Raw genomic sequence first — 55,715 nt, forward strand, 5'->3', positions numbered from 1 at the left:
CGGCAAGGCGCTTCTGAAAGCGATGAACGGGGCGGCGGTGAGCAAGGTGATCGACGACAACCTCGCACTTGGCGCGAAGATGGCCGTGGCCGGTACGCCAACCTTCGTGATTGCGGACCAGGTTGTGCGGGGCTATGTGCCGCTGAGGCAGATGCAGCAGATGGTCGCCGCCGCGCGGAAGAACTGACCGGGCGGGGTGTTCTGGCCGGCCCCGGCGGGCCTCTTCGACGGCGAGGAGGGACTGCGCGGGAAGCGGCGCCGCTCTGCCCATCGCCCCCGCCGCGGGGCAAATCGCGATTTTCTTCGCCGGCAAACCGGTCTAGGGTCCGGCGCGGTGAGATCAGGGGCCAGGAGGCGAAAGCGTGTCGAGATTCGACCGATACATGCTGTCGCAACTGATGGTGATGTTCGGCTTCTTCTCGCTCGTTCTCGCCATGGTCTACTGGGTCAACCGGGCGGTGCTTCTGTTCAACCACCTGATCGGGGACGGGCAGTCCGTCCGCATCTTCGTCGAGCTGACCGCGCTGACGCTGCCGAACGTGATCCGCATCATGCTGCCGCTTTCGGCCTTCGCAGCTTCGGTCTACGTGATGAACCGGATGTCGAACGAAAGCGAGCTGGTCGTCGCGCAATCGGCCGGGCTCTCGCCCTTCCGGCTGGCACGGCCGGCGCTGGCTTTCGGGGTCGTCGTCGCCCTGCTGGTGGCGCTTCTGTCCAATATCCTTGTGCCCGCGAGCCAGGCCGGGCTGGCCGAGCGGCAGGCGGTGATGGCGCGCAACATCACGGCCCGGGTCCTGACCGAAGGCAAGTTCATCCACCCGTCCGAGGGCGTGACGCTGTTCATCCGCCAGATCACGCCCCTGGGCGAGATGCGCGACGTGTTCCTGTCGGACGCGCGCAGGCCCGGCCAGCGCACCACCTATTCGGCGCGGCGGGCGCTGCTGGTGAAGGTCTCCGGCGGCACCAAGCTGGTGATGTTCGACGGAACGGCGCAGACGCTGACGCTGGCCAACCGCAAGCTCGCCGTCACCCGGTTCCAGTCCTCGACCTATGACATCGGCGCGCTGATCGGGCCGCCCGGCGCGCGGCGGCCGCGTCTGGAGGAGCTGTCGACGCCGGCGCTGCTTTTCCCGGGCAAGGCGCTGATCGCGGCCACGGGCGCGACGCGCGCGGATTTCCTCTACGAGGCCAACACCCGCATCGCAGAGCCGCTGACGGCGCTGGCCGCGGCGCTTCTGGGCTATGCGGTGATGATGCTGGGGGGGTTCAGCCGCTTCGGCAACTGGCGCCAGATCGGCGCCGGTGCGGTGGGGCTGATCCTGCTGCAGATGCTGGTCGACTGGTCGGCCGGGGTCGGGACGGCGAATGCCAGCCTCTGGCCGGTGGCCTATCTGCCGGGGGTGGTGGGGATCCTGGCCTCGGTCGCGATGCTCTGGCAGGCCGGGCGCCCGCGGCGCCGGCGGGCGAGCCCGGCCGAGGGGCTGGCGGCGACATGACGCTGAGCCTCTATGTCGCGCGCCGCTTCCTGGTGGCCTTCCTGCTGGTGATGGCGGGCTTCGCCTGCATCCAGATGCTGCTCGACCTCGTCGAGGAGCTGCACCGCGCCTCGGGGACCGCGATCAGCTTCGCGCAGGCCGCCCAGCTTGCCGCGCTGAACACGCCCGACGGGCTTTACCGCATCCTGCCGCTGATAACGATCCTTGCGACGCTGATCCTGTTCCTGGGCCTGGCGCGCAGCAGCGAGCTGGTCGTGATCCGTGCCGCCGGCCGCTCCGGGCTTCGCACGCTCGCGGCTCCGGTGACGACAGCGCTTCTGATCGGAATTACCGGCGTGGCCGTGATGAACCCGCTCGTCGCCGCCTCGACCAACGCCTACGAGGCGCTGAGCAGCCATTACGCGCTGGGCGGGCCGGAGAGCGTGCTGTCGGTCACGCGCGAGGGCTTCTGGCTGCGCCAGGCGAGCGCCGACGGGCAGACGGTGATCCGGGCCGAGCATGCCAGCGCCGACGGCACCAAACTTACGAATGCCTCCTTCATCAGCCTGAACGCGCAGGGCGCCCCGCAGCGGCGGATCGAGGCGCGGACCGCGGTGCTCGACCCCGGCGCCTGGGAGCTGACCGACGCCAAGGTCTGGCAGCTGGCCAAGACGACCAATCCCGAGCTGACCGCGAAGACCGCGAAGACGATGAGGCTGCCCTCAGAGCTGACCCGCAGCCAGATCCGCGACAGTTTCGGCAATCCGCGCCAGATCCCGATCTGGCAATTGCCCGAATTCATCGCCCGTCTCAGGCAGGCCGGGTTCTCGGCGCGCGATTACCGCGTCTGGTTCGAGATGGAGATGGCGATGCCCTTCATGCTGGCCGGCATGGTCCTGATCGGGGCGGGGTTCACCATGCGCCACGTCCGCTTCGGCCATACCGGGCTGATGGTGCTCTTCGCGCTGATCTCGGGCTTCTCGGTCTATTTCCTGCGCAACTTCGCCCAGGCGCTTGGCAATGGCGGGCAGATCCCGGTCGAGCTGGCCGCCTGGGGCCCGCCGCTGATCGCCATCCTGCTGTCGCTCGGCCTGCTGCTGCACCTGGAGGACGGCTGATGCAGCATCTCTCCCGGCGGGCCGCGCTGGCGCTCGGCCTTGCGCTTGCGCCCCTCGCGGGGCCCCTCTCCGCCCCGGCCCAGCCCGCGTCGGGTGCCACCGGCGCCGCGGCCGCGCCGCCGCCCGCGACGCTGGTGGCCGACAGCGTCACCCGCACGGGACAGGTGCTGGTGGCAGAGGGTCATGTCGAGGTGTTCTACAAGGGTACCCGGCTGAAGGCCGCCAAGATCACCTACGACCAGGCCAAGGGCACGATCCAGGTCGCGGGCCCGCTGGTTCTGATCGACGCCTCGGGCTCCAGCAAGGTGCTGGCCTCCGACGCGGAGCTTTCGGCCGACCTGCAGAACGGCATCCTGCATTCGGCGCAGATGGAGCTGGAGGGGCGGGTGCAGATCGCCGCGGCGGAGATGCAGCGCAAGGCGGGGCGCTATTCGAGCCTCGACCATGCGGTCAGCTCGTCCTGCCAGGTCTGCGCGGCCCATCCGGTGCCGTTGTGGGAGATCCGGGCGCACAAGGTGGTGCATGACATGGTCACCCACCGGATCCGCTTCACCGACGCGCAGCTGCGCTTCGCCGGCGTGCCGGTCTTCTACCTGCCGTTCTTCAGCCTGCCCGACCCGACGGTGAAGCGCACGCCCGGGTTCCTGACGCCGAAGCTGTCGGAATCGACTCTCTTCGGCTTCGGGGTGGAGACCCCCTATTTCCTGCCGCTGGGCCCCACACGCGATCTGACCTTCTACCCGTTCCTGGCCGCCAAGGGCAGCCGGACCCTGGGGCTGCGCTACCGCGAGGCATTCAACACCGGCGCGGTGGAGTTCCGCGGCGCGCTTTCGCGCGACCAGCTCATGCCCGGCGACACCCGAGGCTACCTGTTCGGCGACGGTTATTTCGACCTGCCCCGCGGCTTCCAGCTGAAGTTCCAGATCCAGGCGGTGAGCGACCCCAACTATTTCCTGAACTACGGGCTGACCCAGGTCGACCGGCTGGAGAGCGGGCTGGAGCTGTCGCGCACGCGGCGCGACGAATATATCGACGCCCGGCTGCTGCGCTTCCACTCGATCCGGTCCGGCGACAACAACGACACGCTGCCGAATGTCGTCGCCACCGCCGACTGGAGCCGGCGCTTCGCGCTGCCCCTGATCGGCGGGTCGGCGCAGCTCGATTTCCGCGGCATGGCGCTGCGCCGCCGCTCCAGTGCCGACGTGGTCGGGCGGGACATTTCGCGCGCTGGCTTCGTCTTCGACTGGCGGCGGGACTGGATCCTGCCCGAGGGGCTGGTGCTGACCGGCCTCGGGTCCCTGCAGAGCGACCTTTACGGGGTGCACCAGGATTCGTCCTACCCCGCCACCATCGCGCGGACGGTGCCGCAGGCGGCCGTGCAGCTGTCCTGGCCCTGGGTGCGGGCGGGGGCAAAGGGCGCCTCGGACGTGATCACCCCGGTCGCCCAGCTGATCTTCGCGCCGAGGTCGGTGCCGGCTGTGCCGAACGAGGATTCGGTGATCTCGGACTTCGACGAGGGCAACCTGTTCTCGCTGTCGCATTTCAACGGCGTCGACGGCATCGAGCTGGGCCGGCGCGTCAATCTCGGCGTGACCTGGACGCATTACGATCCCTCGGGCTGGACCTTCGGCGTCGCCGCCGGGCGGATCTGGCGGCAGGTGACGGCGACCGGCTACGACCCGGCCTCGGGCCTCGGCGGCAAATCCTCGGGCTGGCTTCTGGCGACCCAGGCCAAGAACCGGCGGCTGGAGATCATCAACCGCGCCGTCTTCGGCAATGGCGGCGGGCTGAACAAGGACGAGCTGAGCCTGCGCTGGACGCCGCCGGGGAGGTTCTCGGCCTCCACCAGCTACATCTGGATGACGGCCGACCCGGCGAGCTACCCGTCGCTGACCACGGTGGCGACGCGGCAGTGGCAGGTCGACGCGGCCTTTCCGATCCGCGGCAACTTTTCGGGCCAGGCCTCCTGGCGCTACGACGTGGTCACCCACCGCGCCGACGCCTCGTCGCTCAACCTGACCTGGCGCAACGAGTGCGTCAGCGTTGATCTTTCCGTCGCACGGAGCTACGCATCTGCAACGAGCACGACGGCCAGCACCTCCTTTGGCTTCTCGCTTGGGCTGACCGGCTTCGGCGGCGGCTCTGCCTCCGGCGCACCGGTCGGAAGCTGCCAGCGGTGAGGCGCGCGGAGGACAGGGCCGGAGCGGCCGGGAGACAGGGCCGGAGCGGCCTGCGGGCCGCGAGAAACGGGAAGGACCCGGCGGGGCCCGAAGGGGCGAACCGGCGGGCGCGACGGGTAGAGGACGGGCGGTACGGGCTGATGATGCGACTGAGCTTTCTTTTGATCGCCGGCTTGGCGTTCGCCCCCGCGGCCGCCATGGCGGCCCAGAACGATCCGGCGCAGGCCGCGGCCCAAGGCGCGGCCACCGGACAGCCCTTCGCCGCGGCGCTTTACGTCGACGGCCGGGCGATCACCAATTACGAGATCACCCAGCGCGAGAAGTTCCTTCAGGCGATCGAGGGCCCGGGCGACCATTCCGCCGAGGCGGTGAAGGCGCTGATCGACGACAAGATCCGCCTTTTCGAGGCCGCGAAATACGGCATCGTGCCGACCGACGCCGATATCAAGGCGGGGATGGACGAGTTCGCCAGCCGGGCCAAGATGACCGGGGACGAATTCGTGGCCCAGCTTGAAAAGGCCGGGGTCGACCCCCAGACCTTCCGCGATTTCGTCAAGGCCGGGCAGGCCTGGCGCGAGGTGGTGCAGGGCACGATCGCCCAGACCGTCACGATCAGCGATGCCGATGTGACCGAGAGCCGGGCGCTGAGCCTGGCCCATGGCGTGCCGCGGCTGCTGCTGTCCGAGCTGGTCATGCCGGCGACGCCGGACTACGCGCCGAAGACCGTGCCGCTGGCCGAGGAGCTGTCGAAGACGCTGAAGGGCGACGCGGCCTTCTCGGCGGCGGCGAAGAAATACTCCGCCTCCGACTCCGCCTCCAAGGGCGGCAAGCTTGACTGGATTCCGGCCGCCCAGCTTCCCAATGCGGTGGTGCAGGCCGTCACCGGGCTGGCGCCGGGCCAGGTGTCGCAGCCGGTGGCGCTGCCGAATGCCGTCGGCATCTTCGAGCTGCGCGGGATCGAGGACGCCCCTGCCCCGCCGCCGGCGCGGGTCGAGGTGGATTACGCCGAATACCTGCTGCCCGGGATCCATACACCCAAGGTCGCGGCGGAGGCGGCACGGATTCGCGCCCGGGCCGAGACCTGCAACGACCTCTATGGCCTTGCCCGGGGCAAGCCCGCCTCTGTCCTGACCCGGGTCAAACAGTCGCTGCCGCAGGTGCCCGCCGACGTGGCGCTGTCGCTGGCGCAGCTCGACCCCGGCGAGAGCACGACCGAGCTGACGCGCGGCAACGACACGGTGTTCCTGATGCTCTGCTCGCGCACGGTGACGCAGAATCCGCCGATGGATACCCAGGAGCTGAAGAGCGCGCTTTTTGCCGCCAAGGCGAACGCGCTGGCCGACCAGAAGCTGGACGAGCTGCGCGCCGACGCGATCATCACCGCGCCATGACCGCGGCCGCATCGCCCGCCGTGAAGCCGGTGGCGCTGAGCTGCGGCGAACCCGCGGGCATCGGGCCCGAAATCGCGGTGAAGGCCTGGGCGGCGCTGGGGAACCGGCTGCCGTTCTTCTGGATCGGGGATCCGCGCCACCTGCCCGAGCACACCCCGCGCGTTCTGATCCGCGACCCGGCCGAGGCGGTCGAGGCCGCGGCCGAGGGGCTGCCGGTCTGGCCGCTCGACTTCCCGGCGCCCGCGGTGCCGGGCCAGCCCGCCCGCGCCAATGCCGCCAGCGTCATCGAGGCGATCGCGACCGGGGTCAGGCTGGTCTCGGAGGGCCAGGCCGGCGCGCTGACCACGGCGCCGATCCACAAGAAGGCGCTGAAGGACGGGGCGGGCTTCGCCTTTCCGGGCCATACGGAGTACCTCGCCCATCTCGCCGGCGTCGAGCGCGTCGTGATGATGCTTGCCGCGCCGGGGCTGCGGGTGGTGCCGGTGACGATCCATATCGCGCTTTCGGAGGTGCCGAAGGCGCTGACCGCGGCGCTGCTGGAGGAGACGCTGCGGATCACCGACGCGGGGCTGAAGCGCGACTTCGGCCTGCCCGCGCCGCGGATCGCGGTGGCGGGGCTCAACCCCCATGCCGGCGAGGGCGGCGCGATGGGGGGCGAGGAGATCGCGCTCATCGGCCCGGTGCTGGAACGGCTTCGGGCCGAGGGGATGGCACTGACCGGCCCGCTTCCGGCGGACACGATGTTCCATGCCGCCGCGCGGGCGCGCTATGACGTGGCGGTCTGCATGTATCACGATCAGGCGCTGATCCCGATCAAGACGGTGGATTTCGCCGGTGGCGTGAACGTGACGCTGGGGCTGCCTTTCGTGCGGACCTCGCCGGACCACGGCACCGCCTTCGACATCGCGGGCAAGGGCGTCGCCGATCCGGCGAGCCTGATCGCGGCGCTGCGGCTGGCCGAAGAGATGGCGACCGCACGCGGGTGACGGGGCCGCGTCCGGGGCGCTTTCCGCCCCACGCACCCCCGGGAGACTTGGGCCAGGATGAAAGGGCGAGGGATTGGCTGCGATTGACGGGCTGCCGCCGCTGAGAGAGGTCATCGCCGCGCATGGGCTGGCGGCGAAAAAGAGCCTCGGGCAGAACTTCCTGCTGGATCTGAACCTGACGGCGAAGATCGCGCGGGCGGCAGGCGACCTGACAGGCTGCGACGTGCTGGAGGTCGGGCCGGGTCCCGGCGGGCTGACGCGCGGGCTTTTGGCCGAGGGCGCGCGGCGGGTGCTGGCGGTGGAGAAGGATACCCGCTGCCTGCCCGCGCTGGAGGAGATCGCGGCGGCCTATCCCGGGCGGCTGGAGGTGGTGAACGGCGATGCGCTGGCGCTCGATGCCGCGGCGCGGCTGACGGCGCCGGTCAAGGTGGTGGCGAACCTGCCCTACAATGTCGGCACCGAGCTTCTGATCCGCTGGATGACGCCGCAGAGCTGGCCGCCGTTCTGGCAAAGCCTGACGCTGATGTTCCAGCGGGAAGTGGCGGAGCGGATCGTGGCCAGGCCCGGGTCAAAGGCCTACGGGCGGCTGGCGCTGATGGTGCAGTGGCGGGCCGATGCGCGGATCGTGCTGAGCCTGCCGCCCGAGGCCTTCACCCCGCCGCCGAAGATCAGCTCTGCCGTGGTGCATGTCACGGCCCTGCCGGAGCCGCGCTATCCGGCCGATGCGAAGATCCTGGAACGCGTGGTGGCGGCGGGTTTCAATCAGCGCCGCAAGATGCTGCGGGCGAGCCTTCGCGGCCTCGCGCCGGATATAGAGGACCGGCTGCGCGCGGCCGGCATCGCGCCGACGGCGCGTGCCGAGGAAATTCCGCTGGAGGGGTTCTGCGCGCTGGCCCGGTCGCTGGCGGGCTGAGTTATTCCGCCGCCGGGGTCCGGCTTTCGCCACCCTCTGTGGATGCGCCTTCGGACCCGCCCTCGGCCGCGCGCGGCTTGCGCGGGCGGCGGCGCGGGCGGCTGGCCTCGCCTTCTGCCGGGGCGTCGCCCGGGGCGGATTCGGCGGCCGGCTTCTCGGCTGCGGGCTTGCGGCGGGAGGGCTGCGGTGCTGCAGGCGCCGGCTGGGCGGCTGGCGCCGGTTGGGCGGCCTCGCTCTCCTGCCGCTGTTCGGGGGTCTCGACAAGACCGCTGTCGCCGCGGCCCTCGTCGAAATCGATCACCTCGCCGCCGGGGCGCTGCTCGCCGTAGCGTTCGCCACGATCGCCGCGGTCGCGGCGGCCACCGTTGCCGCCGCCGTTGTTGGCATTGCCGGAATTGCTGTTGTGGCCGCCGTTGCCGTGGCTGCCGCCACCGCCGTTGCCACCGTTGCCGCCGCTATTGGCGTTGCTGTCGTGGTCGCCGGAGCCGCCGTGGCCGTTCTGGCCGCCCTGCTGCTGGCGGGCTTCCTGGTCACGCGCCATCTCGCGCTGCGCCTCGGCCAGCATGCGGATGTAGTGCTCGGCATGCTGCAGGAAGTTTTCAGAGGCCACCCGGTCGTTACCGAGCTGGGCGTCGCGCGCCAGCACCAGATACTTGTCGATGATCTGCTGCGGCGTGCCGCGCACCTTGCCCTCGGGACCCGAGGAGTCAAAGACGCGGTTGACAATGTTGCCAAGCGAGCGCGGGCGGTTCTGCTTCGAACGCGAGCGGGACTTTGATGATCTCATAACTTCGCTTTATCCAGCCATGTGGGGCTTTGCCCGGACCCCTGCGGCGCTTGCGCGCCTCGCTTCGAACGGTCAGGCAGATCCGGGCGGGGGTTTCGGGGGCCTGCAATGTCAGCCGGCCCGTAACCTTTTGCCGAATAAGCACGGCACCGGCGTCAGGGCAAGCTGATTCTGCACGAAATCCGGCCGATTGGCAGAATTGCAGCAGATCACTCAGGCGACCGGGCGCCTCGCGCCCGTCCAAGGACAACCCTGTCCCTGCCTTCAAGATCGGGTCTGACCGCCACATCTTCAAGCCCCGCGGCGCGGAAAAGCGCGGCGACGGCGGGACCCTGCGTGGCGCCGATCTCGACGATCAGCCGACCGCCGGAGGCCAGGTGGGCCGGGGCCGCAGCCGCGATGGCGCGGTAGGGGCCGAGACCGTCGCCCCCCGGTGTCAGGGCCTGGCGCGGCTCCCAGTCGCGGACCTCGGGGGCGAGGCCGGCCATCTCCGCCTCGGCGATATAGGGGGGGTTCGAGACGATGAGGTCGAAGACGCCCTCCAGCCCGTCAAACCAGTCTGCGCGGCGAAAGGTCGCGCGGGGAAAGAGGCCAAGCGCCGTGGCATTGGCGGCCGCCACGGCGAGCGCGGCCTCGGAGGTGTCGGTGCCGAGGCCGGTGGCCTGCGGCCGCTCTGCCAGCAGCGTCAGCAGGATCGCGCCGGTGCCGGTGCCGAGGTCGAGGATACGGGTGAAGGGATCCTCCAGCGCGGCCTCGATCAGGCCTTCCGTCTCCGGGCGCGGGTCGAGCGTGTCGCGGGTGACGCGGAAGCTGCGGCCCCAGAAGAGCCTCTGCCCGGTGATCTGGCTGACGGGCTGGCGGGCTTCGCGCGCGGCGATGGCGCGTTCGAAGGCCTCGGCGGCCTCCGGCGCCAGGGGATCGGGCAGATGCAGGGTCAGCCGGTCCGGGGCAAGGCCCGCGGCATGGGCGAGAAGCGCGCGGGCGTCGCGGGCGGGGCTTTCGACGCCGGCGGCCTTCAGCCGGGCGACGGCCGCGCGCAGGGCCACGTCGAGGGTTGTCCCGGCCCCCTGCCCCTGCCCCGGACCCGTCATCCCTCCATCTCGGCGAGCTTCTGGGCCTGGTCGTCGGAGATCAGCGCGTCGATCACCTCGTTCAGGTCGCCCGCCATGATCTGGTCGAGCCGGTAGAGCGTGAGGTTGATGCGGTGGTCGGTCATCCGTCCCTGCGGGAAGTTGTAGGTGCGGATGCGTTCCGAGCGGTCGCCGGAGCCGACCTGGCTCTTGCGGGTCGCGGCGCGCTCGGCATCGGCGCGGGAGCGTTCGAGGTCGTAGAGCCGCGCGCGCAGCACCTGCATGGCGATGGCGCGGTTCTGGTGCTGGGACTTTTCCGACGAGGTGACCACGATGCCGGTGGGAAGGTGGGTGATCCGTACCGCCGAGTCGGTGGTGTTGACGTGCTGACCGCCGGCGCCGGAGGCGCGCATGGTGTCGATGCGGATGTCGGTGGCCGGAATGTCGATGTCGACCTCCTCCGCCTCGGGCAGCACGGCGACGGTGGCTGCGGAGGTGTGGATGCGGCCGCCCGCCTCCGTCTCGGGCACGCGCTGGACGCGGTGAACGCCGCTTTCGTACTTCAGCCGGGCGAAGACGCCCTCGCCCTGGATGTTGGCCACGACTTCCTTGATGCCGCCGAGCTCGGTCTGCTGCTCTTCGAGGATCTGGAAGCGCCAGCCCTGGGCCTCGGCGTATTTCTGGTACATGCGCAGGAGGTCCGCCGCGAAGAGCGCGGCCTCCTCGCCGCCGGTGCCGGGGCGGATCTCGAGGATCGCGGGGCGGGCGTCGGCCGCGTCCTTGGGCAGGAGTGCGACACGGAGCGCCTGCTCCATCTCCGGGATGCGGGCCTTGAGGCGGGGGAGTTCATCCTCCGCCAGCGCGCGCATCTCGGGATCGGCGAGCATCGCCTGCGCCTCTTCGAGATCGGCGAGCGCCTGGCGGTATGCGGAGATCTCGGTGACGACGGGCTTCAGCTCGGAATATTCGCGGCTCAGCGTCGCGATCTCGCCCGGCGCGGCGCCGGAGGCGAGCTTGGCTTCGAGGAACTCGAAACGCTGGGAGATCTGGGCGAGCTTGTCCATGGGAACCATGATGCGCCTCTGGCATGGGGGGGACGGGCGGTCAAGGGTGGCGGCGGGCCGGGCGGGGCTCTGCCCCGCAGCCCGGAATATTTGCGCCAGGCAAACGGGGATCAGCCGGGGCCGAGCTCCTTGAGCCAGGCCTGGAGCCTCTCGCGGTTCACGCCGAAGTCGGATTGGCCGAAGCGGGCGCGGGCGAAGGCCGCGAAGGTGGCGCCACCCGGGGCGGGCAGGACGTGGACCGAGGTGAAATCGGGGAATTTCCAGATCCGGCTGCGGGTTATGTAGGTCATCCGCCCGGAAGCGACGGAGCCTGCGAAAAGCTTCGTGCGCGGCCAGGCGCGGGCGATGCCGTCGATCTTGCGGGCAAGCGCCTCGGGCGTCATGGCGTAGACCGGCGCGGCCGCGTCGCCGCCCTTGGGCCGGATCAGGAAGCCGTTGGACATCCCCGGCTTGCCGGCCACCATCGGATCGACATGCCAGCGGGCCGGATCGTTGGGCGAATATTCGAAATAGGCCTGTGCGCCGATCGCCAGCGCCAGCACGCCAAGGATGACCCAGCGCCACATCAGCCGCGCCGGGGCCAGAGGTAGAGGCACATGAGTTCCGTCGCCACGTGGGCGCCCGCGATGGCGGTGGCGCCCGTGGTGTCATAGGGCGGCGAGACCTCGACCACGTCGCCGCCGACCATGTTGATGCCGGCGAGATCGCGCAGCATCGCCGCCGCCTGCCAGCTTGTCAGCCCGCCCCAGACCGGGGTGCCGGTGCCGGGCGCGAAGGCGGGGTCGAGCGCGTCGATGTCGAAGGTCACATAGGTCGGGTGCTGGCCGAGGATCTCCTTCGCCCTGGCCACGGCGGCGGCGGTGCCCTTCTCGTGCACCTCGCGGGCGTCGATGACATGGACGCCCATGAAATCGTCGTTATGGGTGCGGATGCCGATCTGGACGGAGCGCCTGGGGTCCACGATCCCCGATTTCACCGCCTTGTAGAACATCGTCCCGTGGTCGATGCGGTCGAAGTCGTCATCGACCCAGGTGTCGGAATGCGCGTCGAAATGCAGAAGGCTCAGGGGGCCGTATTTCTCGGCATAGGCCTTCAGGATCGGGAAGCTGACGTAATGGTCGCCGCCCAGCGCGATGGTGCCCGGCCCGGCGGAAAGGATCCCGCGGATATGCGCCGTCAGACGGTCGGGGAAATCCGCGACCCTGGCGTAGTCGAAGGCGAGATCGCCGTAATCGACCACGCTGAAGTCATCGAGCGGCGAGAAGCCCCAGCCATAGGGCGGATCGAAGGGTTGGAGCGCGGAGGCCTCGCGGATCGCGCGCGGGCCGAAGCGGGTGCCGGTGCGGTGCGTGACCGCCTGGTCGAAGGGCACGCCGGTGATGGCGAGATCGACGCCGGCGAGGTCCTTGGTGTAGCGGCGGCGCAGGAAGCTGGTCGCCCCCCCGAAGGCGTTCTCGAAGGCGAGGCCGCGGCGGTTCTCGCGCGTGAAGGCCCCGTCGACCTCGTTCTTGGCGTCTTCCAGTCCCATCCGATCCTCCTGATGCTGCCTTGGCCTAGCGCCGCGCCGCGCCCGGCGCAACGGGAGGTTGGCCGGGCGGGCCCGGCGCAGGCAGGATTTCCGCCCGGAGCCCGTTGCACCCGGCGCGCGGCTGCCGCAGGATGCGGCGCGCCACCTGCCCCGGGAAGACCCTTGCACCGCCTCTACGAAGACGCCGCCTATGACACCAGTGCCTGGCCGACGAGCCACTGGCGCGCGAGCCTGCCTGCCCCGCCACCGGCCGAGCCGCTGCACGGCCTGGTGAAGACAGATGTGGCGGTGATCGGGGCGGGCTATGCCGGGCTCAATGCCGCGCTGGAGCTGGCACAGCGCCACGGGGCCAGCGTGACCGTTCTGGAGGCGGGCCAGCCCGGCTGGGGCGCCTCGGGGCGGAACGGCGGGTTCTGCTGCCTCGGAGGCGCGCATCTTTCGCATGGCAAGATCGTCTCGCGCGTCGGCGCCGGCGGGGCGCGGGATTTCCGCGACTTCCAGCACCGCGCCATCGAGCATGTCGCGGACCTTCTGCAGGAATATTCCATCGACGCTCGCCAGGGACCGGAGGGCGAGGTCTGCATCGCCCATTCGCCCCGCGCGCTGGCCGGCCTGAAGGCCGAGGCGGCGGCGGTGCGCACGCTCTACGGCGAGGAGGCGGAGATCCTGCCCGGGGCGGAGCTGGCCGAGCGCGGCCTTTCCGGCGAGGGGTTCTGCGGCGCGCTGATGACGCCGGTGGGCTTCCCGATCCACCCGCTCGCCTATGCCGAGGGGCTGGCGCGGGCGGCGGAGCGCGCCGGCGCGCAGGTCTTCGGCGGCAGCCCGGTGACGGGGCTCGTGCCCGAGGGCGAGGGCTGGCGGCTGACGACGCCGGGCGGCGTCCTGCTGGCGCGGCGGGTGCTGATCGCGACCAACGGCTATTCCTCGGAAGACCTGCCGCCCTGGATCGGCGGGCGCACGCTTCCGGCGCAATCGGCGGTGCTGGTGACGCGGCCCCTGAGCGCCGCCGAGAAGCGGGCGCAGGGGTTCACCACGCCGCTGATGTCCTACGACAGCCGGAACCTTCTGCATTACTTCCGCCACCTGCCCGACGGGCGGTTTCTGTTCGGGATGCGCGGCGGGGCCAGCGCCGCGCCCGAGGCCCAGCGCCGCAACGCCCGCCGCGTGCATGAGGAGTTCGCCCGCATCTTCCCGGCCTGGGCGGAGATCGAGGCGACATCGGAATGGTTCGGCTTCGTCTGCCTGACCGGCAGCCTCGCGCCCTATGTGGGCCCCGTGCCGGGCGCGCCGGGGCTTTTCGCGACCTTCGGCTGGCATGGCAATGGGGTGGCACCGGCCTCTCTGGGCGGCCGGCTCGCAGGCCAGCTGATCTCCGGCATGCCGACGGCGGTGCCGGCGCTGATGCGGCAGGTGCCGAAGCGTTTCCCCCTGCCCCCGCTGCGGCGTGTCTGGCTCAGGATGGGCTACGTCAGCCGCGCGCTGCGCGACGGCCCCCTGCCGCCTGCCAAGAGGGTCTGAGGCCCGCCCGGACCGCTTTTGCCGCGACCCGGCCCTGGACCGGGGATCGGGCGCGCGGCCGACCCACGTCACATTGAAAAAGGCGGGTGCGGAGCAGCCCGCTCCGCACCCGCCTCATGGCGAATTGGTCTTCTGCCCGGCCGTCAGGCCAGGGGCTGCGCCCGCTCGACGAGCCGCACGAAGAACGAGGCCCCGATCGGCGCCGCGTCGTCGTTGAAGTCATAGGCCGGATGGTGCAGCCCCGCGCCGGGTCCGGTGCCGAGGAAGAGGTAGGCGCCGGGGCGGGCCTCCAGCATGTAGGAGAAATCCTCTGCCCCCATCTCGCGCCCGGCCTCGGCATCGACGAGATCGGCGCCGGCAACCTCGCGGGCGACCTCGGCTGCGAAGCCCGCCTTGGCGGCGTCATTGACGGTCGCCGGGTAGCCCCAGTCGTAGTCGATCCGCGCCTTGACGCCGTAGGAGGCGGCATGACCTTCGACGATCTCGTGGAAACGCTTCTTTACCAGCTCGCGCAGCTCCGGGTTGAAGGTGCGGATGGTGGCGCAGAACCAGGCTTCCTCGGGGATGATGTTGGAGGCGGAGCCCGCATGGATCTGGGTGACGGAGATCACGATCTCGTCCAGCGCGTGGGCGTTGCGGGTGACGATGGTCTGCAGCGCCTGGATCATGCCGACGGCGGCGATCAGCGGGTCGACGGTCTCGTGCGGGGTCGCGCCGTGGCCGCCCTTGCCGGTGAGGTAGACCCAGGCGGTGTCGACCGCGGCCATCAGCGGGCCGGAGGTTGTCTGGAAGCTGCCGAAGGGTAGGTTCGGCGCGTTGTGGATGCCGTAGACCTGGGAGATGCCGAAGCGGTCCATGATGCCTTCCTCGACCATGACCTGGCCGCCGCCGCCGTCTTCCTCGGCCGGCTGGAAGATCAGCGCGACGCGGCCGGCGAAGCGGCGGGTCTCGGCCAGGTAGCGGGCCGCGCCGAGCAGCATGGTCGTATGCCCGTCATGGCCGCAGGCATGCATGACGCCGGGGTTTTCCGAGGCGTGTTCGGCGCCCGTTGTCTCGGTGATCGGCAGCGCGTCCATATCGGCGCGCAGGCCGATGGTCGGGCCCTCACCCTGGCCATTGATGATGGCGACGATGCCGGTCTTGGCGATGCCCTCGTGGATCTCGTCGACGCCGAATTCCTTCAGACGCTCGGCCACGAAGCGGGCGGTGTTGTGCAGCTCGAAGGTCAGCTCCGGATGGGCATGGAGATGGCGCCGCCAGCCTTTCATCTCCTCGGCATAATCGGCGATGCGGTTGATGACGGGCATGGGATATCTCCGGTAGGTGTGTCGATTGTCCCTGCCAGCTTCCGGAGGCGTCGGCAAGGTGTCACGCGGCGGAAGGCGGGGTGGGATCAAGCGCAGGGTCGCGAGGTGCCCAAGGAATGCGCACCCTACGAGCGGGTCCCTGTCCCCGGCCCGAAACAGCGGGCGTAGCCCGCCGGGCCAGCGCCCGTCCGCCCCCAAGGGCGGGCGCTATTGGTGAGTCATAGTCCCGACGAGAGGAAGGGGGCGATGAAACCATAAACGGACAGATCCGCAGCTCAGCCAGCGCCCACCCGCGGACGGGCACCGGCCCTCCTCATCGCCTACGGAAGGATGTCACCCCACCGGCAGCGCCCGCTCCACCAGCCTTGCGAAAAAGCTCGCCCCGATCGGCGCCGCTGCGTCGTTGAAGTCGAAGTTGGTCTCGTGCACCATCGGCCCCTTGCCCTGGCCGAGGAACAGATAGGCCCCCGGCCGCGCCGCCAGCATCGCGCCGAAATCCTCGCCGCCCATGTGCGGATGCGGCTCGATCACCAGCCCCGCCTCGCCCGCGACCTCGCGGGCCACGGCGGCGGCGAATTCCGTCTCCGCCTCGTGGTTGATCGTGGGGTCGAGGTCGATGGTCGAGGAGATCTCCACCTCCACCCCCATCCCCGCGGCGACACCCTCGCAGATCTCCTTCATCCGCCGCCGCACCATGTCGCGCGCCTCGAGCGAGAAGCAGCGGATCGTACCGCCCAGCCGCGCCTCGGCCGGGATCACGTTGAAGGCCGATCCGGCGTGGATCTGGGTGATCGAGATCACCACCTCGTCATTGGCATCGGCGTTGCGCGACAGGATCGTCTGCAGCGCATTGCCCATCACCAGCGCCGCCGCCACCGGGTCGCGGGAGCGCTGCGGGTAGGCGCCGTGGCCGCCCCGCCCCTTGATCAGGATGTCGAAATCGCCGACCGCCGCCATGAACGGGCCTGGCCGGGTGGAGAAGACGCCGAGATCATGCATCGGCGAGGTGTGGATACCGTAGACCTGGGTGATGTCGAAGCGGTCCATCACGCCCTCGTCCACCATCGCGTGGGCGCCCTCGCCGGTCTCTTCCGCGGGCTGGAAGATCAGCGCGACGGTCCCCGCGAAGTTCCGCGTCGCGGCAAGATACTTCGCCGCCCCCAGAAGCATCGTCGTGTGCCCGTCATGGCCGCAGGCATGCATCCGGCCGGGCGTGGCGGAGGCGTAGTCCGCCCCCGTCGTCTCGGTCATCGGCAGCGCGTCCATGTCGGCACGCAGCCCGATCACCGGGCCTTCCTCGCGGCCCCGGATGAGGGCGACGAGGCCGGTCCGCCCCAGCCCTTCGTGCAGTTCGTCCACGCCGAACGCACGCAGCCGCTCGGCCACGAAGGCGGCTGTCTTTTCGCAATCGAGCCCGATCTCCGGGTTCTGATGGATGTGCCGGCGCCAGGCGGTCATCTCCGCGGCGCTCTCGGCGATGGAGTTCAGGACGGGCATGGTGGATTCCTCGGCTTTTCCCGGATAAGCCCCGAGGGAAGCCGAAAACGCCGGAGCCCGCAATGCCAGACCGCCCCGAAGGCCCGATGTGCCGCAGCGCCAGCGACGCGCTGGTGAACGACCCGAACGGCGGCATGGCGCGGCTGGTGGAGATCATGCGCCGGCTGCGCGATCCCGAGACGGGCTGCCCCTGGGACATCGAGCAGGACTTCGCCACCATTGCCCCCTACACCATCGAGGAGGCCTACGAGGTCGCCGACGCGATCGAGCGCGAGGCATGGGAGGAACTGAAGGGCGAGCTGGGCGATCTTCTCTTCCAGTCCGTCTTCCATGCCCGCATGGCGGAGGAGCGCGGGCTATTCGGCTTCGAGGACGTGGCGCGGGCGATCTCTGACAAGATGGTCTCGCGCCATCCGCATGTCTTCGGCGACGAAAGCCGCGACAAGTCGGCCGCCCAGCAGACCGTCGACTGGGAGAAGGTGAAGGCCGCCGAGCGGGCCGCGAAGGCCGAGCATGGCGTGCTCGACGGGGTCGCGGTGGGCCTGCCGGCGCTTCTGCGCGCGCTGAAGCTTCAGAACCGCGCGGCGCGGGTGGGGTTCGACTGGCCCTCGACCACCGAGGTTCTCGACAAGATCGTCGAGGAGGCCCGCGAGCTGGTCGAGGCGCGCGAAGAGATGACCGAGGCCGAGCAGTTCGAGGAAATGGGGGATCTTCTCTTCGTGATGGCGAACCTCGCGCGACACCTGAAGATCGACCCGGAAGCTGCTCTGCGTGCAGCAAATTCCAAGTTCACCCGCCGCTTCCGCGCGATCGAGGCGGCGCTGGCCGAGGACGGCCGCCGCCCACAGGACAGCGACCTGGCAGAGATGGACGCGCTCTGGAACCGGGCCAAGGCGGCGGAGAAGGCCGAAAAGGCCGGCTAATCAGCCCTCGCCGTAGATCGCCGTCACGGGCGCCTCGCCCGCGCGCAGGCTGCCGCGGTACATCCCCTCGCTGTTGAAGGGCATGGAGATATTTCCGGCCGCGTCCACCGCGATCAGCCCGCCTGAGCCGTCGTTCGGCGCCAGGTCCTCCATCACCACATGGCGCGCGGCAGCCTCAAGGCTTTCGCCCAGATGCCGCATCCGGGCAGAGACCTCGGCCGCCGCCGTCCAGCGGATGAAGACCTCGCCATGCCCGGTGCAGGAGACCGCGCAGGAGGCGTTGTCGGCGAAGGTCCCGGCGCCGATCACCGGCGTGTCGCCGACCCGGCCGGGAGATTTGGCGGTCATCCCGCCGGTCGAGGTCGCGGCGGCGAGGTTGCCCGCGCTGTCGCGCGCGACCGCCCCCACCGTGCCGTGGCGGCTGGCCGGATCGGCCACGCCTTCGCCCGAGCGCTTCAGCTCCAACATCCGGTCGAGCGCGTCGCGGCGGGCCTGGGTGAAGAAATATGCGGCCTCCTCGAAGGGCAGCCCGGCCGCGCGGGCGACGGCGAGCGCGTTCGGGCCGATCAGCAGCACGTGGTCGGTAGTCTCCATCACCGCGCGGGCGGCGCGGACCGGGTTCTTCGGCCCGAAGATGCCGCCCACCGCGCCGGCGCGGCGGGTGGCGCCCTCCATGACGGCGGCGTCCATCTCCTGCTTCGCCTCGGAGGTGAAGACCGCGCCGCGCCCGGCGTTGAAGAGGGGGTTGTCCTCCAGCGCGCAGACCGCCGCCGTCACCGCCTCCAGCGCGGGGCCGCCGGCCTTCAGGACCGCCTCGCCCGCGGCAAGGGCGGTGGCGAGGCCTGCGTGATAGGCGGCCTCGGCCTCGTTGGTCATGCGGGACTTCAGGATCGTGCCGGCGCCGCCGTGGATGGCGAGGGAATAGGTCATGGGATGGGTCCTTCCGGGCCGGCCGGGGTCCGGGGGCTTCGGGGGCCGGCCGCCTGCTGTTGCTTTGCCGGATCGTTCCCACCGCACCCTCACAATGTCAACCGGACGGGAAATCGCCGCGATGTCCGGCCCTTGCGCCTTCGCCAGAAGTCCCGAAGATACGCCCGTCGCCCGAGCAGGCGCACCGTTTCTCGCCCGACCGGGCGACCCGCAAGAAAGGAAGCCCCGTGAAGATCGCCGAGATGAACTGGCTCCAGGTCGAAGCCTACCTGAAGACCGACGACCGCGCCGTGCTGCCGCTCGGCTGCACCGAGCAGCACGCCTATCTTTCGCTGTCGGTCGATTCGATCCTGGCCGAGCGTGTGGCGGCCGAGGCGGCAGAGCCACTCGGCGTGCCGGTCTTCCCGGTGCTGGCCTATGGCATCACCCCGGGCTTTCGCGCCTACCCGGGGTCGATGAGCCTGCGCGTCTCGACCTACTGCGCCGTCCTGCGCGACATCCTGGACTGCATGAAGGAACAGGGCTTCCGCCGCATCCTCATGGTCAACGGCCATGGCGGCAACCAGCCGGCGGCGAGCCTCGCGCAGGAATGGATGGCCGAGAACGAAGGCGTCTCGGTCCGCATCCACAACTGGTGGAACGCGCCCCGGACCATTGCGAAGGTGAAGGAGATCGACCCGCTCGCCTCCCACGCCTCGTGGATGGAGAACTTCCCCTGGACCCGCCTTGCCGGGGTGGAGCAGCCGCCCGAGCAGAAGCCGCTGGTGGACTTCGAGCGGATGCGTGCCCGCGGGCCGGCGGCGCTGCGCGAATATCTGGGCGACGGCAATTTCGGCGGCCTTTACCAGCGTCCCGATGCCGACATGCTGGCGATCTGGACCGTCGGCGTGGAGGAAACCCGCGCCATGATCGAGGGTCCCTGGAGTTGATCGCAGCCTGACATGGCCCCGGGGCGGCGGCGCGCTTCGCGGATCGCGCCGCCCCTCTCGACATCCCCGCGCCCATCGGGTTTTCTGCGCCCGAACAGGGAGGCCCCGATGCCCGCGCGCAAGATCATCATCGACACGGACCCCGGCCAGGACGACGCCGTTGCCATTCTGCTCGCGCTGGCGAGCCCCGAGGATCTGGAGGTCCTCGGCATCACCGCCGTGGCCGGCAACGTGCCGCTGCCCCTGACGGAGAAGAACGCCCGCATCATCTGCGAACTGGCCGGCAAGCCGGAGACCCGCGTCTTCGCCGGCTGCGACGCGCCGCTGGCCCGCAAGCTGGTGACGGCGGAGCATGTCCACGGCAAGACCGGCCTCGACGGCCCTCAGCTCGCCGCGCCCACGATGGCGCTTCAGCCCAAGCATGCCGTCGATTTCATCGTCGAGACGCTGCTGACGGAACCGGCGGGGACCGTCACGCTCTGCCCGCTCGGGCCGCTGACGAACATCGCGGCGGCGCTGCAGAAGGCGCCCGAGATCGCCGGCCGGATCCAGGAGATCGTGCTGATGGGCGGGGCCTATTTCGAGGTCGGCAACATCACGCCCGCGGCGGAGTTCAACATTTACGTCGACCCGGAAGCCGCTGATATCGTGTTCAGATGCGGCGCGCCGATCACCGTGATGCCGCTCGACGTGACCCACAAGGCACTGACCACAAGGCCCCGGATCGAGGCCTTCCGCGCCATGGGCACCGAACCCGGCCGCATGGTCGCCGAATGGACCGATTTCTTCGAACGCTTCGACATGGAGAAATACGGCAGCCAGGGCGCGCCGCTGCATGATCCCTGCGTCATCGCCTATCTGATCGAGCCCGGGCTGTTCTCCGGCCGCAAGATCAACGTGATGATCGAGACCAAGGGCGAATACACGCTTGGCATGACCGTCGCCGACTGGTGGCGCGTCTCGGGCCGTCCGGCCAATGCCATGTTCATGGGCGATGTCGATGCGGACGGCTTCTACCGCCTGCTGACCGAGCGGATCGCGCGGCTCTGACGGGGTTGTTTCCGAGAAAACCATTTCCCCCGCGCCTCCTGCGCCTTATCTAAAGGGGCGGAGAGTGCGATGACCCTGCAGATCCGTTTCGACAACAGCTATGCCCGCCTGCCGGACCGTTTCTACGCCCGGCTTGCGCCGACGCCGGTCGCGGCGCCGGGCCTTGTCGCGCTGAACGAGGGGCTGGCGCGCGACCTCGGGCTGGACCCGGCGGCGCTGAAAACGCCCGAGGGCCTTGCGATGCTGTCCGGCAACGCGCTGCCCGAGGGGGCGGAGCCGCTGGCGCAGGCCTATGCCGGCCACCAGTTCGGCGGCTGGAACCCGCAGCTTGGCGACGGGCGCGCGATCCTGCTTGGGGAAGTGCGCGCAAGCGACGGGAAACGCTACGATATCCAGCTGAAGGGGGCGGGCCCCACGCCGTTCTCGCGCCGTGGCGACGGGCGCGCCTGGCTGGGCCCGGTGCTGCGCGAATATATCGTCTCGGAAGCCATGCATGCGCTCGGCGTGCCGACCACGCGCGCGCTCGCCGCCGTCACGACCGGCGAGGAGGTCTTCCGCGAGACCGCCCTGCCCGGCGCCGTTCTGGCCCGCGTCGCCTCCTCTCATATCCGGGTCGGCACCTTCCAGTTCTTCGCCGCGCGGCAGGATACCGAGGCGCTGCGGCTTCTGGCCGAGCATGTCATCGCCCGGCACTATCCGCAGGCGGAGGGCCCGCTGGGCCTGATCCGCGCCGCCGTCACCGCCCAGGCGCGGCTCGTGGCCCACTGGATGTCGCTCGGCTTCATCCACGGCGTGATGAACACCGACAACGCCCATGTCGGCGGCGAGACCATCGACTACGGCCCCTGCGCCTTCATGGACGATTACCATCCCTCGCGGGTGTTCTCCTCCATCGACCAGTACGGGCGTTACGCCTATGCCAACCAGCCGCAGATCGCGGTCTGGAACATGGCGCAGCTGGCCTCCTGCCTGCTGCCGCTGATCGCGGAGGACCGCAACGCCGCGATCGAGGCCGCCTCGGAAGCGGTGGACGCCTTCGCCCCTGCCTACGAGGGCGCCTATCTCGCCCGCTTCCGCGCCAAGCTCGGCCTTGCGACCGAAGCCGAGGGCGATGCGGAGCTGATCGAGGGGCTGCTGGCCCGCATGGCCGCGCTTGGCGTGGATTTCACCCGCGCCTTCCGGGGCCTGGCCGAGGGCACGGCGGCCGCGGAATTCCCCGATCCCTCGGCCTGGGAGAGCTGGGCCGCCGACTGGCGCGCGCGCCTCGCGCTCGAAGGGCGGACCGAGGCGGATGCCCGCGCCGCAGCGCTTCAGGTGAACCCTGCGGTCATCCCGCGCAACCACCGCATCGAGCAGGCGATAAATGCTGCCGTTGCAGGCGATTACGCGCCGTTCCTCAGGCTTAACCGGGCGCTGGCGACCCCCTTCGCGCTTGCCCCCGAAAACCGCGACCTTGCCGCGGCCCCCGCGCCCGAGGAAGCGGTGCGCCGAACCTTCTGCGGCACCTGAATGCGGCCGCTGCCCGCCCCGGCCGACGGCCTGCTGCGTGTCGCCTCCTGGAACATTCGCAAATGCCTCGGCATCGACCGCCGCCGCGACCCGGACCGCACGCTCCGCGTCATCACCGCGACCGGCGCCGATATCGTGGCGCTGCAGGAAAGCGACCGCCGCCTCGGCCCCCGCCCTGCGGCGCTGCCGGCAAGCCTGATCTCCGCCGCCTCGGAGTACCGCGCGCTGCCGCTGGGTCAGTCCGAGGTCAGCCTGGGCTGGCACGGCAACGCCATCCTGGTGCGCCCTTCGCTGGAGCTGGTCGGGGTTCACAAGCTCGACCTTCCCTCGTTCGAGCCGCGCGGAGCGGTCGCGGCCGACCTCAGACGGAACGGAACCGAGCTCAGGATCGTCGGCGTCCATCTCGGCCTGCGCGGCACGGACCGGCTGCGCCAGCTCGGCCGCCTGGTCGACTGGCTGGACCGCCAGCCGCGGATGCCGACGCTGATCCTGGGCGATTTCAACGAATGGTCGCCCGATGCGCCGCTGGAGCCCTTGCGGGCGGGTTACCGCGTCCTTGCGCCCGGGCCGAGCTACCACGCCCGCCTGCGCCTCGCGCCGCTCGACCGGATCGCCCATTCGCCCGGCGTCTCGGTCCGGGCCACCGGGTTGATGGACCACGGCGACGCCGCCCGCGCGTCCGACCACCTGCCGATCTGGGCCGACGTGAGCTTCGCCCCCTAAGCCATTTCATCTTGGTGAAAATACCCCTCCGGGCTCAGCGCCGGCGCGGCGGCCGCGCGATCAGGATCAGCCCCACGGCGACCAGGACGCCCGCGATCAGAACTTCCGGCCCCACCGGCTCGCCCAGAAGCAGCCAGCCGAACCCGATCGAAAGAAGGGGCGTCAGGAAGGAAAAGCTTGCCACGGTGGAGGCTGGATAGCGCGCCAGAAGCCAGAGCCACAGGATCATGCCCCCCGCGACCACAACGACGACCTGAAAGACCAGCCCGGCCACATGCAGCCATTCCAGCGCCCTGACCCAGGGTCCGAAGAAGAACGAGGCGCCGATCAGCACCGGGCCGGAGACGCCGACCATCCACAGAAGCTGCATCTCCGGCCGCACCCGCGCCATGGCAGAGCCGCGCGCGATATAGGCGGTCAGCGCCCAGCCCAGCGCCGCACCGAGCGCGAAGATATCGCCGCCAAGGCTGCCCGTGCCGCCCGCGCCGCGATGCGCCAGCGCCCAGGCGACGCCCGCGAAGGCAACGGCGAGGCCCGCCGCCTTGGCGCCGGTCACGCGCTCTCCCGGCAGGGCGAAATGCCCGATGACGGCCAGCCAGAGCGGCATGGAATAGAAGATGATCGAGGACATAACCACAGTCGTGCGGTCGAGCGCGAGGAAGAGGCACAGGAACTCCGCCGAAAAGGCGAGCCCCACCAGCAGCCCCGCCCCCGCAGTGCCGTGGGCGATCCGCGGCGGGCGTCCGCGCCAGGCCATCCAGCCCCAGATGCAGAAGAAGGCGCCGATCGAGCGCAGGCCCGCGAAGAACACCGGCTGCAGACCGACATCGACGACCTTGATCACCACCTGGTTGATCCCGAAGATCAGCGTCGACAGCAGGAGAAGCCCCAGCCCCACCGCGTCCAGCCTGTCCCTGCGTTCCATGACACTCTCCCCCCCGTCCAGCCGGCCGACCATGCCGCCCGCCTCGGCGCTGTCAACCCCGCATCGGGGCCGCCCGTCCGCCGCGGCGCGGCGGGAAAGGGCTGGCCCCGGCCCGCGTCCTCGCGTAAACCGCGACCCGAGGCCGAAGGCCCGCCGGCCCCGCCCGCATCCGAAACGCCAGAGAGCGAAAAGGACAGACCATGAGCACAATCATAGACATTCACGCGCGCGAGATCCTCGACAGCCGCGGCAACCCCACGGTCGAGGTCGATGTGGTGCTGGAAGACGGCACGATGGGCCGGGCCGCGGTGCCCTCGGGCGCCTCGACAGGCGCGCATGAGGCGGTCGAGAAGCGCGACGGCGACAAGAAGCGCTACCTGGGCAAGGGGGTGCTCGAAGCCGTGGAAGCGGTGAACGGCGAACTGGCCGATGCGCTGGTCGGCTTCGACGCCACCGAGCAGGTCGCCATCGACCAGGCGATGATCGAGCTCGACGGCACCGAGAACAAGGGCCGCCTCGGCGCCAACGCCATCCTCGGCGTCTCGCTGGCCGTCGCCAAGGCCGCCGCCGATTTCACCGCCCAGCCGCTTTACCGTTACGTGGGCGGCACCTCGGCGCGGGTCCTGCCGGTGCCGATGATGAACGTGATCAACGGCGGCCAGCACGCCGACAACCCGATCGACATCCAGGAATTCATGATCATGCCGGTCGGCGCCCCCTCGGTGGCCGAGGCGATCCGGATGGGTGCCGAAACCTTCCACGTCCTGAAGAAGGAGCTGTCGGCCGCGGGCCTGGCCACCTCCGTCGGCGACGAGGGCGGCTTCGCGCCGAACCTCTCCTCCACCCGCGAGGCGCTCGACTTCATCCTCAAGGCGATCGAGAAGGCCGGGTACACCCCCGGCGAAGACATCATGCTGGCCCTCGACTGCGCCGCCTCGGAGTATTTCAAGGACGGCGCCTATCACATGGCCGGCGAAGGCAAGGTGCTGACCTCGGACGAAAACGTCTCCTATCTCGAGGCGCTTGTCTCCGACTATCCGATCGTCTCGATCGAGGACGGCTGCGCCGAGGACGACTGGGACGGCTGGCGCACCCTGACCGAGGTGCTTGGCAAACGCATCCAGCTTGTCGGCGACGACCTCTTCGTCACCAACACGGAGCGCCTGGCCCGGGGTATCGCCGAAGGCTGCGGCAACTCCCTTCTGGTCAAGGTGAACCAGATCGGCACACTGACAGAGACGCTGGAGGCCGTCCGCATGGCCGACCGCGCCCGGTTCACCTCGGTCATGAGCCACCGCTCGGGCGAGACCGAGGACGCGACCATCGCCGATCTCGCCGTGGCCACCAACTGCGGGCAGATCAAGACCGGCTCGCTCTCGCGCTCCGACCGGATGGCGAAATACAACCAGCTGATCCGGATCGAGGAGATGCTGGGCGAGACCGCCGAATTCGGCGGCACGCTGCGCCTACGCTGACCCCCGCACACGGGACGGGGGGCTGCCCGCCCCCCGCCCGCCCGGGGATTTTCCGCCAAGGCCAAGGGGACCGTCGCGAGGCGCGCATGACCGAGGCAGACAGGATCATCGAAACGCTCCAGCTCGCCCCCCATCCAGAGGGCGGGCATTACCGGCAGACCTGGGTGGCTCCGGCCGAGGGCGGCAGCCGCCCGGCGGGGACTTCGATTCTGTTCCTTCTGAAGGCGGGCGAGCGGAGCCACTGGCACAGGGTCGACGCGACCGAAATCTGGCATTTCCACGCCGGCGCACCGCTCGTGCTGTCCATCGCCGCGACGTCCGGGGGCCCGGCAGAGGACATCACGCTCGGCCCCGATCCACTGTCCGGCCGGGCGCCGCAGGGGATCGTGCCGAAGGATCACTGGCAGGCCGCGCGCAGCACAGGCGATTGGACGCTGGTCGGCTGCACCGTCTCGCCCGGTTTCCGCTTCGAGGGCTTCGAGCTCGCCCCGCCTGAGTTCGATATTCCGCGCTGATCAGCCGCCGCTGCCGGGCCGGCTGATGCGCCCGCCACCCACCGCCGCGCCGACGCCCGTCGTCGAAGGGCAGGAGGTGGGAAGCCCCCTCAGCACCCGCACGGCGAGATAGGCGAAGGCCTGCGCCTCCAGCATGTCACCGTCAAGGCCTGCCTCCTCCACCGGCAGGACGGGGAAATCGAACCCCGCCTGCAGCGCCCGCATCAGCACCTTGTTGTGCCGCCCGCCGCCGGCGACGAGCATGCCCTGCGGCGGGCGCGGAAAATGCTCCGCCCCGGCGATCACCGCCTCGGCCGCGCAGGCGGTGAGCGTCGCAGCGGCATCGGCATCGCCCAGGCCCGCCACCGCGGGGCCGAGCGCGCGGAAGGCGTCGCGGTCCAGCGATTTCGGCGGCATCCGGCGGAAGTACGGGTCGCGCAGGAAGGCCTCCACGATCTCCTCGTCCGCCTCTCCGGCCGCGGCCAGGGCGCCGTCGCGATCCTGGGACACGCCGAGACGCGCCTGCATCAGGTCGTTGATCGGTGCATTCGCGGGCCCGGTGTCGAAGGCCAGAAGCGCGCCGGGCGCCTCGGGCTTCGGTTTCAACGGATCGACCCAGGTGACATTGCCGACGCCGCCGAGGTTAAGGAACACGATCGGCTCCTCTGCCCCGATCCGCTTCGCGAGCGCGAAATGGAAGAACGGCGCGAGCGGTGCGCCCTGCCCGCCCAGTTCCACGTCGGAGGAGCGGAAATCCCAGATCACGGGCCGGTCGAGCACCTCGGCCAGCACCGCCCCGTCGCCCGCCTGATGCGTGCCCCGCCCGCGCGGGTCATGCGCCAGCGTCTGGCCGTGAAAGCCCACGAGTTCAACATCATCGAAGCGCGCCAGCAGCTCGGCATGGGCGGTCTCGACCACCTCGGCGGCCTCCTGCACCCCGGGATCGCCCGGCCAGCGGCCCAGCGCCGCGCGCAGCACCGCCCTTTCCGCGTCGCTGTAGGGCCGGTATTCGGACTGCCCGAAGGCGGAGATCGACTCGCCATCGGTCACCACCACGGCCGCGTCCACACCGTCGAGCGAGGTGCCCGACATCGTCCCTACCGCGCGGATCGGCTCCAACCCTGCTTCCCCTCGTCAGCCCGCGCCGCTATAAGGGCGCGCGCTGCCGAGAATGGACGAGAAACCGATGACCTACCACCCGAAATCCGACTTCCTGCGCGTGATGATCGAGCGCGGCTTCCTGGCCGACTGCACCGATTACCAGGGGCTGGACGATGCCTTCGCAGAGGGTGTGGTGCCTGGATATATCGGCTTCGACGCCACTGCGGCTTCGCTTCACGTGGGCTCGCTCATCCAGATCATGATGCTGCGCTGGCTGCAGAAATGCGGCGGCAAGCCGATCGTGCTGATGGGCGGCGGGACGACGAAGGTCGGTGACCCCTCGGGCCGCGACACCGAACGCTCGCTGCTGACGCCGGAGAAGATCGACGAGAACATCGCCGGCATCCGGCAGGTGTTCACCTCCTACGTCACCTTCGGCGAGGGTGCGGGCGACGCGGTCATGCTGAACAACGCCGAATGGCTCGATGGGCTGAAGTATCTCGATTTCCTGCGCGACATCGGGCGGCACTTCTCGATCAACCGGATGCTCAGTTTCGAGAGCGTGAAGTCCCGGCTCGACCGCGAACAGTCGCTGTCGTTCCTGGAATTCAACTACATGATCCTGCAGGCCTACGACTTCCTGGAGCTGAACCGCCGCTACGGCTGCAAGCTGCAGATGGGCGGCTCGGATCAATGGGGCAATATCGTCAACGGGATCGACCTGACCCGCCGGGTTCTGGATCACGAGATCTTCGGGCTGACCTCGCCGCTGCTGACCACCTCGGACGGCAAGAAGATGGGCAAGAGCCAGGCGGGCGCCGTCTGGCTGAACGCCCAGATGCTCAGCCCTTACGAGTTCTGGCAGTTCTGGCGCAACACGACGGATGCCGACGTCGGACGGTTCCTGAAGCTTTACACGGAACTCCCGCTTGACGAATGCGCGCGGCTCGGGGCGCTCGAGGGCTCCGAGATCAACCACGCCAAGGCCACGCTGGCCAACGAGGTCACGGCGCTCCTGCACGGCCGCGCGGCGGCCGAGGCGGCGGAGGCCACGGCGCGCGAGGTCTTCGAGAAGGGCGGCGTGGGCGAGGATCTGCCCACCCTCACCCTTTCGGCCGCAGAGATCGGCGAGGGCATCGCCAATACCGCGCTCTTCGTGCAGGCGGGGCTGGCGGCCTCGGGCAAGGAGGCCAAGCGCCTCTTCGCCGAGGGCGGCGCCCGGATCAACGACGCGGTGGTGACGGAACCCCGGCTGATGACGGTGGAGGAGATCTCTGCCGGGCTGAAGCTGACCGCCGGCAGGAAGCGCCACGCGCTGGTCGCGGTGAGCTGAGGGTCGAAGGTCGCACCCCTTTCCCGGCCCGAAGCAGCGGGCGCAGCCCGCCGGGCCAGCGCCCGTCCGCCCCCAAGGGCGGGCGCTTTTCGGGAGTCACCGCCACGGCATGAAGAAGGGGTTCTTTATACCGTAAACGGACAGACTCGAACCACAGCGAGCGCCCACCCGCGGACGGGCGCTGGCCCTGCTCGGCACGGGAGACTCCCCAACGAAAAAGGGCCGGAGGCATCGACACCGGCCCTCATCGATCGCGTCGGGAGCGTCACTCCTGAACGGTGACCTTTTCCATGTAATCCGGATCCGAGGTCACGGCCCCGTTCGGCCCGTCGCCGCGCTTGATCTTGTCGACCACGTCCATGCCGGAGGTCACTTCCCCGAAGACGGTGTACTTCCCGTCGAGGAACGGCGCCGGCTTGAACATGATGAAGAACTGCGAGTTGCCGCTGTTGGGGTCCTGCGCCCGCGCCATGCCGACAGTGCCGCGCACGAACGGCAGCTTGGAGAATTCCGCCGGCACGTTTGGCAGCGTCGAGCCGCCCATCCCGGCCATGGAGAGGTCGCCGCCCTTCTTGCCGTATTTCACGTCGCCAGTCTGCGCCATGAAACCGTCGATCACGCGATGGAACACAACCCCGTCATAAGCCCCTGACTTCGCCAGCTTGATGACCTGCGCCACCGTCTTCGGCGCGACCTTGGGCAGGAGGTGGATCACGATCGTGCCGTGGTCATGCCCGCCGACCTGGATCACCAGGTTCGGCCCGGCAGAGGCATCGGCCGCCCGGGCCGCCGGCGCGGCGACCGAGGCCATTCCCAGCGCGGCGAGACCCAGCGCCGCCGCGCGCGCGGTCCGCATCAGATCACTCCGCATCGGCCGCCACCTTCACCGAGATCATCCGGTCCGGGTTCATCGGCGGTTCGCCCCGCACGATGGCGTCGACATGCTCCATGCCCGAGATCACCCGGCCGTAGACCGTGTACTGCCCGTTCAGGAAGTGGTTGTCGGAAAAGTTGATGAAAAACTGGCTGTTGGCCGAGTTCGGGTTCTGCGAGCGCGCGGCACCCAGCGTGCCCCGGTCATGCGGGATGCGGCTGAATTCGGCCGGCAGGTCCGGCAGATCCGACCCGCCCGTCCCGGCGCGGCGGATGTTGAAATCCTTCTCGGCATTGCCGTTCGCCACGTCGCCCGACTGCGCCATGAAGCCGTCTATCACGCGGTGGAAGACGACGTTGTCATAGGCCCCGGCCCGCGCCAGCACCTTCATCCGCTCGACATGTTTCGGCGCGATGTCCGGCAAGAGCTCGATCACGACGGAGCCGTTCTTCAGCTCCATGATGATGGTGTTTTCCGGATCCTTGATATCGGCCATGCGGCACCTCCGTTCGGTTTCGGCCAGACCCTAGTCCGAGCGCGCGCGGAGGGAAAGGGCCAAGCCTCGCACCACCGGAACCGGTTGACCTTCCCCGGCCTTTCGGGAGACTAACCGCCAACAACCGGCAAAGGAGGGGCAGATGGCCTGGAAGACGCTCGACCAGATGGAGCTTGCGGGCAAGGTGGTGCTGACGCGGGTCGACCTCAACGTGCCGGTGGAGAACGGCCACGTCACGGATGCGACGCGCATCGAGAAGATCGTCCCCACCGTGAAGGCGATCCTCGACAAGGGCGGCAAGCCCGTGCTGCTGGCCCATTTCGGCCGTCCCAAGGGCCAGCCGAACCCGGAGTTCAGCCTGCGCCAGGTGCTGCCCGCGCTGAAGGCCGCCCTGCCGGGCCGCCGCATCGCCTTTGCCGAGGATTGCATCGGCGCCCCGGCGAAACAGGCGGTTTCGGCCATGGAGAAGGGCGACATCGTCCTGCTGGAAAACACCCGCTTCCATGCCGGCGAGGAAAAGAACGACCCGGCGCTCGCCGCCGCCTTCGCGGCGCTTGGCGATGTCTACGTCAATGACGCGTTTTCCGCCGCTCACCGGGCGCATGCCTCGACCGAGGGTCTTGCCCGGCTGCTGCCGGCCTGTGCCGGCCGGCTGATGGAGGCGGAGCTTAAGGCGCTGGAGGCCGCGCTCGGCCATCCGCAGCGCCCCGTTGTCGCGGTGGTCGGCGGCGCCAAGGTCTCCACCAAGCTCGACCTGCTCGGCAACCTCGTGGCCAAGGTGAACCACCTGGTGATCGGTGGCGGCATGGCCAATACCTTCCTCGTCGCCCAGGGCATCGAGGTCGGCAAGTCGCTTGCCGAGCGCGACATGGCCGAGACCGCGCGCGATATCCTCGCCAAGGCCAAGGCCGCCGGCTGCGCCATCCACCTGCCGCAGGACATCGTCGTGGCGCGCGAATTCAAGGCGGGCGCCGCGAGCGAGACGCTGCCGGCCAATGCCTGCCCGGCGGACGCGATGATCCTCGACGCGGGCCCCGAGACGGTGGCCGAGATCGCCAAGGTCTTCGAGGCCTCGAAGACGCTGATCTGGAACGGCCCGCTCGGCGCCTTCGAGATCGAGCCCTTCGACGCCGCCACCAACGCGGCCGCCGCGCGGGCGGCGGAGCTGACCAAGGCCGGCAAGCTGATCTCAGTCGCCGGCGGCGGCGACACAGTGGCCGCGCTCAACCGCGCGGGCGCCGCGGCGAGTTTCAGCTACATCTCGACCGCCGGCGGCGCGTTCCTCGAATGGATGGAAGGCAAGGAGCTTCCCGGCGTCGCCGCGCTGGAAGAGTAAGACCCAGGCCAGCCCGCAGGCAGGGTGCGCGGTTCCTGCGCACCCCTCCGCGCCACCGCCCTGCCCTTGCCCCGGTTCGAAAAAGCGGGCGCAGCGCCCCGTGCTGGCGCCCCTTCTTCACCTTGGCCAAGATACTCCGGCGGACTCAGCCGCCCTCGCCGGCGGCGCCGTCCAGCCGCTCCGCCTTCTTTCGGACCAGCACGGACCGAAGGTCATGCATCGCCATCAGCAACGCGTCGGTTACGGCTTCCAGCTCTTCGTTGGAGGCCTTGGCCTGAGCCCAATGCGCGGTGAGGTTGATCTGCTCCACCGCCCGGTAGATCTCGTCGGCGTCGCGCCGGGCCTGCACTTCGGCCCGCGCCTTCATCCAGGCGCGGATCCGGAACACCTCGTCTTCGGTGATCGAGCGGTCGCCCTGTGGCCGGATCTCGCCCGAGCGCAGGTTCGCGAAGGCGATCGGCTCCATCTCGATGCGGCCCGCCCGGCCCTCGGACGCGACCCGGAAGACCAGCGCGCCGTTCTCGCGGATGCGGAAGTAGTACTCCGGCAGATCGCCCGACATCGCCCCTCCGCTATTCGTTCCCGATCAGTGCAGCCCCGCGCAGAAAGCCTGGATGCGCCGGCAGGCCTCCGCCAGCGCCTCGTCAGAGGTAGCGTAGCTGACGCGGAAATTCGGCGAAAGCCCGAAGGCCGCCCCGTGGACGACGGCGACACCCTGCTCTTCCAGAAGCGCCGTGACGAAGGCCTCGTCGTCGGCGATCTTCGCGCCACCCGCCGAAGTCTTGCCGATGCAACCGGCGATGCTGGGGTAGACGTAAAACGCCCCCTCCGGCACCGGGCACTGGATGCCCTCGGCCGCGTTCAGCATCCCGACGACCAGATCGCGCCGCCGCTCGAAGGCCGCGCGGCTTTCCACGACGTAATCCTGCGGCCCGTTCAACGCTTCGACCGCGGCCCATTGGCTGATCGTGCAGGGGTTGGAGGTAGATTGGCTCTGGATCTTCCGCATTGCCGCGATCAGCGCCGCCGGCCCCGCGGCATAGCCGATCCGCCAGCCGGTCATCGCATAGGCCTTGGAGACGCCGTTGCAGGTCAGCGTGCGCTCGTAGAGGCCCGGCTCCACTTCCGCGGGCGTGCAGAACTTGAAATCGCCGAAGGTCAGGTGCTCGTACATGTCGTCGGTCAGCACCCAGACATGCGGATGGCGCATCAGCACGTCGGTCAGGCCCTTCAGTTCCTCCCGGGTGTAGCCCGCGCCGGTGGGATTCGAGGGCGAGTTGAAGATGAACCACTTGGTCCTGGGCGTGATCGCGGCCTCGAGCTGCTCCGGCGTCAGCTTGTAGCCCGTCTGCATCGGGCATTCGACGGCCACCGGCTCGCCGCCGGCCAGCAGCACCATGTCGGGATAGCTGACCCAGTAGGGCGCCGGGATGATCACCTCGTCGCCCGGGTTCAGCGTCGCCATCAGCGCGTTGTAGAGCGTCTGCTTGCCGCCGGACCCGACCGAGATCTGCGCCGGCGTGTAGCTGAGGCCGTTCTCGCGGGCGAATTTGTCGCAGATTGCCCGCTTCAGCTCCGGGATGCCGTCGACGGCGGTGTACTTGGTCTTGCCGGCGCGGATCGCCGCGATCGCGGCCTCCTTGATATTCTCGGGCGTGTCGAAATCCGGTTCCCCGGCGCCGAGGCCGATGACGTCGCGGCCAGCCGCTTTCAGTTCCTGCGCCTTGGTGGTCACCGCGATGGTCGGGGACGGTTTGACGCGATCGAGGGTCGCGGACAGAAGGGCCATTTCGGGGACTCCGGTTTGAACTCGCCGGGATCGTGTCTTAGGGTGCCCCCGGGATGCGATCAAGGCCCGTTCCGCCGGCTGGCCGGCTGGAGGGCATCAAGCGACATCAAAAGGAGAGCCAGATGGCCCCCGAAGCACAATCCGACTGGTTCAGCGAAGAGGCCGCTACCTTCGGCGACCGGCTTGCCGGCGCGCGCGAGGCCGCGGGGATGAGCCAGGCAGAGCTTGCCCGCCGTCTCGGCGTGCGGCTGAAGACGCTGGTCGACTGGGAAAACGACTTCGCCGACCCGCGCTCGAACCGCCTGCAGATGGTCGCGGGCATGCTGAACGTCTCGATCATGTGGCTGCTTACCGGCCGCGGCGAGGGCGTGGACGCCCCCGGGGCGCAGAGCAACGAGACCCCCGAGGCGCGCGCCCTGATCGACGAGTTGCGCCTGCTGCGTACCGAAGCGCTGGACCTGTCGCACCGCATGGGCCGGCTGGAGAAGCGGCTGCGCTCGGTATTGGCGGAGAAGACCACCGCATGAGCGAAACCCCCGAGATCCGCCGCAAGCGCCTGGCCATGCGGGCCTGGCGGCGCGGAACCAAGGAGATGGACCTGATCCTTGGCCCCTATGCCGATGCCAGGCTAGCGGCGATGGAGGGCCCGGCGCTCGACGCCTTCGAGGCGCTGCTGGCCGAGGCGGACCAGGATCTCTACCCCTGGATCACCGGCGGGGCGGAACCGCCCGCCGCCCATGCCGCCCTCCTGGCCGAGATCGGAAGTTTCGCCCGCGGCCGGCTGAGCGCGGGCGAGGCCTGAGACAGCGAAGGGCGGACGCTCCGGCCCTCTTTCGCAGCCTGCGGCCGTTCCTACGGTTGGGCCGCGCCGGCGCTCAGGCGCCGGCGGCAACGCGAGGACAGCGGACGCAAGGGCGCAGGGCGGGCAGCAAGACAGCAGGCGCGGCGAAAGCGTGCATGCGCCCGGGCCGTCACTCGGCCTGGGTCACTGCCTCGATGGCGATCGAGCGCTTGGTCAGCTCGGAATAGAGCGCGGGCAGCACCCTCGCCTGGTCGATCGCAAGGCGCAACGCCTCCACGATCCGTGCTTCGGCCTTTGCCGGGGCCGTCACCCGCCAGACCATCCTCTGGGCCGCGCCGTCGTCGAAGACGATCTCCATTGCCCCGGAGGCCGTGCTGCGAAGGCCAAGAAAATTCTGCGTACCGCTCGTACTGTGAAAACTGGACAGACTCGTCATCCTTAGGCTCCACCCTCCGGTTCGCAGCGCCGGACCCTCAGGGGCCCAGTTGGCACGCGGCCGGCTCAGGCAATGCATGATGGGCCTCCGCGCGGACTCCGTCAATCCGCGACGGCCCTCTCAGCCCCCCGTCCGGTGTCTTGGGGAGGCTATAGAGTCTTTCCGGCCACAGGGTCAACATCAGGAATGACGCGCAACCCACGGGTGTAGAACGGAAATATCCACAGGTGTCCGTGCGAAACGTGGTCGTGCTGCGGCAAAGGGTCTCCTGTCGCCCTGGAGACCACAGGCCCGGGAATGCCTGCCGAATGGCCGCGCAATTCCCTTCCCGGGCGGAGAATAGGGCCAGTGCGCGTCCGCAGATGGGTGCGCGCGGCAGGGTCGGTCTATCCGTTTATCGCGCTATGGCCCCTTCGGTCTGCCGGGGCGGAGAGACCCAGGAAGCGCCCATCCGTCGGACGGACGGGCGCTGGCCCGGCGGGTTTTGCCCCCTGTTTCGGGCCGCTACCTCCGCGCCCCCAAAAGCAAAAGGCCCGCGCAGGGCGCGGGCCTTTCGAAACGTCTCTCCGGCAGAGCGGGAGATCAGCGCTTGGAGAACTGGAAGCTGCGGCGCGCCTTGCGCTTGCCGTACTTCTTGCGTTCCACCACGCGGCTGTCGCGGGTCAGGAAGCCTGCGGCCTTGAGCGCGCCGCGCAGGCTCGGTTCATAGAGCTGCAGGGCCTTGGAGATGCCATGCTTCACGGCACCGGCCTGGCCCGAGAGCCCACCGCCCTTCACCGTCGCCATGACGTCGAACTCGCCGTCGACGCCAGCCACCGTGAACGGCTGGCGCAGGATCATCTGCAGCACTGGACGGGCGAAATAGGCGTCGATGTCCTTGCCGTTGACGGTCACCTTGCCCTTGCCCGGCTTCAGCCAGACACGGGCAACGGCGTCCTTGCGCTTGCCGGTCGCATAGGCGCGGCCCAGCGCGTCACGCACCGGCTGGCGCGCGGTTTCGGTCTCGGCAACCGCGGCGACGGCGGCATCGGCCCCGGCGACGGCGTCCTTCAGCCCTTCGAGGGTCTTGATCTCTTCGGCCATTCTCACGCGCTCCGGGTGTTCTTCGGGTTCAGGACCTTGAGATCCAGCACTTCCGGCGATTGCGCCTCGTGCGGATGCTCGTTGCCCGCGTAGATGCGCAGATTGGTCATCTGCTGGCGCGAGAGCTTGCCGCCCGGCAGCATGCGCTGCACGGCCTTCTCGATCACGCGCTCCGGATGGGCGCCCTCAAGGATCTGCCGGGCCGTGCGGTGCTTGATGCCGCCCGGATAGCCGGTGTGCCAGTAGTATTTCTTGTCATCGCGCTTGGCGCCGGTCATCTGCACCTTGTCGGCGTTGATGACGATGACGTTGTCGCCCATGTCCATATGGGGCGTGAACGACGGCTTGTGCTTGCCGCGCAGGCGCATGGCGACGATCGAGGCGAGACGGCCCAGAACGACGCCCTCGGCGTCGATCAGGATCCATTTCTTCTCGATATCCGCCGGGGTAGCGGTAAAGGTCTTCATCTCGGTCCCGTGGTATCTGGGGCGCCCGGGAGGAGCCCGGCCGCGGATTGCGGTGTTCTAAGCAATTGCGCGCGCCAGTCAAGGGCGGTGAGTTTAATTTAGTCAATAAAAATCAATGGTTTATAATTACGGTATAATAATACCCCACATAACGTGCCAGTATCGGCCCTGAGAGCGGTCCGGAATCGTCCCGTCGGCCCTCCCCCGGCCCGAAACAGCGGTGCGCAGCACCGCCGGGCCCAGGTCCTTTTCACCGCAGGATGGGCGGCCGCTTCGGGTCCATCCCCGGCGGCTTCGGGCCCCGTGCGGTCTCTGGCTCGGCCCGGGGCGCGAGGTCGAACCGCTCGCCCACCCGCGCCAGCCGGGCCAGAACCGGATCCCCGGCCGCGAGGAACATCACGTCGATGCCGCCCGCTTCGACACCGGAGAAGGCCAGTGCCTCCGAGGCCGCCCGCGCCAGCGCCGCCTCCGCCCCCTCGGCCGCCGCCTCGAAGGCGAGGACATGGCCCTGCCGCCCGCCCTCGTAGACCACCGCCGCAAGCCAGGCCGCCTGCGCCAGCCCCGCCGAGCGCGACAGGGCCCGCTCCAGCGCGCCCCTGAGCGCTGCGGGCAGACCGGCGGGCGGACCCACCTCGACCGGCCGCTCCGCCACCACCTCGGGCCCGGCGGAAACCATCTGCGCCAGCCAGTCCACCGCGTCCGCGGGCAGGAGCACCGAGGAGGGCGCGACCTCGAGGTTCACCCCGAGTCCGATCCCCTGCCCGGCCAGAAGCCCAGCCAGAACCCGCCCCGGCAGCGCGGCATAGGGCGCGGGAGCGCCCGCGAACTCGGCCAGCCGCTCCTCCTGGTCGAAGGCGAGGACCACCGGCCCCTCAGCCAGATCGAAGACACGGGGCGAGAGGTCCTCGCCCTCCGCCTCGCGTTCGAGCAGCAGGAAGACCTCGCTGTCGCAAAGCCTTGCGTAGAAGGCCAGCCGCGCCGCCCCGTCTTCGGGCGCCGCCTCCATCGCGCGATGCGCGGCGTCGAGGTCCGTTTCTTCGCTCATTCTGCCTCCAATGCCCGGCGCACCTCGGCCTGCAGGACGGGGACAAGCTCCGTCTCGAACCAGGGATGCCGCTTGAGCCATGCCGTATTCCGCCAGGAGGGATGCGGCAAGGGGATGGTGAGCGGCGCACCACTTGCCATGACCTCCCGCCAGCGGGCGACGGTCTGTGTCACCCCCTTGGCGCCGATATGCCAATCGAGCGCATGCCCGCCGACCAGCACCCGCAGCCGCAGGTCCGGCAAGGCCGCCATCACCCGGGCGTGCCAGCTTTGCGCGCAGATGGGCGGCGGCGGCAGGTCGGCGCCCCTGGCGTCATAGCCGGGAAAACAGAAGGCCATCGGCACCACGGCAACCCGGTCGCGGTCGTAGAAAGTGGCCTCGTCCATCCCCAGCCAGGCCCTGAGCCGCGTGCCCGAGGGATCGGCGAAGGGCCGTCCGGCCTCGTGCACGCGCAGACCCGGCGCTTGGCCCGCGATCAGGATACGCGCGGAGGGGCGGAACCAGACCACCGGGCGCGGCTCATGCGCCGTCGCGGTTGCAGCGAAGCGTTGGGCGCAGAGGCGGCAGGCGCGGATCTCTCCGGCGAGCCGTTCCGCCGGAGAAACGGGCGTTTCGGACATGGAGGGAGCTTACGGTGCCACACCCGGGCGCGGCAATGGCCCGCCGCCTTTCCCTGCAGTTGCCGCGCCGCAGCGTCTCGGCTAAGCCGGAGGGGCCGGATCCAAGCCCGAGGGCCCGATGTACCGCGTCTCGAACTACCTGACCCGCTTTGCGCTGAGCCTGGCCGCGGGGGCCCTCCTGGCCACGATCTGGGCCAATGTCGCGCCCGAAGGCTATTCCGATTTCGTCGAGCTGCTCCTGAGCGACCATTCCCTGATCGGCTATACCAATCCCGATGCGCTGTTTCCCTTCGGCCGCACGCTGACCATGGCCTACCTTACGGGCGATGCGTTGATGGCGCTGTTCTTCCTGTACCTCGGTAAGGAGTTCTGGGAGGCGCTGGTGCTGAGAAACGGCGCGCTCCGCGGCAGCAAGGCGGTGGCGCCGCTGGTGACCGCGGCGATCGGCGCGGCGGTGCCCGCGCTGATCTACGCGGGCCTGTCGGGCTTCATCGCCGATCCTGCCCTGCCCGCGCCTTTCGCCGGCTGGCCGATCGTCCTGGCGGGCGACGTGACGCTGTCCTATGTCATTGCGCGCTCCATCCTCGGGTCCGGGCACCCGGCGCTGCGCTTCCTGCTGCTGGTCTCCATCGCCGACGACATCCTGGCGCTGCTTGTCTCGGGTCTGGCCTTCCCGGAGGGCGGGCTGCATCCGGCCTGGCTGCTGCTGCCGCTAACCGCGAGCCTGGGGACCTGGCTTCTGTTCAACTGGCTGCCGCAGCGGCTCGACCAGGGCAGCCCGCTGGCGCCGGCCTCGGGCTTCGTGCGGCACCGCCTGTCGATTTGGCCCTATGCGCTGGCCGGCGCGCTTTCCTGGTACGGGATGCAGCAGGCCGGGCTGATGCCGGCGCTCGGGCTCCTGCCGATCGTCCCGGCGATCCCGCACACCGACCGCGCCTTCGGCGTCTTCGCCGCGGTGGAGACGCGGCTCCACGACATGCTGAACCGCATTGCGCAGCTTCTGGTCTGGCCGGTGACCGCGGGGCTGTTCCTGTTCGCGCTCACCCATGCCGGCGCGCCGATATCGGCTATCGACGAACTAAGCCTGCTGATCGCCCTTGCGCTGCTCGTCGGCAAGCCGCTGGGGTTCCTTCTCGGCGGCTGGCTTTCGACCGCCGTTCTGTCGCGCCCGCTGCCGGCTGGGATGAGCCGGGGCGACCTCGCCACCGTCGGCGCCGCCGCCGCCGCAGGGCTGGCCGTGCCGCTCTTCTCCGTCTCCGCCAGCCTGCCCGACGGCACGTTTCAGGACAGCGCACGGCTGGGGCTGATCCTCAGCGTGCTCCTGGCCCCGCTGGCGCTGCGCCTCGCCCGCGCCCTGTCGCCCTCACGATCCGGGGCCGGGACGCCGCCGGAGACCCGCCCGGCCGCCCAGCCGCCCGCCCATCCGGACGCCGACCCAGGCTGACCCCTCCGGACGGGCCCTTTGGCCGACCCTCGGCGCGCGGCGCACGGCCGGGCCGCCGGGACATGTTAACGCTTTGTTAACCAACACTCTCTAGGCCGGAACCCGGGGGCCTTGCTGCCCGGGTTAGGCCCATGATCGAGTTCCAAGACGTTTCCAAATCCTTCTGGACGGGACGACAGCGCAAGGTCATCCTCGACCGCGCGTCCTTCCGGGTGGAGCCCGGCCGCTCTCTCGGCGTTCTCGCGCCGAACGGCACCGGCAAGACCACGCTGATCAACATGATGGCGGGGCTGGAAAAGCCCGACGAGGGGCGGATCAGGCGCAGCGCGCGGATCTCCTTCCCGCTCGGTTTCATGGGCGGCGTGATCGGCAGGCACACCGGGACCGAGAATGCCCGCTACATCGCCCGGCTCTACGGGCTCGACCCCGATTACGTCGAGGCCTTCTGCCGCTACGTCTGCGGGATCGGGGAATATTTCGACATGGCCGTGGGCACCTATTCCTCCGGGATGCGCGCGCGCTTCTCCTTTTCGCTGCTGCTCGCGCTGGAATTCGACATCTACCTGATCGACGAGGGCATGCCCTCGACCACCGATGTCGGATTCAACCGCCGCGCCGGCGGCATCCTGCGCGAGCGGCTGAAGCGCTCGACGGTGGTGATCGTCTCGCACCAGGCCTCCACGATCGAGAAATTCTGCAGCCGCGCAGCGGTGCTGCGCGATGGAAAGTTCTACCTGTTCGACAGTCTGGAAGAGGCGAAGGCACTTTATGACTACCAAGCCTAGGGCCAGGAGGTTCCGCATCCGCCCCACCCCGTTCGCCGAGGCCACCGCGCGGCCGGCCGGCGGCACGGACAGCCATTTCGCACCCGCCGCGCCGGATGACGGGTTCGGCGCAGCCGTGCCGGACGCCCCCGCACGGGCCAGGACCGGAGAGGTGAAATCCGCCCGCGAGGCCGCGCTCGACGCCGAGATCGCCGAGATCCGCCGCGAGGGGCTGACAGGCCGGCAGCTTCGCACCGCGCGCCGCGTGGCCCAACGTCACGGCATCGCCGCCACCTCGGATTTCGACGCGGTGCGGCTGCTGCGCCGGCAGGGGATCGACCCGTTCGAGCGCGCCAACATGCTGGAGCTGGTGGTGCCCGAGCCCACCCTGCCCGCTGCCGCCGACGATCCGGCCGGCAAGCTGCCGCAGACCCGGCGCACCGCCCCCGCGCCCGCCCCGGCGGAGGGCGCGGCCGAAGCGGCGCGGCTGCGCGACATCATGGCGATCCAGGCCGACCTCGCCCGCCGCAGACGCCGGCGGACGACCCGGCTCTGGGCCCGGCTCGGCGCCTTCGTGCTGCTTCCGACCGCGCTTGCCGGCCTCTATTACGGCCATATCGCAACGCCCTTCTACGGCGTGCAGGCGGCCTTCGTGATCAACAAGGCACGGCAGGCCAGCGCCTCGCCCATGGCCGGGCTCTTCGCCGGCACCGGCTTCGCCTCCTCGCAGGATTCGATCAACGCCCAGGCCTACCTGCAATCCCGCGACGCGCTGGCGCGGCTGGACCGCGACCATGGCTTCGTCCGCCTGTTCGAGAACCCGAAAATCGACCCGCTCCAGCGTCTTCCGCCCGGTGCATCGCTCGAGGCCGCCTACCGGCTCTACCAGCGCGACGTGCAGGTGGGCTACGACCCGAGCGAGGGGATCATCCGCCTGCAGGTTTCCACCCCCGACCCGCGGAAATCGGTGGAATTCGCAAAGGCGCTGATCGGCTACGCGCAGGAACAGGTCGACCAGATGACCCAGAAGATGCGCGACGACCAGATGGCCGGCGCCCGGCAGAGCTACGAGAAAGCGGAGCGGAAGCTGGCCCAGGCAAATGCCCGCGTCGTCGCGCTGCAGCAGAAATACAAGGTCATGTCCGGCGACGTCGAGGTGACGCTGCTGACCAGCCAGATCAGCGCGCTCAACGCCGAGCTGAACCGCGACCGGCTCGACCTGCAGCAGATCCTGTCGCAGCCCACGCCCTCGCCCGCCCGGGTCGGCCCGCTGCGCGAGCGGATCCGCCTCATCGAGGGCCGGGTGGCGGGCCTGCGCGCCAGGCTCACCTCCAACGATGGCGAAGGCGCCTCGCTTGCGCAGGTCAACAGCCAGATCCTCGCCGCCGAGGCGGAGGTGAAGACGCGCCAGGTGATGCTCAGCCAGTCGCTTCAGGCGCTGGAGACGGCCCGCATCGCCGCCAACCAGCAGACACGGTATTTCTCGGTCGGCGTGTCTCCGGTCGCGCCGGACGAGCCGACATCTCCCCGCGCATTCCAGAATACGCTGGTGGCCTTCCTCGTCTTCGCCGGTCTATACCTGATGCTGTCGATGACCGCATCGATCCTTCGGGAACAGGTATCTGGCTGAGGATTACCAATGAAGACAGTAGAGATCGCAGGGGTCCGCACCGGCAATGACCTGCCCCTGACGGTGATCGCCGGTCCGTGCCAGCTCGAGAGCGCGGACCACGCCCAAATGATCGCGGGCGTGATGAAGGAGGCCTGCGCCAAGGTGGGTGCGGGCTACATCTTCAAGGCGAGCTACGACAAGGCCAACCGATCCTCGCTCAGTGGCAAGCGCGGGCTCGGCCGGGAGGCCGGCCTCGCCGTGCTCGACGGAATCCGCAAGGCCTTCGGCGTGCCGGTCGTGACCGATGTGCATGAGCCCGGCCATTGCGCCGAGGTGGCCGCGGCCGTCGACATGCTGCAGATCCCGGCCTTCCTCTGCCGCCAGACGGACCTTCTGATCGCCGCGGGCGAGACCGGCGCCGCGGTGAACATCAAGAAGGGCCAGTTCCTTGCTCCGTGGGACATGGACAACGTCGCCGAGAAGGTCGCCTCCACCGGCAACGAACGAATCCTGCTGACCGAGCGCGGCACCTCCTTCGGCTACAACACGCTGGTCGCCGACATGCGCGGCCTGCCCCGGATGGCCCAGACGGGCTATCCAGTGATCATGGACGCCACCCATGCGGTCGCGCAGCCCGGCGGCCTTGGCGGGTCCTCGGGTGGCGACCGGCGCTTCGCCCCGGTGATGGCCCGGGCCGCCGTCTCGCTCGGCATCGCTGGGGTCTTCATCGAGACCCACGAGGATCCGGACCACGCTCCCTCCGACGGGCCGAACATGATCCGCCTTGCCGACATGCCGGCGCTACTCGAAAGCCTGATGGCCTTCGACCGGCTGGCGAAATCCAACCCGATCCGGCTCTGATCCCGCCATCCGGCCGCAGGGCCGGAGGCCGAGGTTCAGACCGCCAAAGGAAAGAGAGTGTGTGATGACCGCCCCGAACCCGACCGTCACCCCGAACACCTGGGAATTCCTGAACGACGCGATGATCGCGCCCACAGGCTTTCGCGAATACGACGCCCGCTGGCGCTACCCGCAGGAGATCAACCTGCCCGGCATCCAGGCCCTCGGCCTCGGCCTCGGCACCCAGCTGCGCTCCAAGGACCAACCGCCGGAGATCGTCGTCGGCAACGACTACCGCGACTACTCGCTCTCGGTGAAGAACGCCCTGATTCTCGGACTGATGCAGGCCGGGATCCGGGTGACCGACGTCGGCACCTGCCTCTCGCCCATGGCCTATTTCGCGCGCGAGTACCTGGGGATCGGCGCCGTGGCCATGGTCACCGCCTCGCATAACCCCAACGGCTGGACCGGGGTGAAGATGGGCTTCACGCCGCCCCTCACCCACGGGCCCGAGGAGATGGCCGAGCTGCGCGACATCGTGCTTCAGGGCCGCGGCCAGCCCGCCCCCGGCGGCAGCCTGACCCGGGCCGAAGGCGTGCGCGAGGCCTATATCGACGATCTCTGCGGCGACTTCCGCCTGTCGCGCCCGCTGAAGGTGGTCTGCGCCACCGGCAACGGCACCGCCGGCGCCTTCGCCCCCGAGATCCTCGAACGCATCGGCTGCGAGGTCGTGGCGCTGCATACCGAGCTCGACTACACCTTCCCGAACTACAACCCGAACCCCGAAGCGCTCGAGATGCTGCATGACATGGCCCATGCCGTGGCAGCCTCGAAAGCCGATATCGCGCTCGGCTTCGACGGGGACGGCGACCGTTGTGGCGTCGTCGACGACGAGGGCGAGGAGATCTTCGCCGACAAGGTCGGCGTTATCCTCGCCCGCGACCTCGCCAAGCTCTACCCGGGTGCGACCTTCGTGGCCGATGTGAAGTCGACCGGCCTTTTCGCCTCGGATCCCGAGCTTCTGGCCGCCGGCTGCAAGGCCGATTACTACAAGACCGGCCACAGCTATATGAAGCGCCGGGTGCATGAGCTGGGCGCGCTGGCGGGCTTCGAGAAATCCGGCCATTACTTCATCGCCCCGCCGATCGGCCGTGGCTACGACTGCGGCATGCGCGTCGCGGTGGAGTTGGTGAAGCTGATGGACCGCAATCCGGGGCGCAGCTTCTCCGACCTGAAGAAGGCGCTGCCGAAGACCTGGTCGATGCCCACCCTCTCGCCCCACTGCCCGGACACCGAGAAATACAACGTGCTGGAGCGGATCATGGCCCGGCTCGCCGACATGCAGGCCGAGGGCGCGCGGCTCGGCGACCGCGCAATCTCCGAGATCATCACCGTCAACGGCGCCCGCGTGATGCTGGAGAACGGCGCCTGGGCGCTGGTGCGCGCCTCCTCCAACACGCCGAATCTGGTGGTGGTCTGCGAAAGCCCGGAAAGCGAGGCCGAACTGCGTGCGATCTTCGCGGACATCGATGCGGTGATCCGGCAGGACCCGCTCGTCGGCGCCTACGACCAGAGCTTCTGAACAAGGCCCGGGGCGGTTTGCGGGCGGGTTTCGCGCCCGCCCCGGCCGCGGTTCCGGCGCGGAACGAAGGAACCGGCAAAACCGCCCGAAAGCCTCTTGCAGCCGTCAACCGGCTTCGCTAAACACCGCGCAAGTTGGGGCGTGGCCAAGTGGTAAGGCAACGGTTTTTGGTACCGTGTACCGTAGGTTCGAATCCTACCGCCCCAGCCATCCTTTCCTAGAAAGCCAATGAAACAAGGGCCGCCGCCCTTCGCTTGGGCGCGACTGTACGACAGTCCACGAGGACTGCGACGCAGGCCGTGACACAGCCCCGTCGCCGGCCCACGGCTCTCGCTCACTCGCAGGCCCTGCCCCGGCCGCGATCCGGCCGTCGCACTTTGGCCCCGGAAGGCTGACCGCCAGATCCGGCGTCATTCCCCGCAGGGACCTCGCCGGCAAACGCCCTTCTTCCGGGAACCTATCGTCGCGCGTCTCTATCTGCGAGGTCCCCTTTCCCCGCTCCAGCCTGCGGATCCGGCCAACTCCCGCCGCCGGGCGCCAGCTCAGGCGGCGTCTTCCAGCTCGCCGATACGCGGCAGCTCCACGTAGAAGCTGGTGCCCTCGCCGGGCTTGCTGGTGAAGCTGATCCGCCCGCCGTGCCCCTCTACGATCACCTTTGCTATCGAAAGCCCGAGGCCTGAGCCAGTGGGCCGACCGCCTCCCCCGCCGGCCTGGGCGAAACGCTCGAAAAGGCGGGACTGGAACTCTTCGGGGATGCCGATGCCACGGTCGCGCACGATGATCCGCGCCGCCCCCCCGGCCGAGCGCAGCTCGACCTCCACCGCCTGCCCGGGGCGCGAGAACTTGGCGGCATTCGACAGCAGGTTGTTGAGCACCTGGATCAGCCGGTCGCGATTGCCCGGGACCACCGGCCGGCCCTCCAGCCCGATCACGCGCAGCGTCACGTCCAGCTCGGCGGCATAGCTCGCGTTGCAGGCGACAGCCTCCTCCACCACCGCGGCAAGATCCGTCGGCTCCAGCGGCATATCCATCTTGCCGGCCTCGAATTTCTCCAGGTCCAACAGGTCGTTGATCGTCACCACCAGCCGCTGCACGTTGCGCACGGCGATGCCCAGCACCTCGGCCGGCTTCTCGGCGATTTCGCCGAGCGCGCCCGCGGTCAGAAGCTTCAGCGCCCCCAGCACCGAGGTCAGCGGCGCCCGCAACTCGTGGCTGACGGTAGAGACGAAGGCCGCCCGCGCGGCCTCCGCCTGCCTGCGGGCGGTTATGTCGCGAACCACCGCGATGAAACTCTCTCGGTTGTCGAAGGACCGGTCGAGCTGCAGGCTTACCTCCACGGCGCGGCCGTCCTCGATCGACTCGTAGGAAAGGCCCTCGGCCGTGCCCTCGCGCAGCCCGGCGAGCCGGGTCCGCAGGGCGGCCTCGTCGACCTTCGGGTTGACTTCGGTCAGGGTTCGGCCGGCGTAATCCTTGCCGCTCCAGCCGAGATGGGTCAGCGCGCTCTGGTTGAGGTAGCTGACCTCGAATGTCTCGGCATCGACGACATAGACCTCCTCGCAAAGCCGTTCCAGCAGCCGTTTCTTCTGCGCGGCCTCCTGCAGGACCTTGGCCTGGGTGATGTCGGTGCGCACCGAGACCGTGCGCCGAAGCGCCCCCGAGGCATCGCAGTCGCCGACGATGGTGGTACGGGTCCAGAACCGGCTGCCGTCACGGCGGACGATATGTGTCTCGCCCGTCCATTTGCCCTCCCGTCGGATCCCTTCCACGACGTCGGGCCTGGCCGTTGTCCCCGGTGCGAAGAGGAAGGTCCGCAGCTCGCGGCCCAGCACCTCCTCGCGCGGATATCCGGTCTGGGTGACGAAACTGTCGTTGACGGAAACGGTCTGCCCGGCCGCATCGGCGACATTCACCATCACATGCGCGTCGAGCGCCTTCCAAAGCAGTTCGTGATCGCGCGGGGCATGGTCCTCGGCCGCGGTTCGGGCCTGCGCCCGCCGCCGCTTGCGGGCGGAAAGCTGCAACGTGGCCAGCACGCTCAAGGCCGAAGCGGCCGCCATGGCGGCCAGAAACAAGGCCAGCAGAGTCAGAAATGAAGAGCCGCTGAAACTCACGTCGAACATACGGGTCCAAAGGTCCAGAACAAATTACACTTGGCCTTCGCAGCCCCGCCCCCGGCTTTGAGGCGGCGGCGGGACGCATGGAACGAAAACTTGCGCCGAATTGTGCCAAAAATTTGACGGACTTCATCTGCTCGCGGAGATTGAGCGATTTTGGGGCTTTGACAACCCAGAAGTGGGAACAGCCAGGGATGTTCGGAGAGAAGCCAGGCCGAAGGCCGGCGCGGCGCTCAGACGCCGCGCTTGTTGCCCCAGATCAGGACATGCAGCTGCGGCAGGATGCGCGGTGCGAACCATCCCGCGCCCGCCGTGCGCTCGACCAGCCAGAGCATCCGGTCGGCCAGCCGCTGCGGGTCGACCGGAAGATCCGGGTCGACCTCGGGGTTGCCGGGCTGCAGGTAGAGCGGAAGCTCCGGATGGCGCGCGGCGGCGGCCTTCGCCCAGGCAAGGTCCGCCTCGTCGAAGATGACGATCTTCATGACCACCCGCCCGGCGCCCCGCCCCGCGTCGACGCAGGCCGCGAAGGCCTCCCAGTCGACCGTCTCGCCCGACGACGGCGGCTTCGGCGACAATACCAGCGTGTCGAGATCGGCGAACCAGGGCCGAGCGACGGAGCCCTGGGTCTCGCAGGCGAAGCGATAGCCCTCGGCCCGGCCCGCCGCGGTCACCGGCGCAAAGTCCTGGATCGCGGGGTTCCCGCCGGAGATCGAGACGGTCAGCGGCACCCCGCCGGAGAGGCGGCGCACCTCGGCCCAGACCGCCGCCGGCTCCATCGGCGCCCAGGTGTGGCGATAGGCGCTGTCGACGGCGTGGAGGCTGTCGCACCAGCTGCAGCGGTAATCGCAGCCGCCGGCGCGGATGAAGACCGTGGTCTCGCCGATCAGCGCGCCCTCGCCCTGGATCGTCGGCCCGAAGATCTCGGCGATGCGCAGCGTCACGGCCGGTACTCCGCCCAGGTCTTGAGCGTCTCGCTGACGCGCGCGGCAGCGGTCTCGGGCCAGCGCGCGTGGCACCAGTCGAAGAAATGCTTCGCCAGCCGCTCCGCCGTTGCCGGCCCCTCGATCACATCGTTCAGGTGGCGATGGTCGAAGCGGGTGTCGATATACTCCTTCAGCGGCGCCAGCGCGCGGTAGTCGCGCACGAAACCGTCGGCGTCGAGGTCCTCCGCCGCGAGTTCCACCACCACCACGTAGTTATGGCCGTGAAGCCGCGCGCAGGGGTGATCCTCTGGCAGATGGTCGAGCTGGTGAGAGGCGGAGAAGTGGAACTCCTTGGTGATGCGGTACATCAGCCGTCCGCCCGCCCGGCCACGGCGGCGCGCCAGAACTCTGGGTCTTCGTAGATGGTCGGATCTTCAACCCCGGCGAGGTGGAAGGCCTCACGCCGCTCGACGCAGGTGCCGCAGCGCCCGCAGTGATGCGCGCCGCCCTTGTAGCAGGACCACGTTTCGGCAAAGGGCGTGGCGTATTTCGCGCCGGCGGTGACGATGTCGGCCTTGGTGCGGTGCACGAAGGGGGTGTAGAGGCGCACGTCCGCATAGCCGTCGAGCGCGGCCTTCTGCATCGCCTCGAACGCCTCGGTGAACGCGGGGCGGCAGTCGGGATAGATGAAATGGTCGCCGCCGTGGACGGCGGTAGCCACGGCCTGATCGCCATTCGCGGCCGCAACGCCGAAGGCGATGGCCAGCATGATGGCGTTGCGGTTCGGCACGACCGTGATGCGCATCGTCTCCTCGGCATAGTGGCCGTCGGGGACGTCGATGTCGTCGGTCAGGGCGGAGCCGGTCAACGCCGCGCCGATCGGGCGCATGTCGATCAGGTCGTGCGGCACGCCGAGGCGGGCCGCCGCGCGGGCGGCGTAGTCGAGCTCCTTCTTGTGCCGCTGGCCATAGTCGAAGGAGACGAGGCGGGTCAGTTCGTGTTCCGCGGCGACCACATGGGCGAGCGAAACTGAATCCAATCCGCCGGAGCAGATCACGATGGTTTTCATTTTGATCCCTTGTTTTGATACCCCGGGTGGGCTGCGACCGGGAGGTAGAGAAACGGACATGCCGCGAACGACGCGGGCTTCTAGCAGGCGCCGAGGGGAATGGTCAACGCCCCGCCAGCGCGCGCGGAGGAGGGCCAGCGCCCGTCCGCGGGTGGGGCGGTGAACGGTGCGCAATGAATGCGCGCCCTACGCGGGGAAGAGGGACGGGGCCCGTCCGCGGGCGGGCGCTAGCGGCGGCTAAGGTCTGTCCGTTTATGGTTTAATCGCCCCCTTGAATTCGTCGGGGCGGCAGACTCACCAATAGCGCCCGCCCTCGGGGGCGGACGGGCGCTGGCCCGGCGGGCTTCGCCCGCTGTTTCGGGCCGAAGCGCGCTGGCGGTGACGCCGGGCCCTGCCCCCTCAGGCCGCGTCGCGCTCGTCGGGCCTCGCCCTGGGAAAGCGCAGCCAGAAGGTCGTGGTGCCGCCCGGCGTGGAGCGGAAGCCGATCTGGCCGTCCATCCGCTCCACGATCTCCTTGGAGATCGACAGGCCCAGCCCGCTGCCCTCCCGGCTGCGGGTGGAAACCTCGGCGACCTGGCTGAACGGCTCGAAGACCCGCTCTCCGAAATCCGCCGGGATGCCGGGGCCGGTGTTGGTGACCGAGATCGTCACCGCGCCGCCGTCGCATTCGACCCGCGTCACCACCTCGGTCTCCGGGTCGGAGAACTTGGCGGCGTTCGACAGAAGATGGCCCATCACCTGCTTGAAGCGAAACCGGTCCAGCACCGCCAGCGCCTCTTCCGCCCCCTCGATCGGCGCGAAGCTGACGCGGAAGCGGTCGGCGACCGGCCGGACCTCGGCCAGGCTCTGCTCGACCAGCGGGGACACGTCCTGCGCCGACAGCGCCAGGTCCATCTGGCCCGAGGAGAAGCGCTGCATGTCGAGCAGATCGTCCACCAGCCGGCCCAGCCGGTCGCAGTTCTGCGAGGCGACCGCCAGCAGCCGCCCGGTCCGCTCCGGCAGCGTCGAGGCCATGGTGCCCATGATCAGCTTCACCGCCCCGGTGATCGAGGTCAGCGGCGTGCGCAGCTCGTGGCTCACCGTGGCCACGAAATCGGCCCGCATCCGGATCAGGCGTTCCTGCTCGGTCACGTCGACGATCTGGCCGACGAAGCGCGGCGGCCCGCCCCGGCTGTCGCGCAGGATCCCCGTGGTGAGCAGGCCGAAGCGCTCCGTTCCGTCGGGGGCGACATAGCTCCTGCGCTCGACGTGAGAGAGGATCTCGCCCGACATCAGCCGGCCCAGCGCCTCACGGTCGGCAAGAACCTCGGCCGCCACCGGAGCTGCGTCCAGCCCCGGGTCCAGCAAGGTCTCGCGGTCGAAGCCTGTGTAGGCACAGAAGGCGTCGTTGACGATCTCGAACTTGCCCCGCAAGTCGAAGACGGCCATCGCCACCGGCGTGTTGGCGATCAGCTCGCGCATCTCCGCCTCGCGGTACTCGGCCTGCTCCAGCGCCTCCCTCAGCGGCGTCACGTCGGTCATCGTACCCAGAAGCCGCTGCGCCCGGCCATCGGCGTCGCGGGCGACCACCTTGGCGTCCGATCGCATCCAGCGCCAGCGCCCGTCGACCAGCCGGAAGCGGTACTCCACCGTCACACCGTCTGTCCGCCCGGCAAAGCACTCTTGGTCCCCCGCCTGGATCGCCGGCATGTCGTCGGGATGCACCCGCGCCAGCCATTCGGCCTGGGCGTCCACCTCCGCCTCCGGCCCGAAGCCCGCCAGCCTGAGCCAGGCCTCGGAGGCGAACAGCCGGTTGGTGGCGAGGTCGAGCTCGTAGACCCCGATCTGGCTTCCGTCGAGCGCGAGGTTCCAGCGCCGCTCGGCCGCCTGCAGGTCCAGCACGCCGTTATGCATCTCGGTGACATCGGTGAGGATGAGGACGCTCACCTCCTCGTCGTGCTCGTCGGTGTAAGAGGTCGCCCGGCACTCCAGCCAGCGCTTGGCGCCGAGCGGCGTCGTGACCGCGATCGGGCCGGTCTTCAACCGCCCGTGCCGCAATGCCTCGGCATCGAGTGCATGCTCGCGCCACAGGTCCGGCATCAGCTGGCCCAGGCTCATGCCGACCAGCGCCTCGCCATCGCGGCCGAACTTCCGCGGGGCGGAATTGTTGGCGAAAATCACCTCCGACCGGGCGTTCAGGAACAGGATCCCGACCGAGGCGCTTTCGATGATCGTCTGCAACTTGCGGCTTTCGATCGCCAGCTGCCGGGTCCGCTCCACCACCTTGGCGCGGACCGCGCGTTCACGCTCGTAAAGCACGGTGACCAGCGCAGAAAGAAGGATGCTCAGCACGATTCCGGCCAGAAGCGCGATCTGCGGCTCGTAGCTGCGGGTCAGCGCCTCGAAGGTTGGCGTGCTCTCAAGGCGCAGGACCCACAGCCTCTGGAACAGCGTGAAGCTGCGATCGGTGCTGAACTGCGGCCCAGTCGGCCGGTCGAGGCCGATCACCTGCTCGTCCGGCACCGCGCCGCGGTTGGCGACGATTTGCAGCTGGCCGGTCAACGTGCCGGCAGGCCGGCCAAGACCGAAGCTGCGCTGCGCGTCGAGCAGCAGGAAGGACCAGCCGTCGAGGGCGGCAAGCCGGTCCTCACGCGTCGCGATGGATCGGTGATCGCTGTAGATCGGCTGAAGCAGCACATGCCAGCGCACCCCGCGCGCCGCCACGGCTGACGAGGCGCCGCCCGGCAGCCGGAAGCCGGTGCTGATCGTCGCCCGTCCGCTCGCCGCGGCCTCCATCGCAGCAGCCGCAATCCCCGGCATGGCGGCCAGATCGCGGCCCGCCAGCCCCGGGGCGCCCCCGAAGCGGCGCTCGGCCACTGTCGTGAGCGACCCGCCCTTGCCCGGCGCGATCACCCCGATCGCATCGGCACGCGACAGGGCGTGGGCGTCGAGCCCGTCGAGGATCTTCTGAGCCGCAACCGCGTCCACCCCATTGCCAAGCTCCAGCGCATGGGTGGTGGTGTCGAGGATGTCCGACATCGCCCGCATCCGCCGCTGTAGGCCGACCTGCGCGTGATCGGCGGCAAGGCCGAACAGATCCTCGCGCTGGCCGGTGACGACATGGCCGATCCCGATGCTGAGGAAGACCGCGATAAGCACGCCCACCAGCGCGATGAGGCTGGACCCGAGGTTGGCCCGAGCCACCCGTCGCCCCCTCCAGCGCAGGCTGCCGGCCGGCCGGGTCGGAAAGAGCGCCGCCACCGGCAGCATTAACACCACGCCCAGTGTATTACCCAGCCACCAGTCAAGGCCGAAGCCGAGAAGCAGGGAAAGGCCCGCGCCCGCCGCCTGCCCGCCCCCCATCCCGCCGGCCAGCACCAGTGCCGGAAACGCCACCAGCGCGGCCAGCAGCGTGGCCACGGGCCCGGCCGACAGCAGGATCCACCCGATGTCAGCCCAGCCCCGCAGCGCCAAGGGATCGGCCCGCCGCCGCCGCACCAGCGCAACCGCGATCAGCGGCTGCAGCGTCGCTCCCAGGGCCAGGGCCAGCATCCCGCCCGCCGTCAGTCCCAGCCCGGCCCCTTCGGAAATTCCCGGCAACAGCCCGTGCAGGGACAGCGCATAAAGCAGCAGCATGCCCAGCGGCACCCCGGGCCAGAGCCTGCGGCCATGAAACAGAAGGGCCGCCACGGCGATCCCGGCCGCCGGCCAGATCAGCGCGGCGCCCACGCCATCGACCGGCGCGCTCAGAAGCCGGCCGAGCCAGCCCGCCGCCGCGTAGGCGAGTGCCAGAAGAAATATTCCGCGCGCGAGCCGCACGGCCTGAGACGGGCCGGCCTGCATGACGTTTCCCTTCCACGCCCCATCCCGAGAGCAGCACACCGAACTCGCACAACTGACTCGTGAAACCTGAGAAAACGGTAAAAGTTACCAGTACCCCTCCCGAAACTAGGTTCGGGTCGCGCATACGCTGCGCGATGTACACACTCGGGAGGCGTCGTTTGCTCTTCCTCAGTGCTGGCCTTGCGGCCGGTCCTTGTCTTTGACCGAGAACGGTCCACTCGCACTCACCGGTCGGCCCCCGGCCTTGCCCGACGGCGAGGGGGCGACCGGTTTGCCACTAAACCACTACCGGCTGGCGCCGGTAGGTTTGTGCTGCCCATGCAGCTCCAAATACTGAAGTATGATGTCGTCGGTCACGTTGCCCGAGGTGGTCGAGAAATACCCCCGGGCCCAGAACCGTCTGCCCCAGTACCGCCTACGGATCTCCGGAAACTCGCGCTGGACCTTATGGGACGATCGCCCCTTGATCGTCCGCATCACATCCGAGATCGACCGGTTCGGTGGCACCGACAGGAACATGTGCACATGGTCCCGGGCCAGCACGCCCTTGACGATATGCACGCCCATCTCGGCGCAGGCCTGGCGGATGATCTCGCGGATCCGCTCCCGCAGCTCGCCATCGAGCACCTTGTAGCGATACTTGGTGCAGAACACGACATGATAACGGTGATAAAATCGGGTATGCCCGCCAGTAGAATAAGCCATGACCTTCCCTCCCGGTTTTGAAGCCTTACCCCTTCGGGGGCTTCAAAACCGGGAGGGAAGGTCATCCGGATTCACGCTGAAGCGGACCGGCTGGAAGCCGGTGGTTTGTATCCGGTTGCCGGAAAATCAACCTATGGAGGAAAAAATCACAAGTAAACATGCAATTTCGGAACCTGAACACCGTTCCCAGCCCCGTTAAGCGCGAAGCGGTGCGGCCGTCGCGGCCGGCTCCGGGCGCATGGCAATACGCAGGATCAGCGCGGCGAGCAGCGGGAAGACCAGCCCCGCGACCGACAGATGCGGGTGCGCGGGATCGACGGTCGCCGTCTGTCCCCCCGCCTGCAACATGGTATTTTCCACCACCCCCCAGCTGCAGGCCGTCCAGCCCGCCGCGAAGATCAGGACGGTCTCGACCCGCCCCAGCCGCGCCGCCAGCCGCGGTGCCAGCAGCGCCATGGCCAGAGCGTAAAGCGGCATGTCGTAGTCATAGACATAGGGGCTGACCAGAAGCGAGGCGATCAGCGCGAGGCCCAGAAGCGCCTCCTCCGGAAGGCTCGCCCGGGTCAGCCGGTAGAGCGTCACGATCACCACCAGCGCAAGGGCCGCCTGCACCGTCAGTGCAGCATCCGCCGGAACCCCCAGCGTGGTCAGCGCCGCGTAGGTGGAGGTCATGCGGTAAAGCGGAAAGAGCCCCTCTTTCAGCGCATGGCTCGTTTCCGCCGCCCCGTGCAGAAAGACCGGCCAGATCTCCGGCCCGAAGGCCAGCGTCGCCAGAAGCCCGCTTGCCACCGCGCTCACTACCGCCCAGCCCAGCATGTCGTAGCGCCGCCGGAACAGGACCAGCGCCAGCAGCCCCACCGCCAGATGTGGCTTGATGACCAGAAGGCCCAGCGCAATCCCAGCCCGCGCGTCGCGCTTCAGGAAGCCGATCGCGAAGAGCCCGGCAAGGATCGCCGTGATGAAACCGTTCTGCCCGGCGGCGGCATTCACCATCACCGCGGGGTAGGCGAAGAGAAATGCCCAACCGGCCCGAGCCGGCCCGAGCCGGGTGAGCAGCCACAAGAACCCGCCCAGCCCCAACCCGACGAACAGAAGATAGCTCGGCGCCATCGGCCCCAGCCCCAGCAGCGCCGCGACCAGGTCGAACTGCGGCGGATAGGCCCAAGGCGCGAAGACATGAGGGCTGTCGGTCGCGACGGCCTGGATCTGTGAGAAGGCCTTGATGTCATAGGCCGTGGCAAGCCGGCCCTGCCAGATCAGCTCGCCAACCTTGTGGAAGATCTGGAAATCCATCACCGGCTCTGTGGTGGAGGTCAGGATCTTCTGCAGCATCTCGTAGACCGGATAGGCCAGCAGAAGCACCGAAGCCGGCCCGAAGGCCGAGATCAACTGATCCCGCCATTCCACGAAGGACCGCGGGCGCCGCGGCGGGGCCGCCTCCGCACCCTCGCCCGATGCCCGCATCACCGATCCGGTCTCCATTCCAGCCTCCACCAGCCCCGTTTGCGCAACAATGCCGGCAAAAGATGGCCATTTCCCGGCGAAGCTCGGAACAATCCGCGGCGCTTCGGGTCTATTACGAGGCGGCCCCGTCGGTGAACTGCAGCCGCGCCAGCCGGGCATAGAGCCCGCCCCCCGCGACCAGGTCCTCGTGCCGGCCCTGATCGACGATCCGCCCCGCCTCGAAGACGACGATGCGGTCGGCCTTCTTCACGGTGGCAAGTCGGTGCGCCACGATCAGCGTCGTCCGGCTGGCGCTCAGCCGCTCCACCGCCTCCTGCACCAGCCGCTCGCTCTCCGCGTCGAGCGCCGAGGTCGCCTCGTCCAGAAGCAGGATCGGCGCATCGCGCAGGATCGCCCGGGCGATGGCGATGCGCTGCTTCTGCCCGCCCGAAAGCATCACGCCGCGCTCGCCGACGAAACTGTCGTAGCCGTCGGGCAGCGCGCTCAGGAACCCATGCGCCGCCGCCGCGCGCGCCGCCGCCTCGACCTCTGCGTCCGAGGCCTCCGGGCGGCCGAAGCGGATGTTCTCGCGCGCCGAGGCGGCGAAGATCACCGGATCCTGCGGCACCAGCGCGATCGCCCGGCGGAAATCGCCGCGCGCCATGTCGCGAAGGTCGATCCCGTCGATCGTAACGCGCCCCTCGGCCGGATCGTAGAACCGCTGCAGAAGCTGTATCATCGTGGTCTTGCCCGCCCCCGAGGGCCCGACGAGCGCCACCGTCTCTCCCGGCGCGACGGCCAGGTTCACCCCGTCGAGCGCCGAGACCCCGGGCCGGGTCGGGTAGCGGAAGCCCACGCCCTCGAAGGCCACCGCCCCGCGCGCCGGGCGCGGCAGCGGCACCGGGCGGGCCGGGTCGGTCACGCTGTCCTCGGCGCCCAGAAGCTCGACCAGCCGCTCGGTCGCGCCGGCGGCACGCTGCAACTCGCCCACGATCTCAGAAAGCGCCGCGACGGCGCCGGCGACCAGCACCGAATAGATCACGAACTGGATCAGCGCCCCCGCGCTCATCTCCCCGGCGCGAACGTCGCGCGCGCCGATCCAGAGGACGCCCACGATCCCGGTGAAGACGAGAAATATCACGATCGCCGACATCACCGCCCGCGCCCCGATCCGCGCCCGTGCCGCGCGGAAGGCCTTTTCCGTCACCTCGCCGAAGGCCTCGCGGCTCTCGGCCTCATGAGTGAACGCCTGCACCGTCTGCGCCGCCAGGAGCGCCTCCGACGCCCGGCCGGAGGAGGCGGCGATCCACTCCTGGTTCTCCCGGCTGAGCCGGCGCAGCTTGCGGCCCAGCACGATGATCGGCACCACCACGGCGGGTACGATCAGCAGCACCAGCCCGGTGAGCTTCACCGAGGTGTAGAGCATTAGCCCCAGCCCGCCGACCATCATCAGGACATTGCGGAGCGCGATCGAAAGTGAAGAGCCGATGACCGACAGGATCAGCGTCGTATCGGTGGTCAGCCGGCTCAGCACCTCGCCGGTGAGGATCTTCTCGAAGAAGGCGGGAGAGAGCCCGATCACCCGGTCGAAGAGCGCGCGGCGGATGTCGGCCACCACACGCTCGCCCAGCCTCGTGACGAGGTAGTAGCGCGTGCCGGTGCCAAGCGCGAGCAGCGTGGCGATCCCCAGCGCCGCACCGAAGTAGGCGTTCAGAAGATGCGCATCGACGCCGTTGAACGTGTCGACGACCCGGCGCACCGCGATCGGCAGGATCAGCGAGAGCGCGGCAGTCAGCACGAGCGCCGCGAGCGCGGCGAGAGCCATCAGCCGATAGGGCCGCACGAAGGGCCAGAGCCCGCCCAGCGATCCGATCCGCCTCGAGCTGTCGCGCTTCTCCAGAATCTGCGGTCCGCGTGCCATGGCCCCTCCGCTTTCCAGCGCCTTAAGCTGCCCCGGCGCCCCCGGCAAGCCAACCCCGCCGCGCCGGCTCGGGTCCTGCCGGCCCCGCGGCGACCCCACAGGGGTCGGCCGGGGCCGGCGAGCATCCGTTCAGGACCCCATTTCCACAGCCAAAAGAGCGCCTTGCGCCTCGAAGCTCAGGCACCATGCGCGCTTGTCTCGATCCGTCAGGAAGTTGGAGCGGGTGATGGGAATCGAACCCACGTATTCAGCTTGGAAGACAAGCGCTCAAATGAAAACTTTTTCTTTTAAAACAATATTTT

Annotated in this window: 51 protein-coding genes and 1 tRNA gene (1 of these 52 only partly in view); 25 read left to right on the forward strand and 27 right to left on the reverse strand. The window is 69.3% G+C overall.

From position 1 onward, the window contains the following. The 7 genes from EIP85_RS16550 to rsmA form a co-directional block, all read left to right on the forward strand. Window positions 1-187: the end of a DsbA family protein gene (locus EIP85_RS16550; protein ID WP_127903329.1), read on the forward strand. It extends 560 nt beyond the left edge of the window; the window shows 187 of its 747 coding nt (coding positions 561-747); the start codon falls outside the window, past its left edge; it ends in the stop codon at window positions 185-187. Between the two features lie 175 nt (window positions 188-362). After that, the gene (gene lptF / locus EIP85_RS16555; RefSeq protein ID WP_127903330.1) at window positions 363-1,496 is read left to right on the forward strand and encodes an LPS export ABC transporter permease LptF; all 1,134 of its coding nucleotides are present in this window, start codon (window positions 363-365) and stop codon (window positions 1,494-1,496) included. Beyond that, a complete protein-coding gene (lptG, locus tag EIP85_RS16560; protein ID WP_127903331.1) occupies window positions 1,493-2,593 on the forward strand; it encodes an LPS export ABC transporter permease LptG in 1,101 nt (366 codons plus the stop codon). Before lptF ends, lptG begins: the two co-directional genes overlap by 4 nt. Then, window positions 2,593-4,773, forward strand: a complete 2,181-nt coding sequence (locus EIP85_RS16565) for an LPS-assembly protein LptD (RefSeq protein ID WP_127903332.1) — start codon at window positions 2,593-2,595, stop codon at window positions 4,771-4,773. Before lptG ends, EIP85_RS16565 begins: the two co-directional genes overlap by 1 nt. Before the next feature lie 143 nt (window positions 4,774-4,916). Next, the gene (locus EIP85_RS16570; RefSeq protein ID WP_164871765.1) at window positions 4,917-6,164 is read left to right on the forward strand and encodes a peptidylprolyl isomerase; all 1,248 of its coding nucleotides are present in this window, start codon (window positions 4,917-4,919) and stop codon (window positions 6,162-6,164) included. Continuing rightward, on the forward strand, window positions 6,161-7,150 hold the full coding sequence (gene pdxA, locus EIP85_RS16575) for a 4-hydroxythreonine-4-phosphate dehydrogenase PdxA (RefSeq protein ID WP_127903334.1): 990 nt from the start codon (window positions 6,161-6,163) through the stop codon (window positions 7,148-7,150). Before EIP85_RS16570 ends, pdxA begins: the two co-directional genes overlap by 4 nt. A gap of 73 nt (window positions 7,151-7,223) precedes the next feature. Further along, window positions 7,224-8,063: a 16S rRNA (adenine(1518)-N(6)/adenine(1519)-N(6))-dimethyltransferase RsmA gene (rsmA, locus tag EIP85_RS16580; protein ID WP_127903335.1), complete on the forward strand. Its 840-nt coding sequence runs from the start codon at window positions 7,224-7,226 to the stop codon at window positions 8,061-8,063. 1 nt (window position 8,064) lies between these two features. On the opposite strand, the gene EIP85_RS16585 is transcribed toward rsmA, so the two are convergent. From EIP85_RS16585 to speB, 5 genes are all read right to left on the reverse strand, one after another. Next, on the reverse strand, window positions 8,065-8,850 hold the full coding sequence (locus EIP85_RS16585) for a DUF4167 domain-containing protein (protein WP_127903336.1): 786 nt from the start codon (window positions 8,848-8,850) through the stop codon (window positions 8,065-8,067). 209 nt (window positions 8,851-9,059) lie between these two features. Beyond that, window positions 9,060-9,941 (reverse strand): peptide chain release factor N(5)-glutamine methyltransferase, encoded by an 882-nt coding sequence (prmC, locus tag EIP85_RS16590; RefSeq protein ID WP_127903337.1) that lies wholly within the window; start codon window positions 9,939-9,941, stop codon window positions 9,060-9,062. Continuing rightward, window positions 9,938-10,993, reverse strand: coding sequence for a peptide chain release factor 1 (gene prfA, locus EIP85_RS16595; protein ID WP_127903338.1), 1,056 nt, complete (start codon window positions 10,991-10,993; stop codon window positions 9,938-9,940). Before prfA ends, prmC begins: the two co-directional genes overlap by 4 nt. A 101-nt stretch (window positions 10,994-11,094) precedes the next feature. Next, window positions 11,095-11,550 (reverse strand): DUF1499 domain-containing protein, encoded by a 456-nt coding sequence (locus EIP85_RS16600; RefSeq protein ID WP_164871766.1) that lies wholly within the window; start codon window positions 11,548-11,550, stop codon window positions 11,095-11,097. Further along, on the reverse strand, window positions 11,550-12,512 hold the full coding sequence (speB, locus tag EIP85_RS16605; protein WP_127903340.1) for an agmatinase: 963 nt from the start codon (window positions 12,510-12,512) through the stop codon (window positions 11,550-11,552). Before speB ends, EIP85_RS16600 begins: the two co-directional genes overlap by 1 nt. A gap of 162 nt (window positions 12,513-12,674) precedes the next feature. Here speB and EIP85_RS16610 point away from each other — a divergent pair, with 162 nt between their 5' ends. Then, on the forward strand, window positions 12,675-14,030 hold the full coding sequence (locus EIP85_RS16610) for an NAD(P)/FAD-dependent oxidoreductase (RefSeq protein WP_164871767.1): 1,356 nt from the start codon (window positions 12,675-12,677) through the stop codon (window positions 14,028-14,030). Between the two features lie 143 nt (window positions 14,031-14,173). Here the strand turns inward: EIP85_RS16610 and EIP85_RS16615 are convergent, their stop codons facing one another. Together EIP85_RS16615 and EIP85_RS16620 are read right to left on the reverse strand one after the other, a co-directional pair. After that, the gene (locus EIP85_RS16615; protein WP_127903342.1) at window positions 14,174-15,337 is read right to left on the reverse strand and encodes a M20 aminoacylase family protein; all 1,164 of its coding nucleotides are present in this window, start codon (window positions 15,335-15,337) and stop codon (window positions 14,174-14,176) included. Between the two features lie 333 nt (window positions 15,338-15,670). Then, window positions 15,671-16,834 carry a M20 aminoacylase family protein gene (locus EIP85_RS16620; RefSeq protein WP_127903343.1) on the reverse strand — a complete coding sequence of 388 codons (1,164 nt, stop codon included), beginning with the start codon at window positions 16,832-16,834 and terminating at the stop codon, window positions 15,671-15,673. 86 nt (window positions 16,835-16,920) lie between these two features. On the opposite strand from EIP85_RS16620, the gene mazG reads away from it, so the two are divergent. After that, on the forward strand, window positions 16,921-17,757 hold the full coding sequence (gene mazG / locus EIP85_RS16625; RefSeq protein ID WP_127903379.1) for a nucleoside triphosphate pyrophosphohydrolase: 837 nt from the start codon (window positions 16,921-16,923) through the stop codon (window positions 17,755-17,757). Here the strand turns inward: mazG and EIP85_RS16630 are convergent, their stop codons facing one another. After that, on the reverse strand, window positions 17,758-18,687 hold the full coding sequence (locus tag EIP85_RS16630) for an isoaspartyl peptidase/L-asparaginase family protein (protein WP_127903344.1): 930 nt from the start codon (window positions 18,685-18,687) through the stop codon (window positions 17,758-17,760). Between the two features lie 227 nt (window positions 18,688-18,914). On the opposite strand from EIP85_RS16630, the gene EIP85_RS16635 reads away from it, so the two are divergent. The 4 genes from EIP85_RS16635 (at window position 18,915) to EIP85_RS16650 (ending at window position 22,898) form a co-directional block, all read left to right on the forward strand. Further along, window positions 18,915-19,616, forward strand: coding sequence for a creatininase family protein (locus EIP85_RS16635; protein ID WP_127903345.1), 702 nt, complete (start codon window positions 18,915-18,917; stop codon window positions 19,614-19,616). Window positions 19,617-19,724: 108 nt separating this feature from the next. Beyond that, the gene (locus EIP85_RS16640; RefSeq protein WP_127903346.1) at window positions 19,725-20,666 is read left to right on the forward strand and encodes a nucleoside hydrolase; all 942 of its coding nucleotides are present in this window, start codon (window positions 19,725-19,727) and stop codon (window positions 20,664-20,666) included. Window positions 20,667-20,735: 69 nt separating this feature from the next. Beyond that, window positions 20,736-22,175 (forward strand): protein adenylyltransferase SelO, encoded by a 1,440-nt coding sequence (locus EIP85_RS16645; protein ID WP_127903347.1) that lies wholly within the window; start codon window positions 20,736-20,738, stop codon window positions 22,173-22,175. Continuing rightward, the gene (locus EIP85_RS16650) at window positions 22,176-22,898 is read left to right on the forward strand and encodes an endonuclease/exonuclease/phosphatase family protein (protein WP_127903348.1); all 723 of its coding nucleotides are present in this window, start codon (window positions 22,176-22,178) and stop codon (window positions 22,896-22,898) included. A 34-nt stretch (window positions 22,899-22,932) separates the two neighbouring features. Here the strand turns inward: EIP85_RS16650 and EIP85_RS16655 are convergent, their stop codons facing one another. Continuing rightward, complete coding sequence (locus tag EIP85_RS16655) at window positions 22,933-23,823, reverse strand: DMT family transporter (protein ID WP_127903349.1); 891 nt, start codon at window positions 23,821-23,823, stop codon at window positions 22,933-22,935. Between the two features lie 200 nt (window positions 23,824-24,023). On the opposite strand from EIP85_RS16655, the gene eno reads away from it, so the two are divergent. Then, entirely contained in the window at window positions 24,024-25,298 is a 1,275-nt protein-coding gene (gene eno, locus EIP85_RS16660; protein WP_127903350.1) for a phosphopyruvate hydratase, read from the forward strand. An 86-nt stretch (window positions 25,299-25,384) separates the two neighbouring features. Next, window positions 25,385-25,813, forward strand: coding sequence for a cupin domain-containing protein (locus EIP85_RS16665; RefSeq protein WP_127903351.1), 429 nt, complete (start codon window positions 25,385-25,387; stop codon window positions 25,811-25,813). On the opposite strand, the gene EIP85_RS16670 is transcribed toward EIP85_RS16665, so the two are convergent. Next, on the reverse strand, window positions 25,814-26,884 hold the full coding sequence (locus EIP85_RS16670) for an anhydro-N-acetylmuramic acid kinase (protein WP_241560069.1): 1,071 nt from the start codon (window positions 26,882-26,884) through the stop codon (window positions 25,814-25,816). 94 nt (window positions 26,885-26,978) lie between these two features. Here EIP85_RS16670 and tyrS point away from each other — a divergent pair, with 94 nt between their 5' ends. Next, window positions 26,979-28,226, forward strand: a complete 1,248-nt coding sequence (tyrS, locus tag EIP85_RS16675; RefSeq protein ID WP_127903352.1) for a tyrosine--tRNA ligase — start codon at window positions 26,979-26,981, stop codon at window positions 28,224-28,226. A 265-nt stretch (window positions 28,227-28,491) separates the two neighbouring features. Here the strand turns inward: tyrS and EIP85_RS16680 are convergent, their stop codons facing one another. Together EIP85_RS16680 and EIP85_RS16685 are read right to left on the reverse strand one after the other, a co-directional pair. Beyond that, window positions 28,492-29,097 (reverse strand): peptidylprolyl isomerase, encoded by a 606-nt coding sequence (locus EIP85_RS16680; protein ID WP_422067220.1) that lies wholly within the window; start codon window positions 29,095-29,097, stop codon window positions 28,492-28,494. After that, entirely contained in the window at window positions 29,087-29,596 is a 510-nt protein-coding gene (locus tag EIP85_RS16685; RefSeq protein WP_127903354.1) for a peptidylprolyl isomerase, read from the reverse strand. The genes EIP85_RS16680 and EIP85_RS16685 overlap by 11 nt, the downstream gene beginning before the upstream one ends. Before the next feature lie 142 nt (window positions 29,597-29,738). Here EIP85_RS16685 and EIP85_RS16690 point away from each other — a divergent pair, with 142 nt between their 5' ends. Beyond that, window positions 29,739-30,932 carry a phosphoglycerate kinase gene (locus tag EIP85_RS16690; protein WP_127903355.1) on the forward strand — a complete coding sequence of 398 codons (1,194 nt, stop codon included), beginning with the start codon at window positions 29,739-29,741 and terminating at the stop codon, window positions 30,930-30,932. 145 nt (window positions 30,933-31,077) lie between these two features. Here the strand turns inward: EIP85_RS16690 and EIP85_RS16695 are convergent, their stop codons facing one another. Both EIP85_RS16695 and EIP85_RS16700 read right to left on the reverse strand, forming a co-directional pair. After that, the gene (locus EIP85_RS16695; protein ID WP_127903356.1) at window positions 31,078-31,494 is read right to left on the reverse strand and encodes a hypothetical protein; all 417 of its coding nucleotides are present in this window, start codon (window positions 31,492-31,494) and stop codon (window positions 31,078-31,080) included. A gap of 24 nt (window positions 31,495-31,518) precedes the next feature. After that, window positions 31,519-32,721, reverse strand: coding sequence for a pyridoxal phosphate-dependent aminotransferase (locus tag EIP85_RS16700; protein WP_127903357.1), 1,203 nt, complete (start codon window positions 32,719-32,721; stop codon window positions 31,519-31,521). A gap of 122 nt (window positions 32,722-32,843) precedes the next feature. Here EIP85_RS16700 and EIP85_RS16705 point away from each other — a divergent pair, with 122 nt between their 5' ends. After that, window positions 32,844-33,248 carry a helix-turn-helix domain-containing protein gene (locus EIP85_RS16705; RefSeq protein WP_127903358.1) on the forward strand — a complete coding sequence of 135 codons (405 nt, stop codon included), beginning with the start codon at window positions 32,844-32,846 and terminating at the stop codon, window positions 33,246-33,248. Beyond that, on the forward strand, window positions 33,245-33,523 hold the full coding sequence (locus EIP85_RS16710) for an FAD assembly factor SdhE (RefSeq protein ID WP_127903359.1): 279 nt from the start codon (window positions 33,245-33,247) through the stop codon (window positions 33,521-33,523). Before EIP85_RS16705 ends, EIP85_RS16710 begins: the two co-directional genes overlap by 4 nt. Window positions 33,524-33,692: 169 nt before the next feature. On the opposite strand, the gene EIP85_RS16715 is transcribed toward EIP85_RS16710, so the two are convergent. The 5 genes from EIP85_RS16715 to EIP85_RS16735 all read right to left on the reverse strand — a co-directional run bounded on the left by EIP85_RS16715 (window position 33,693) and on the right by EIP85_RS16735 (window position 37,174). Continuing rightward, window positions 33,693-33,959 carry a hypothetical protein gene (locus EIP85_RS16715; RefSeq protein WP_127903360.1) on the reverse strand — a complete coding sequence of 89 codons (267 nt, stop codon included), beginning with the start codon at window positions 33,957-33,959 and terminating at the stop codon, window positions 33,693-33,695. A gap of 582 nt (window positions 33,960-34,541) precedes the next feature. Then, entirely contained in the window at window positions 34,542-35,042 is a 501-nt protein-coding gene (gene rpsI / locus EIP85_RS16720; protein WP_127903361.1) for a 30S ribosomal protein S9, read from the reverse strand. A gap of 2 nt (window positions 35,043-35,044) precedes the next feature. Beyond that, window positions 35,045-35,509, reverse strand: a complete 465-nt coding sequence (gene rplM, locus EIP85_RS16725; protein ID WP_127903362.1) for a 50S ribosomal protein L13 — start codon at window positions 35,507-35,509, stop codon at window positions 35,045-35,047. A gap of 250 nt (window positions 35,510-35,759) precedes the next feature. Further along, window positions 35,760-36,554 (reverse strand): SseB family protein, encoded by a 795-nt coding sequence (locus EIP85_RS16730; RefSeq protein WP_127903363.1) that lies wholly within the window; start codon window positions 36,552-36,554, stop codon window positions 35,760-35,762. Continuing rightward, complete coding sequence (locus EIP85_RS16735) at window positions 36,551-37,174, reverse strand: uracil-DNA glycosylase family protein (protein ID WP_127903364.1); 624 nt, start codon at window positions 37,172-37,174, stop codon at window positions 36,551-36,553. The genes EIP85_RS16730 and EIP85_RS16735 overlap by 4 nt, the downstream gene beginning before the upstream one ends. Window positions 37,175-37,292: 118 nt before the next feature. Between EIP85_RS16735 and EIP85_RS16740 the strand changes: the two genes are divergently transcribed. The 6 genes from EIP85_RS16740 to EIP85_RS16765 all read left to right on the forward strand — a co-directional run bounded on the left by EIP85_RS16740 (window position 37,293) and on the right by EIP85_RS16765 (window position 43,626). Next, window positions 37,293-38,618 carry a Na+/H+ antiporter NhaA gene (locus EIP85_RS16740; RefSeq protein ID WP_127903365.1) on the forward strand — a complete coding sequence of 442 codons (1,326 nt, stop codon included), beginning with the start codon at window positions 37,293-37,295 and terminating at the stop codon, window positions 38,616-38,618. 131 nt (window positions 38,619-38,749) lie between these two features. Continuing rightward, a complete protein-coding gene (locus EIP85_RS16745; RefSeq protein ID WP_127903366.1) occupies window positions 38,750-39,403 on the forward strand; it encodes an ABC transporter ATP-binding protein in 654 nt (217 codons plus the stop codon). Continuing rightward, the gene (locus EIP85_RS16750; protein WP_127903367.1) at window positions 39,387-41,012 is read left to right on the forward strand and encodes a KpsE/RkpR family capsule polysaccharide export protein; all 1,626 of its coding nucleotides are present in this window, start codon (window positions 39,387-39,389) and stop codon (window positions 41,010-41,012) included. Before EIP85_RS16745 ends, EIP85_RS16750 begins: the two co-directional genes overlap by 17 nt. Before the next feature lie 9 nt (window positions 41,013-41,021). Beyond that, complete coding sequence (kdsA, locus tag EIP85_RS16755; protein ID WP_127903368.1) at window positions 41,022-41,855, forward strand: 3-deoxy-8-phosphooctulonate synthase; 834 nt, start codon at window positions 41,022-41,024, stop codon at window positions 41,853-41,855. A 64-nt stretch (window positions 41,856-41,919) separates the two neighbouring features. Then, complete coding sequence (locus tag EIP85_RS16760; RefSeq protein ID WP_127903369.1) at window positions 41,920-43,416, forward strand: phosphomannomutase/phosphoglucomutase; 1,497 nt, start codon at window positions 41,920-41,922, stop codon at window positions 43,414-43,416. Between the two features lie 135 nt (window positions 43,417-43,551). Beyond that, a tRNA-Gln gene (locus EIP85_RS16765) sits at window positions 43,552-43,626 on the forward strand. A gap of 332 nt (window positions 43,627-43,958) precedes the next feature. On the opposite strand, the gene EIP85_RS16770 is transcribed toward EIP85_RS16765, so the two are convergent. The 8 genes from EIP85_RS16770 to EIP85_RS16805 form a co-directional block, all read right to left on the reverse strand. Next, window positions 43,959-45,536, reverse strand: coding sequence for an ATP-binding protein (locus tag EIP85_RS16770; protein ID WP_127903370.1), 1,578 nt, complete (start codon window positions 45,534-45,536; stop codon window positions 43,959-43,961). Window positions 45,537-45,763: 227 nt separating this feature from the next. Continuing rightward, entirely contained in the window at window positions 45,764-46,471 is a 708-nt protein-coding gene (gene queE, locus EIP85_RS16775; RefSeq protein WP_127903371.1) for a 7-carboxy-7-deazaguanine synthase QueE, read from the reverse strand. After that, on the reverse strand, window positions 46,468-46,821 hold the full coding sequence (locus EIP85_RS16780; protein WP_127903372.1) for a 6-pyruvoyl trahydropterin synthase family protein: 354 nt from the start codon (window positions 46,819-46,821) through the stop codon (window positions 46,468-46,470). The genes queE and EIP85_RS16780 overlap by 4 nt, the downstream gene beginning before the upstream one ends. Beyond that, window positions 46,821-47,522, reverse strand: a complete 702-nt coding sequence (gene queC, locus EIP85_RS16785) for a 7-cyano-7-deazaguanine synthase QueC (RefSeq protein ID WP_127903373.1) — start codon at window positions 47,520-47,522, stop codon at window positions 46,821-46,823. Before queC ends, EIP85_RS16780 begins: the two co-directional genes overlap by 1 nt. Before the next feature lie 399 nt (window positions 47,523-47,921). Then, a complete protein-coding gene (locus EIP85_RS16790) occupies window positions 47,922-51,344 on the reverse strand; it encodes a PAS domain S-box protein (protein WP_127903374.1) in 3,423 nt (1,140 codons plus the stop codon). A 285-nt stretch (window positions 51,345-51,629) separates the two neighbouring features. Further along, a complete protein-coding gene (gene tnpA / locus EIP85_RS16795; RefSeq protein ID WP_127903375.1) occupies window positions 51,630-52,049 on the reverse strand; it encodes an IS200/IS605 family transposase in 420 nt (139 codons plus the stop codon). Between the two features lie 195 nt (window positions 52,050-52,244). Next, the gene (locus tag EIP85_RS16800) at window positions 52,245-53,531 is read right to left on the reverse strand and encodes a glycosyltransferase family 87 protein (RefSeq protein WP_164871768.1); all 1,287 of its coding nucleotides are present in this window, start codon (window positions 53,529-53,531) and stop codon (window positions 52,245-52,247) included. Window positions 53,532-53,625: 94 nt separating this feature from the next. Next, window positions 53,626-55,413, reverse strand: a complete 1,788-nt coding sequence (locus tag EIP85_RS16805; protein WP_127903377.1) for an ABC transporter transmembrane domain-containing protein — start codon at window positions 55,411-55,413, stop codon at window positions 53,626-53,628. Window positions 55,414-55,715: the final 302 nt, after the last annotated feature.

Origin of the sequence: Solirhodobacter olei (genome assembly GCF_004010155.1) — a bacterium.
GTDB lineage: Bacteria > Pseudomonadota > Alphaproteobacteria > Rhodobacterales > Rhodobacteraceae > Solirhodobacter > Solirhodobacter olei.

Coding starts and splice junctions, on each gene's coding strand:
- tyrS (WP_127903352.1), top strand. CDS start 26,979: ATGACCTACCACCCGAAATCCGACTTCCTGCGCGTGATGATCGAGCGC.
- rplM (WP_127903362.1), bottom strand. CDS start 35,509: ATGAAGACCTTTACCGCTACCCCGGCGGATATCGAGAAGAAATGGATC.
- EIP85_RS16645 (WP_127903347.1), top strand. CDS start 20,736: ATGACCCTGCAGATCCGTTTCGACAACAGCTATGCCCGCCTGCCGGAC.
- EIP85_RS16680 (WP_422067220.1), bottom strand. CDS start 29,097: ATGCGGAGTGATCTGATGCGGACCGCGCGCGCGGCGGCGCTGGGTCTC.
- mazG (WP_127903379.1), top strand. CDS start 16,921: ATGTGCCGCAGCGCCAGCGACGCGCTGGTGAACGACCCGAACGGCGGC.
- EIP85_RS16630 (WP_127903344.1), bottom strand. CDS start 18,687: ATGACCTATTCCCTCGCCATCCACGGCGGCGCCGGCACGATCCTGAAG.
- speB (WP_127903340.1), bottom strand. CDS start 12,512: ATGGGACTGGAAGACGCCAAGAACGAGGTCGACGGGGCCTTCACGCGC.
- rpsI (WP_127903361.1), bottom strand. CDS start 35,042: ATGGCCGAAGAGATCAAGACCCTCGAAGGGCTGAAGGACGCCGTCGCC.
- tnpA (WP_127903375.1), bottom strand. CDS start 52,049: ATGGCTTATTCTACTGGCGGGCATACCCGATTTTATCACCGTTATCAT.
- EIP85_RS16770 (WP_127903370.1), bottom strand. CDS start 45,536: ATGTTCGACGTGAGTTTCAGCGGCTCTTCATTTCTGACTCTGCTGGCC.
- EIP85_RS16750 (WP_127903367.1), top strand. CDS start 39,387: ATGACTACCAAGCCTAGGGCCAGGAGGTTCCGCATCCGCCCCACCCCG.
- EIP85_RS16700 (WP_127903357.1), bottom strand. CDS start 32,721: ATGGCCCTTCTGTCCGCGACCCTCGATCGCGTCAAACCGTCCCCGACC.
- EIP85_RS16730 (WP_127903363.1), bottom strand. CDS start 36,554: ATGAGCGAAGAAACGGACCTCGACGCCGCGCATCGCGCGATGGAGGCG.
- eno (WP_127903350.1), top strand. CDS start 24,024: ATGAGCACAATCATAGACATTCACGCGCGCGAGATCCTCGACAGCCGC.
- EIP85_RS16670 (WP_241560069.1), bottom strand. CDS start 26,884: ATGTCGGGCACCTCGCTCGACGGTGTGGACGCGGCCGTGGTGGTGACC.
- EIP85_RS16790 (WP_127903374.1), bottom strand. CDS start 51,344: ATGCAGGCCGGCCCGTCTCAGGCCGTGCGGCTCGCGCGCGGAATATTT.
- EIP85_RS16710 (WP_127903359.1), top strand. CDS start 33,245: ATGAGCGAAACCCCCGAGATCCGCCGCAAGCGCCTGGCCATGCGGGCC.
- kdsA (WP_127903368.1), top strand. CDS start 41,022: ATGAAGACAGTAGAGATCGCAGGGGTCCGCACCGGCAATGACCTGCCC.
- EIP85_RS16705 (WP_127903358.1), top strand. CDS start 32,844: ATGGCCCCCGAAGCACAATCCGACTGGTTCAGCGAAGAGGCCGCTACC.
- EIP85_RS16615 (WP_127903342.1), bottom strand. CDS start 15,337: ATGCCCGTCATCAACCGCATCGCCGATTATGCCGAGGAGATGAAAGGC.
- EIP85_RS16715 (WP_127903360.1), bottom strand. CDS start 33,959: ATGACGAGTCTGTCCAGTTTTCACAGTACGAGCGGTACGCAGAATTTT.
- EIP85_RS16735 (WP_127903364.1), bottom strand. CDS start 37,174: ATGTCCGAAACGCCCGTTTCTCCGGCGGAACGGCTCGCCGGAGAGATC.
- EIP85_RS16655 (WP_127903349.1), bottom strand. CDS start 23,823: ATGGAACGCAGGGACAGGCTGGACGCGGTGGGGCTGGGGCTTCTCCTG.
- EIP85_RS16565 (WP_127903332.1), top strand. CDS start 2,593: ATGCAGCATCTCTCCCGGCGGGCCGCGCTGGCGCTCGGCCTTGCGCTT.
- lptG (WP_127903331.1), top strand. CDS start 1,493: ATGACGCTGAGCCTCTATGTCGCGCGCCGCTTCCTGGTGGCCTTCCTG.
- EIP85_RS16805 (WP_127903377.1), bottom strand. CDS start 55,413: ATGGCACGCGGACCGCAGATTCTGGAGAAGCGCGACAGCTCGAGGCGG.
- EIP85_RS16745 (WP_127903366.1), top strand. CDS start 38,750: ATGATCGAGTTCCAAGACGTTTCCAAATCCTTCTGGACGGGACGACAG.
- EIP85_RS16695 (WP_127903356.1), bottom strand. CDS start 31,494: ATGTCGGGCGATCTGCCGGAGTACTACTTCCGCATCCGCGAGAACGGC.
- prmC (WP_127903337.1), bottom strand. CDS start 9,941: ATGACGGGTCCGGGGCAGGGGCAGGGGGCCGGGACAACCCTCGACGTG.
- pdxA (WP_127903334.1), top strand. CDS start 6,161: ATGACCGCGGCCGCATCGCCCGCCGTGAAGCCGGTGGCGCTGAGCTGC.
- EIP85_RS16740 (WP_127903365.1), top strand. CDS start 37,293: ATGTACCGCGTCTCGAACTACCTGACCCGCTTTGCGCTGAGCCTGGCC.
- EIP85_RS16665 (WP_127903351.1), top strand. CDS start 25,385: ATGACCGAGGCAGACAGGATCATCGAAACGCTCCAGCTCGCCCCCCAT.
- EIP85_RS16585 (WP_127903336.1), bottom strand. CDS start 8,850: ATGAGATCATCAAAGTCCCGCTCGCGTTCGAAGCAGAACCGCCCGCGC.
- queC (WP_127903373.1), bottom strand. CDS start 47,522: ATGAAAACCATCGTGATCTGCTCCGGCGGATTGGATTCAGTTTCGCTC.
- EIP85_RS16760 (WP_127903369.1), top strand. CDS start 41,920: ATGACCGCCCCGAACCCGACCGTCACCCCGAACACCTGGGAATTCCTG.
- EIP85_RS16600 (WP_164871766.1), bottom strand. CDS start 11,550: ATGTGGCGCTGGGTCATCCTTGGCGTGCTGGCGCTGGCGATCGGCGCA.
- EIP85_RS16685 (WP_127903354.1), bottom strand. CDS start 29,596: ATGGCCGATATCAAGGATCCGGAAAACACCATCATCATGGAGCTGAAG.
- EIP85_RS16650 (WP_127903348.1), top strand. CDS start 22,176: ATGCGGCCGCTGCCCGCCCCGGCCGACGGCCTGCTGCGTGTCGCCTCC.
- EIP85_RS16800 (WP_164871768.1), bottom strand. CDS start 53,531: ATGGAGACCGGATCGGTGATGCGGGCATCGGGCGAGGGTGCGGAGGCG.
- EIP85_RS16690 (WP_127903355.1), top strand. CDS start 29,739: ATGGCCTGGAAGACGCTCGACCAGATGGAGCTTGCGGGCAAGGTGGTG.
- EIP85_RS16570 (WP_164871765.1), top strand. CDS start 4,917: ATGCGACTGAGCTTTCTTTTGATCGCCGGCTTGGCGTTCGCCCCCGCG.
- EIP85_RS16620 (WP_127903343.1), bottom strand. CDS start 16,834: ATGCCCGTCCTGAACTCCATCGCCGAGAGCGCCGCGGAGATGACCGCC.
- EIP85_RS16640 (WP_127903346.1), top strand. CDS start 19,725: ATGCCCGCGCGCAAGATCATCATCGACACGGACCCCGGCCAGGACGAC.
- EIP85_RS16780 (WP_127903372.1), bottom strand. CDS start 46,821: ATGTACCGCATCACCAAGGAGTTCCACTTCTCCGCCTCTCACCAGCTC.
- prfA (WP_127903338.1), bottom strand. CDS start 10,993: ATGGTTCCCATGGACAAGCTCGCCCAGATCTCCCAGCGTTTCGAGTTC.